Source organism: Cellulomonas sp. P5_C5 (assembly GCF_054049655.1).
Window position 1 is genome coordinate 1 of sequence record NZ_JBFULY010000014.1, and the last position, 57,671, is coordinate 57,671.

The window sequence follows — 57,671 nt, forward strand, 5'->3', positions numbered from 1 at the left end:
CCTGGAGGGGCTATGCACGTCACCGGCACCACGCCCTACCCGTGGCCGTACGACGGCGACCTGCGCGGGGCCGGCACCGCGCTGCTCGTCGTCCTGCCGATCGGCGTCGAGCCGCCCGAGGCCACCGGGCCGCTCGCCGCCGCGGTGCACGCCGCGGGCGGCACGGTCGTCGTCGTGCGCACCACGGCACCCGCACCCGGCGCCGTGCGTCCGCCCGGCATCCCGTCGGAGGCGGCGGCCGGCGTCGCGGACCTCGACCTGACCGCCGGCGGGGTCGACGGGTTCTACGCCAGCGACCTCGACCTCGTGCTCCGCACCGGCCGGGTCCGGCGCCTGCTGCTCACCGGCGTCGGGCTGGAGACCTGCGTGCACTCCACGATGCGCGACGCCAACGACCGCGGGTACGAGTGCCTGCTCGTGCTCGACGCGTGCGTGCCGATCGACCCCTCCCTGGTGGCGGCGTCGGTGTCGAGCATCGAGATGTCGGGCGGCATCTTCGGGGCCGTCGGCACCAGCGCCGACGTCGTCGCCGCCTTGTCCAGCCTTGCCGAGACCGTTGGAGCCCTCCCATGACCGAGCTGCTGACCTCGACCACCTTCGGCCCTGTCGAGGCGGACCCGTACGCGTGGCCGTACGACGGCACGTTCTCCGCCGCCACGACCGCCGTGCTCAACATCGACTGGCAGCAGGACTTCTGCGGTCCCGGCGGCTACGTCGACGCGATGGGCTACGACCTGGCGCTCACCCGCGCGGGCCTGGCGCCGACGGCGGCCATGCTTGAGGTGGCCCGTGGGCTCGGCTTCCACATCCTGCACACGCGCGAGGGGCACCGGCCCGACCTGTCGGACCTGCCCGCCAACAAGCTGTGGCGCTCGCGGCGGATCGACGCGGGCATCGGGGACCTCGGTCCGTGCGGTCGCATCCTCACGCGCGGCGAGCCCGGTTGGGAGATCGTCCCCGAGGTCGCGCCGCTGCCCGGGGAGCTCGTCATCGACAAGCCCGGCAAGGGCTCGTTCTACGCCACCGACCTGGACCTGATCCTGCGCAGCCGGGGGATCACGCACATCATCCTCACCGGCATCACGACCGACGTCTGCGTGCACACCACCATGCGCGACGCCAACGACCGCGGCTACGAGTGCCTGCTGCTGTCCGACTGCACCGGCGCCACGGACTACGGCAACTACCTGGCGGCGCTGAAGATGGTCACGATGCAGGGCGGCGTCTTCGGCGCGGTCGCGGACTCGGCGGCCCTGCTGGCGTCGCTGGCCGCCCCGCTGAGCGACTGACCAGAAGAGTTCGTCCTGCCCGGTAGGACGAACTCTTCAGGATGACGCCGGACGGCGTCCGGATGATCCTCGTTCGACGGAATCGCCCGTAATGGTTGCTGCAAGTTGCTGCAAGCGGATACGGTCGGCGACACCTGCCCCGCACATCGACGTGCGGGGAGACGAAGGAGTCGCCATGTCGCCCGCCGACGCCCCCGTCCGTCCCCTCTCCCGTGCGCTCGCCGCGCTGACCGCCGTCGCGGTCGCCGGCGTCGGTCTCCTCGCCGCCGTCGGCACCCCCGCTGCTGCCGCGGACCGCACGGTCGCGCTCGTCGGCTCGTTGCAGAGCGAGCTGGGCTGCCCCGACGACTGGCAGCCCGCGTGCGCCGAGACCGAGCTCGCCCCGACCGGCACGGCAGGCGTGTACGCCGCCGACTTCACGGTCCCGGCAGGCAGCTACGAGTACAAGGTCGCCATCGACGACAGCTGGGACGAGGCGTACGGCAAGGACGGCGGCGACGCGAACATCCCGCTCGTCGTCGCCGGCCCGTCGAGCCTGCGGTTCACCTACGACGACACCACGCACCGCATCGCGCTGACCCCGCTGGAGCTGGGCGGGGACTACACGCCGGCCGACGACGCCCTCGTCGCGGACCCGGTGCGGGACCCCGGCGCCGACCAGCAGTTCTACTTCGTCATGACCGACCGGTTCGCCGACGGCGACGACGCGAACGACACCGGTGGGCTCACGGGCGACCGCCTGGTCACGGGCTTCGACCCCACCGACAAGGGCTTCTACGAGGGCGGTGACCTGGCCGGCCTGCACGACAAGCTCGACTACATCGAGGGCCTGGGGACGACGGCGATCTGGCTGACGCCGTCGTTCAAGAACCGGCCGGTGCAGGGCTCGGGCGCCGACGTGTCGGCCGGGTACCACGGCTACTGGATCACGGACTTCACGCAGATCGACCCGCACCTGGGCACCAACGCGGAGCTGGAGGCGCTGATCGCCGACGCCCACGCGCGCGGGATCGACGTCTACTTCGACATCATCACCAACCACACGGCCGACGTCATCGACTACGCCGAGGGCCAGTACGACTACGTCGACAAGGCGACGTCGCCCTACACGGACGCCGCGGGCACGGTGTTCGACCCCGACACGTACGCCGGCACGGACACCTTCCCGGCGACGGACCCCGCGACGAGCTTCCCGTACACGCCGGTGATCGACCCCGAGGACGCCGACGTCAAGGTGCCGGGCTGGCTGAACGACCCGACGCTCTACCACAACCGCGGGAACTCGACCTACAGCGGGGAGTCGACGACGTACGGCGACTTCTCCGGCCTGGACGACCTCATGACCGAGAACCCGGCAGTGGTCGACGGCTTCGTGGACGTCTACAACCAGTGGGTCGACCTGGGCGTCGACGGCTTCCGCATCGACACCGCCAAGCACGTGAACTTCGAGTTCTGGCAGAAGTTCACCACCGACGTCCGTGACCACGCGGCCTCGATCGGCAACGACGACTTCTTCATGTTCGGCGAGGTCTACGACGCCGACCCGGTCAAGCTTGCGCCGTACCTGCGCGACAGCGACATGAACGCGGTCCTCGACTTCACGTTCCAGTCGGCGGCCAGCAACTACGCCAAGGGGTTCTCCTCGGGCGGTCTGGCGGCGCTGTACGCGGGCGACGACCGGTACACCACGCCGACGACGAACGCGCAGGCCCTGCCCACGTTCCTCGGCAACCACGACATGGGCCGCATCGGGTACTTCGTCAAGGACGCGGACAACCGGGAGCAGCGCTCCGAGCTGGCGCACTCGCTCATGTACCTCACGCGCGGACAGCCTGTCGTCTACTACGGCGACGAGCAGGGGTTCGTCGGCACCGGGGGCGACAAGGACGCCCGCCAGTCGCTGTTCGCGACGCAGGTGGACGAGTACGCGAACCAGAACCTGCTCGACGGCACGCTCGCGGGCTCCGTCGACCGGTACGACACCGACTCTGCGCTGTACGACCACATCGCCGAGCTGGCCGCCCTCCGCACCGCCCACCCGGCGCTGCGGACCGGCGCGCAGATCGAGCGGTTCGCCGACGGCGCGGTCTACGCCTTCAGCCGGGTCGACGCGCAGGAGAAGGTCGAGCACCTCGTCGCGACGAACAACGGCACCGCCGCAGCGACCGTCACGATCGACACCCTGACGCCGGGCGCGACGTTCGCGCCGCTGTACGGGACGTCGACGGGCGTGACGGCAGCCGCCGACGGGACCGTGTCGGTGACGATCCCCGCCCTGGGCGCGATCGTGCTCAAGGCCGGCACCACCGTCGGCGCACCGGCCACCGCCGGTGACCTCACCCTGACGGCCCCGACGCCCGGCGCCGGGCTGACCGGCGACGTGGCGGTCAGCGCCGACGTGGCCGACGACGTGTGGAGCCAGACGTCGTTCGCCTACCGCGTGCTCGGCGACGACGACTGGACCCCGCTGGGGACCGCGGAGACGACGTCGCCGCGCGTGTTCCACACGGTCACGGACCTGCCCGACGGCGCGGTGGTCGAGTACCGCGCGGTCACCGTCGACGCTGCCGGCCAGAAGTCGGCCGCCTCGACGTACGGCGGTGTCGGCGGCGCGATCGACGGGGTGGTCGACCCCGGCCCGGACCCGGGCGAGGACCTGTTCATCACCGTGCCCGGCAGCCACAACGCCGAGATGGGCTGCCCGGGCGACTGGCAGCCGGACTGCGCCGCGGCCCAGCTGACCAAGCGCGCCGACGGCATCTACGCCGGCACGTTCACGCTGCCCGTGGGCAGCTACGAGTACAAGGTCGCCGTCGGCGGCTCGTGGGACGAGAACTACGGTGCGGGCGGTGCGCCCGGTGGCGCGAACGTCGCGTACACCGTCGCGACGGCCGGTCCGGTGACGTTCTACTACGACGCGACGACGCACTACTTCACGTCGACGGCGCAGGGCCCGATCCTCACGGTCCCCGGCTCCGCCAACAGCGAGCTGGGCTGCTCCGGCGACTGGATGCCGGACTGCCTGAAGTCCTGGCTGCAGGACCTGGACGGCGACGGGACGTACACGTTCACCGCGCTCGACCTGCCCGAGGGAGCGTACGAGGCGAAGGTCGCGCACAACCTCGGCTGGGCCGAGAACTACGGCGCCGGCGGGGTGCGCGACGGGGCGAACATCCCGTTCTCCGCCCCGGGCGGCAAGCCCGTGACGTTCTCCTACGTGCTGGCCACGCACGTACTGACCATCGAGGTGACGGACCCGCCGCTGCCCGGTACCGGTGAGGAGAGCGCGCACTGGATCGACGCGCGCACGATCGCCTGGCCGGCAGCGTGGGCACCGACCCCGGCGACCAGCACCTTCGCGCTGCACGGCTCGCCGACCGGTGGGCTGTCCGTGGGCGATCTCGGTGACGGCGACCCCGTGGCGCTCACCTACGAGCCCGCCGGTCTGACCGAGGCACAGCTCGACCGGTTCCCGGCGCTCGCGGGGTACCTCGCCCTGCGTGTCCCGGACGGGACGCCGACCGGGGAGCTCCTGCGCGGTGCGCTCCTGGTCACCCAGGCCGCGGCCGACGGCACGTACCAGGCGGCGACCGGGGTGCAGATCCCGGGCGTCCTGGACGACCTGTACGCGGCCAAGGCCGCCAAGCGCACGCTCGGTGCGACGTGGAAGAAGGGCGTCCCGTCGCTCGCCCTCTGGGCGCCGACCGCGCAGAAGGTCGACCTGCTCGTCGGCACCGACCAGCGGGTGGCAGCGAAGCGGCAGCCCGACGGCTCCTGGACGGTGGACGGCAAGAAGTCCTGGGCCGGCGCACAGTACCTCTGGGAGGTCACGGTCTACGCGCCGACGACCGACCAGGTCGAGGTCAACCGGGTCACGGACCCGTACTCGGTGGCGCTCACCCTCAACTCGACGCACTCGGTGCTGGTGGACCTGGCCGACAAGGCCTTCCGCCCGCGTGAGTGGGAGAAGGCGAAGCAGCCGGTGGTGCGGCCCGTCGACCAGACGATCTACGAGCTGCACGTGCGGGACTTCTCGATCAACGACCTCAAGGTCCCTGCGGCGAAGCGCGGCACGTACCTGGCGTTCGCCAGCAACGGCAACGGCCGCGCGCACCTGCGCGACCTCGAGAAGGCGGGCCTGACCACGGTGCACCTGCTGCCGACGTTCGACATCGCCTCCATCCAGGAGGACAAGGCCCTGCAGGAGACGCCGGACTGCGACCTGGCGTCGTACGCGCCGGACTCCGACCAGCAGCAGGCCTGCGTCACGGCGGTCGCCGACGCGGACGGCTTCAACTGGGGCTACGACCCGCTGCACTGGACGACGCCCGAGGGCTCGTACGCGGTGGACGCGAACGGCGGCGCGCGGGTCGCCGAGTTCCGCACGATGGTCGGCGCGCTGCACGCGGACGGCCTGCAGGTGGTGCTCGACCAGGTGTTCAACCACACCACGGCCAGCGGGCAGTCGCCGCAGTCCGTGCTGGACCGCGTGGTGCCCGGCTACTACCAGCGGCTCAACGCGACCGGCAACGTCGAGACCTCGACGTGCTGCCAGAACATCGCCACCGAGCACACCATGGCGCAGAAGGCGATGGTCGACTCGGTGGTGACGTGGGCCCGCGACTACAAGGTCGACGGCTTCCGGTTCGACCTCATGGGCCACCACTCCGTGGAGAACATGGAGGCCATCCGGACCGCCCTCGACAGGCTCACGCCGAAGAAGGACGGCGTGGACGGCAGCAAGGTCTACCTGTACGGCGAGGGCTGGAACTTCGGCGAGGTGGCCGACAACCGGCTGTTCACGCAGGCCACGCAGGGCCAGCTGGGCGGGACGGGGATCGGCACGTTCTCCGACCGGCTGCGCGACTCGGTCCGCGGCGGCGGCCCGTTCGACGAGAACCCGCGCATCCAGGGCTTCGGCTCCGGCGGCGGCACCGACCCGAACGGTGACGCGATCAACGGCTCGGCGGCCGACCAGCTGGCCCGGGCGGCGCACGACGCCGACCTGGTCCGCCTCGGCATGGCGGGCAACCTGCGCGACTTCTCGTTCCTGACCAGCGCGGGCACCGTCCAGACGGGGGAGCAGCTCGACTACAACGGCCAGCCGGCCGGGTACGCCGACTCCCCGGAGGAGGTCATCACCTACGTCGACGCCCACGACAACGAGACGCTGTGGGACGCGCTCACGTACAAGCTGCCCACGGACACCCCGATGGCGGACCGCGTGCGCATGAACACCGTCTCGCTGGCCACGACGGCCCTCGCCCAGACGCCGTCGTTCTGGCACGCGGGCGCCGACCTGCTGCGCAGCAAGTCGCTCGACCGCAACAGCTACAACTCGGGCGACTGGTTCAACCTGCTCGACCTGTCCGGCCAGGACAACGGCTTCGGCCGCGGTCTGCCCCCGGCGGCCGACAACGAGGCCAAGTGGTCGTTCCAGCAGCCGCTGCTGGCCGACCCGGCGCTCAAGCCGACCCCGGCGGACATCGCCACGGCGTCGAAGGCTGCGGACGACCTGCTGCGGCTGCGGTTCTCGACGCCGCTGTTCCGGCTCGGCTCCGCCGACCTGATCGAGCAGAAGGTCGGCTTCCCGGGCTCCGGCCCCGACGCCGACCCCGGCGTGGTCGTCATGACGATCGACGACGAGCCCGGCTGGGACCGTTCGACGATGCGCTGGGCCAAGGACGTGGACAAGAAGCTGGACGGCGTCCTGGTCGTCCTCAACGCGTCCGACGAGGCGACCACGCAGACCGTGTCGGCTCTGGCGGGCCACCGGCTGTCCCTGTCGCCGGTGCAGGCGAAGGGCAGCGACCCCGTGGTCAAGGGCACCACCTGGGACAAGGCCACCGGCACGGTGACCGTCCCGCCGCGGACCGTCGCGGTGCTGGTGGAGCAGGCCGGCTGGGCCCACGGGAGCAGCCACGGCTGGTGGCACTGGTGGGGGAACGGTCGCAGCTGACGCAGGACCCGCAGGGCCCTGTCCCGCACGGGGCCCTGCGACGGACAGCCGAAGGGCCCGCGACCAGTGACTGTCGCGGGCCCTTCGGTGGGTGCCGGGTTGCGGAGACCGCGGCGGGTGGTCGTGCCAGGGGCGTCAGCCCTTGACCGACCCGGACATGAGGCCGCCGATGAAGTACTTCCCGAGCAGGATGTACACCAGCAGCGTGGGCAGCGACGCGAGCAGGGCGCCCGCCATCGAGATGCCGTAGTTGGTGAGCAGGGCACCGTTGGCCAGGTTGTTGAGCGCCAGGGTGACCGGGCCGTTCTGGCTGGAGGAGAAGAACACCGCGAAGAGGAAGTCGTTCCACGCCGAGGTGAACTGCCAGATGAGGACGACCACGAAGCTGGGGATCGAGATCGGCAGGACGACGGACCAGTAGGTCCGCAGCATCCCGGCGCCGTCGACGCGCGCCGCCTCGACCAGCTCGTCGGGGATCGACATGTAGTAGTTGCGGAAGATCAGCGTCGTGATCGGCAGGCCGTAGATGACGTGCAGGATGATCAGCGACGGGATGCCCGACGGGATGCCGGCGCCGAGCATGAGCTGCAGCAGCGGGATCATGACGGCCTGGTAGGGGATGAACATCCCGAACAGGATCAGCGTGAAGACGAGGTCGGCGCCCTTGAAGCGCCACCGCGCCAGCACGAAGCCGTTCATCGAGCCGAGGAACGACGAGATGATCGCGGCCGGGATGACCATCTGGAACGTGCGCCACAGAGACGGCGACAGCGCCTGCCACGCGCCGGTCCAGTTCTCCATGGTCCACACCTGCGGGAGGTTCCACGCACGTGCGGGGGAGGCGTCACCCTGACCCTTGAAGCTGGTCACGATGAGCACGTAGACCGGGATCAGGACGAGCAGCGTGAAGAAGATGAGCAGGGCGTACTTCGCGGTCCTGCCCTTCGAGAACCGGCTGGTCGTCTTGGGCGGCTCGATGGTGAGCGGCGCGCCGAGAGGAGCGGTGAACTCGGCAGGGGTCACGACGGTCATCAGTGCTTCTCCGTCCGGTTGAGGTGCACCAGGTACGGGATGATCAGCACCGCGACGATGACGAGCAGGATCGCGCCGACGGCCGCCGCGTTGGAGTAGTCGAAGCTCGACTTGAAGACGTACATGTCGATGGCAGGCACCTTGGTCTGGTAGTTCGCCGGCTTGGAGATCGACATGATCAGGTCGAACGCCTTGAGCGACATGTGCCCGACGATGATCACCGCGGACAGGGCGACGGGGCTCAGCTGCGGGAAGATCACGTGCCGGTACATCTGCCACGTGGAGGAGCCGTCCATGCGGGCGGCCTCACGCAGCTCCTCGGGGACGCCCCGGAAGCCGGCCAGGAACAGCGCCATGACGTAGCCCGAGAGCTGCCAGACCGCGGGGATCGCGATGGCGGCGATGCCGACGTCGACGTTGTTCCACCAGTTGTTCTGCAGGAACGGCAGGCCGATCATCTGGAACAGCCGGTTCAGGCCGGACGCGTTCTCGCCCTGGTTGGAGTTGAGCAGCCAGCGCCACACGACGCCCGACGCGACGAACGAGACCGCCATCGGGAACAGGTAGATGGAGCGGAAGACGCCCTCGAACCGCACCGGGCGGTCCAGCAGCCAGGCCCAGACGAAGCCGAAGAACATCGTCCCGGCCAGGAAGACGACCGTGTAGATGACGAGGTTCTTCAGTGAGTGCTGGAACTCCTCGGAGCCGAAGAGGTCGACGTAGTTCTGGAGCCACACGAAGCTGACGGGCTCGCGACCGTTCGCCTGTGCGGCGTTGTGGACGTCCTGCATCGAGGTCTTCGCGTTGATCGTGAGGAGTCCGTAGACGAAGACGCCGAGCAGGATCAAGGTCGGCGAGATGAGCAGGAGGGGTGGGCCCCACTTGCGGATCTGTCGGGGCACGAGTGCCTCCTGAGTCGTGACGAGCGAACGGACGGTGCTGCTGCTGTGCGGGTGCGGGACGCGGCCCGTCCCGGTCCTGGGATCACCAGGACCGGGACGGGACCGGTCACGCCGTGAGCCGGATCAGCTCGCGTTGGCCTCGGCGGCCGCGACGAGGTCGGCCTGGAAGCCGGCGAGGTCGCCGCCACCGGTGGTGAACTTGCTGGTGGCGTCCGAGATCGCGTTCGCCCAGGCGGTCGGCGCCGCTGCACCGTGCGCGAGCGAGGACACGATGGTGTCCTGGCCGAACGACGCCATGGCCGACTGCTGGTACTCCGAGAAGTCCTCGGGCTTGGCGTCGTTGCGGGCCGGGATGGAGCCCTTCGCCTTGTTGAACGCGACCTGACCGTCGAGCGACCCGATCGTCTTCAGCCACGCCTTGGCGCCGGCGGGGTGCGGGGCACCCACGGCGAGCGTGAACGAGTCGGCCAGGAAGTCGAAGACGCCGTCGGTGCCGGGGACCGGCATGTAGACGTAGTCGGCCGGAGACTTCTTCCCGGCCTCCTCGAACGCCGCGACGGCCCAGTCGCCCATGACGTTGAACGCGGCGTTGCCGTCGATGACCTGCTGGGTCGCGTCGGGCCAGTCGAGGCCGTCGCGGTCCTCGTTGGTGTAGCTGATGAGCTTCTCGAAGTCGGCGAGCGCGTCGGTGACCTCGGAGCTGGACCAGTCGGTCGACCCGTCCCAGAGTCCGTTGTAGCCGTCGGCGCCCAGGTCGGAGAGCAGGATGGTCTCGAGCAGGTTGACCTGGGTCCACGTGGTCGCCAGCGACAGCGGCGTCCGGCCCGTCTTCTCGCGGACGGTGTCGAGCGCGACGAACCAGTCGTCGAGCGTGTCGTACTTCGCGGCCGGGTCGAGACCCGAGTCCGTGAGGAGCTGGGTGTTGGCCCAGACGACGTTCGCGCGGTGGATGTTCGACGGGATCGAGTAGATCTTGCCGTCGACCGTGAGGCGCTCGACCAGGTCGGCCGGGAACGCGTCGCGCAGACCGAACTCGTCGTAGAGGGCCGAGACGTCCTCGACCTGGCCGGCGTTGATGTAGTCGGTCAGCTCCGCGCCCGCGTGGGCCTGGAACGTGTCCGGCGGGTCGTTGGCCTGCAGACGGGACTGCAGCAGGTCCTTGGCCGCCGAGCCGGCGCCACCGGCGACGGCGCCGTTGACGAACGTGACGTCCGGGTTCTGGACGTCGAAGACGCCCACGAGGGCGTCGAGACCGAGCTTCTCGGACCCGCTGGCCCACCAGGTGAAGACCTCGACCTCTTCGCCGGTGCCGCTCGTTGCGTTGTCGCCGGTGTCGCCGGAGCTGCACGCGGCCAGCGCGAGGCTGGCGACGGCGAGACCTGCGGCCATGGCGGTGAACTTGCGTGCGTTACGCATGTGACTCCTACGCCTTCGTTGCCGTGGATGTGGGTATGGCTGGCCGGGGTGGTTGCCCGCGGCCGGTCGTGCTCGCCCGGCGGTGCGGGAGCGCCTGCCGGACGATCGGTCGGAGGCTCAGCTGTGCGCCTCGGCCGATCCGGGTCACATCTCATAGGGCGAACCCCTTGAAGTCAAGAAATGAACGCAGGAGTAGCCGAATCGTGATCTGACGTTCACCCTTCGGAGACGAGGGCGCGGAACGGGTCCCCACAGAGGCCGCATCCGGGGCATTCCTGACGCATCACCGCAGGTCGCCGCGCTCCCGGGTTCCCGCGCCGAAGCGGCTCGCCGGTCGCGTGCGCGCACCCGGCGCATTCCGCACGGGGTGCGAACTGCGCGTGTGTATCCTTCGCGCGTGGGCAATGACCGGGTCACCCCGGGCTCTCAGACTTCACTGCGTGAAGCCAACCGAGCGCGGATCGTCAGTGCCGTCCAGCAGCGTGGGTCGCTCACGCAGGTCGAGCTGGCCGGCGTCACCGGCCTGTCCCCGGCCACCGTGTCCAACATCGTCAAGGAGCTGACGAGCGCCGGCGTCCTGCACACCGCTCCCACCTCGCGCAGCGGTCGTCGTGCGCAGCAGGTGACGCTCGCCCGCAACCTCGGTCTCGTCGCGGGCATGCACTTCGGCACCCGGTCGCTGCGGGTGGCACTGTCCGACGTGGCGCACCGGATCGTCGCGGAGCAGCGCATGCCCCTGCCGCCCGACCACCGCGCCGACCAGGGACTCGAGCGGGCCGCGCTGCTGCTCACCGAGATGGTCGACTCCGTCGACGCCGTGCTGTCCGAGGTGCTCGCCGTCGGGGTCGGCGTCCCGGCGCCCGTCGACGTCCGGACCGGCCGGCTCTCCTCCCTGGGGATGCTGCGCGGCTGGGACGGTGCTGCGGTCCCGCAGCTGCTCGGCGACCGGCTCGGTCTGCCCGTCTACGTCGACAACGACGCCAACCTCGGCGCGCTCGCCGAGGTCCGGCTCGGTGCGGCCCGCGGCAGGCAGCACGTCGTCTACGTACGCGCGTCGCACGGCGTCGGCGGTGGGCTCGTGCTCGGCGGCGAGGTGTTCCGCGGCCGCGTCGGCGCCGCGGGGGAGATCGGACACACGACGATCGACGACCAAGGCCCCATCTGCCGCTGCGGGAACCGCGGCTGCCTCGAGATGTACGTCGGGGCGCCCGTGCTGCTCGACATGCTGCGCCCGAGCCACGGGAACCTCACGCTCCGTGACGTCATCGCGCGCGCGGCCGCCGGGGACACGGGGTGCCGACGCGTCATCGCCGACGCCGGGCACCACCTCGGCGTGGCCGCGGCAGGCGTCTGCAACCTCTTCGACCCGGAGCTCCTCGTGGTCGGTGGCGAGCTCGCGGACGCGGGGGAGATGCTCCTCGAGCCCCTGCGCGCGGCGCTCACCCAGCGCACGATCCCCAGCACCGCCGGCCCCGTCCCCGTCGTCGGCGCCGAGCTCGGCGCCGCGGCCGAGGTGCGCGGCGCGCTCGCGGTCGCGCTCGACGCCGTGACGATCGCCGGCGCCGGGGCGGTGGTCGTGTGACCCGCGCGCTGCTGATCGTCCTCGCCGCCCTGCTCGCCCTCGGCGGCTGCGCCGAGGCGCCGACGACGGCGGCCCCGTCCGACCAGGTCATCGCGCTGCTCCTCCCGGAGTCGAAGACCGCGCGGTACGAGGCGGTCGACCGCCCCCAGTTCGAGAAGGTCGTGGCCGACCGCTGCCCCGACTGCCGGGTCATCTACGCCAACGCCAACCAGGACGCGGTCGCGCAGCAGCAGCAGGCCGAGTCCGCGCTCACGCAGGGTGCGGGCGTCCTCGTGCTCGACGCCGTCGACGCCGCGGCGGCCGTGAGCATCGTCGGGCAGGCGCACCGACGCGGCGTCCCCGTCATCGCCTACGACCGGTTCATCGAGGACGCCGAGCTCGACTACTACGTCTCGTTCGACAGCCGCCGCATCGGACGCCTGCAGGGCGACGCGCTGGTCCGGGAGCTGGCCGTCGCACGCTCCGGGCCCGACGACCCGCCGCAGGGTGTGCTCATGGTCAACGGGTCGGCCACCGACCCGAACTCCGCGGCGCTCGAGGCCGGGGTCGAGGAGGCGTTCGAGGGCGCCCGGATCGAGATCCTGGCCGCGTACGACACCCCCGACTGGAGCCCTGACAAGGCCCAGGAGTGGGTGACCGGCCAGCTCACGCAGTACTCCGGGCAGGTGGACGCCGTGTACGCCGCCAACGACGGCACCGCCGGCGGGGCGATCTCGGCGATGAAGGCCGCCGGGCTCGACCCGGTCCCCCCGGTCACCGGCCAGGACGCCGAGCTCGCGGCCATCCAGCGGATCGTCACCGGCGACCAGTCGATGACGGTCTACAAGGCGATCAGCGAGCAGGCGCGCACCGCCGCCGAGCTCGCGGTGCGCGTGCTGCGCGGCGAGGTGCCGGTCACCACCGCCCGGGTGCAGGGAGTGCCGTCGTTGCTGCTCAGCCCTGTGCCTGTGACCCTGGACAACGTGCGCCGCGTCATCGTCGACGGCGGCGTCTACACCACCGAGGAGATCTGCGTGGAGCCCTACACCGACGCCTGCGCCGACGCAGGCCTGCTCGACGGGGGGACGTCATGAACGGGCCTGTCCTCGCGCTGCGTGGGGTGTCCAAGAGCTACGGCGCCGCCCGTGCGCTGGTCGACGTGGACCTGCAGGTGAACGCCCACGAGGTGGTCGCGGTCATCGGTGACAACGGGGCCGGCAAGTCCACCCTCGTCGGTGCGCTGACCGGTGCGCTCCTGCCCGACGAGGGCGAGGTGCTCGTCGACGGCAGCCCGGTCACCCTGTCGGACCCGTCGGTCGCGCGCGGCCTCGGGATCGCGGCCGTGTTCCAGGACCTCGCCCTGTGCGCCAACCTCGACGTGGTCGAGAACCTCTACCTCGGGCACGAGGCCCAGCGCGGGCTGCTGCTCGACGAGGTCACCATGGAGAAGCACGCGTGGGAGCTGCTCAACCAGCTCGCCGCCCGGGTGCCCTCGGTCCGGGTGCCCGTCGCCGCACTGTCCGGCGGCCAGCGCCAGGCCGTCGCCATCGCGCGCTCCCTGCTGGGCGAGCCGCGCGTGATCGTCCTCGACGAGCCGACCGCGGCCCTCGGGCTGCGGCAGACGGCCGAGTTCCTCACGCTCGTCGAGCGGCTGCGCGAGCGTGGGCACGGCGTCCTGCTGACCAGCCACTCGCTGGCCGACGTGCAGGCCGTCGCGGACCGCATCGTCGTCCTGCGGCTAGGCCGCACCAACGGGGAGTTCGACGCCGCCAGGACGAGCTACGAAGAGCTGCTCGCCGCGGTGACGGGGATCCAGCGGTGACCGGCGTGGACGCTGCGTCCGGGTTCTCGGCTGCCACCTGGCAGCGGCTGCGCACGGGCGACCTCGGCGTCCTGCCCGTCGCCGTGGTGCTCGTGCTGATCGGGCTCGTGTTCCAGGTGCTGAACCCGCACTTCCTGTCCGCGGACAACCTGGTCAACCTCACCCAGCAGTCCGCCGCGACCGGGGTGATCGCGCTCGGCGTGGTGCTCACGCTGCACGTGGGGCAGATCGACCTGTCCGTCGGGGCCGTGTCCGGGCTGGCCGCCGCCGTCGTCGCTGTCGGCTCCGTCCAGCTGGGCTGGCCGCTGTGGCTCGCGGTCCTGGCCGCGCTCGCGGTCGGCGTGCTCGTCGGGTCGATCTACGCGGCCCTGCACACCCGGCTGGCGGTCCCCAGCTTCGTGTTCACCCTGGCCGGCCTGCTGGTGATCACCGGGCTGCAGATGCGCGTGCTCGGCCCCACCGGGTCCGTGAACCTGCCGTTCGAGTGGTGGCTGGTGCGGTTCTGCCAGACGGCCTTCCTGGCGCCCGCGACGTCCTGGGCGATCGTCGCGCTCGTCGTCGCCGGGTACGCCGCCGGACGGGCGACCGACCGGGTGCGCCGGATCCGGGCGGAGCTGCCGGTCGCGCCCCTGTGGCAGGTGGTCGCGCGGGTCGTCGCGCTCGCGGCCCTGCTCTCCGTGGTCGTCGCCTACCTCGGCACCAACCGGGGCGTCGGTGCGGTCTTCGCGCTGTTCGTCGGGCTCGTCGCGCTCACCGACCTCCTGCTGCGCCGGACGCGCTGGGGCCGGTCCGTCCGGGCCGTCGGCGGCGACGCGGAGGCCGCCCGCAAGGCCGGCGTCCCCGTGCGCCGGGTGTTCGTGTCCGCGTTCGTCGCGTGCTCGACGCTCGCCGCCCTCGGTGGCGTGCTCGCCGTGGGCCGGCTCGCGGCGGCCAACCAGGGCAGCGGCGCCGGGGACACCAACCTCACCGCGATCGCCGCGGCCGTGATCGGCGGGACCAGCCTGTTCGGCGGGCGCGGGTCGGCGTGGTCCGCGCTGGTGGGCATCCTCGTCGTGCAGTCCATCTCGACCGGCCTCACCCTGCTCAACCTCGACCAGTCCGCGCGCCTCGTCGTGACCGGCCTGGTCCTGGCGGTCGCCGTGACGATCGACGCCCTCCAGCGCCGGGCCCGCGAGGCCTGAGCGACGCACGGCCCGGTCGATCTCGACCGGGCCGTGCGTGCTTGTCAGCCGCGCGCGCAGGGGGCGCCGTTGAGCACGAAGCTCGTCGGTGCCGTGTTGGTGCCCGTGTGCGAGCCGTTCAGGCCGAACTGGAACGAGCCACCCGCCGGGATGGAGCTGTTCCACGCCGCGTTCTTCGCCGTGACGAACGACCCGGTCTGGGTGGTGACCGAGCTCCACGCCTGCGTCACGACCTGACCCGACGGCCACGTCCACGTCAGCGTCCACCCGTTGAGCGCCACGTTGGACTTCACGGTGATGTTCCCGGTGAAGCCGGTGTTCCACTGGTTCACGGTGTACGTGACGGTGCAGGCGATCGCGGGCGTCGGGCTGGGCGGCGGTGTGGTCGGCGCCGGCGTGGTGGGTGCCGGGGTCGTGGGAGCCGGGGTCGTGGGAGCCGGGGTGGTGGGAGCCGGGGTGGTCGGCGCGGGGGTGGTCGGTGCCGGGGTGGTCGGGGAGGGGGTCGACGTCGAGTCCAGCCCGAAGAAGTGGATCGCGGCGGCCGCGTCGACGGGCAGGTTGTGGCCGACGTTCTGCAGGGTGATCGCCTCGACGGGCGCCCGGTCGCCGGTGGCGCCGTAGCGCGTCCGGACCTGGCCGCTCGCCGGGGAGTCGGTGGACGCCGGGGTCTCGCTGACGCCCAGCACGTTGGTCCACTGCTTGATGGCCTCGCCGTGGTTCACGTAGCTGAGCGTGGTGTCCTGCGACCCGTGCCACAGCTGCACGCGCGGACGTGCGCCCGTGTAGCCGGGGTACGCGGCCCGCGCGAGGTCACCCCACTGCTGACCCGTCCGCACCAGGCGGCCGCCGGAGCAGTCGCTGTTCCACGGTGCCTGCGAGCCGGTGCCCGGCGGGGGAGAGCTCGTCGAGAAGCAGGTGGCCGGCACGCCCGCGAACGCGGAGCCGGCGGCGAACACGTCGGGGTACGTGGCCAGCAGGACCTGGGTCATCATCGCGCCCGAGGACACGCCCGTGACGAACACCCGGCTGGTGTCGGTCGTGTACCGCTGCTGCACGTACCGGACCATCGAGACGATGCTCGTCGGGTCGCTCGCGCCGCCGTGGAGCAGCGCCTCCGACGAGCTCACGTCGAAGCAGCTCCCGCTCCGGTTGGCCTGCGGGTAGATGACGATGTAGCCGTACCGGGTGGCCAGCTCGTCGAACTGCGCACCGTCGTACATCGCCTGCGCGGTGCCCGTGCAGTAGTGCACGGCGACCAGGACGGCCGGCTTGGCGGGCAGCGAGTCGGGCACGAACAGGCTCATCCCGAGCTGGCCGGGGTTGCTGCCGAAGCTGGAGACGTTGACCAGGGACGCGGCCTGGGCGGCAGGCGCGGTGGTCAGGGCCGCTGCCGCGAGACCGAGCACCCCCAGGGCGAGGGTCGTGGCGGCCGCGATCGTGCGGCGCAGGGACGGCTTCATCGGTGTCCTCCGGGAGGGTGCGTCCGATAGTTTCGAGACATCTATCGGAATCGTCCTTCGGAGCATGCCGAACTGTGTCCGCCCAGGTCAGGGCGCGAAGCGTTTCACCGGGGGCGGCTCAGCGGAACACGATCGTGCGGTGCCCGTCCAGCAGCACCCGGTGCTCCGCGTGCCAGCGCACGGCCCGGGCCAGCGCCCGACGCTCGACGTCCTGACCCAGGGCGACCAGGTCCTCGACGTGCCGGCTGTGGTCGACGCGCTCGACGTCCTGCTCGATGATCGGGCCCTCGTCCAGGTCGCCCGTCACGTAGTGCGCGGTGGCGCCGATGAGCTTGACGCCGCGGTCGTGGGCCTGCGCGTACGGGCGCGCACCCTTGAACGACGGCAGGAACGAGTGGTGGATGTTGATGACCCGGCCGGCGAGCGCGCGACACAGGTCGTCGGACAGGATCTGCATGTAGCGCGCCAGCACGACGAGCTCGACGTCGAGCTCCTCGACCAGCTCCAGCAGCCGCGCCTCGGCCTGCGCCTTGGTCGCCGACGTCACCGGGACGTGGTGGAACGGGATGCCGTAGAACTCCGCCAGCGGCGCCAGCGCGGTGTGGTTGGACACCACGGCGACCAGGTCGATCGGCAGGTTCTCGGACCGCTGCCGGAACGCGAGGTCGTTCAGGCAGTGCGCGGCGGTCGAGCCCATGACGAGCGTCCGGACCGGCCTGCCGGCCACGTCGAGCGACCAGTCCATCCCGAACTGCTGCGCCACCGGGCCGAACGCGGCCTCCAGCTCGGCGCGCGGGGTGGACGCCGTGACCTGCACCCGCATGAAGAACAGCCCCGACAGGGGGTCCCCGAACTGCTGCGACTCGGTGATGTTGCCCCCGTGCTCCGCCAGCAGCCCGGCGACCGCGTGCACGATCCCGGGGCGGTCGGGGCAGGAGAGAGTGAGGACCCAATGCGTGGCGGGTGATGAGTCGGAGGACACGAGGTCCGAGAGTAGTGGTCGCGCGGATCGGCTGACACGATGGGCCGCATGACGCAGCCCGACCTCGACATCCGTTCCGTGACGATCGACGACGCGGGTGAGCTGCTGACGCTGCGCCGAGCCGCGTTCGTCACCGAGGCCCAGCAGTACGGCGACCCGCACATCCCGCCCCTCACGCAGACGCTCGAGGAGCTCCAGGAGGACCTGCAGCGCGACGGCGTCATCACGCTCGGCGGCTGGTACGGGCACCGCCTCGTCGGCTCGATCCGGATGCTCATCGAGGGCCCGAAGGCGACGCTTGGCCGGTTCGCGGTGGCCCCCGACCTGCAGGGCCAGGGGTTCGGCACGCAGCTGCTCATGGCGATCCTGCCGCACCTGCCCGAGGGCATCGAGGAGGTCTGGGTCTTCACCGGCCGCGACTCGGTCCACAACCTGGCGCTCTACGCGAAGCACGGCTACGAGCACCAGCACGACCAGACCGCCGGCGACCTGACCTACGCGTACCTGCGCAAGATCCTGGGGGACACCGAGGGCTGAGCCCGCTCAGGGCCGCAGCTGCCCCCGGAGCACGCCGAGGAACCGGCGTTTCGCGTCGATCAGCCGACGCTCGTGGTCGGACAGGAGCGTCGGCGTGCCGACGGGCTCGTCGACGACGGGCGGCCGGGGCCTGGTCGGCGTGTGCTGCCGCTGCAGCTCGATCTCGTCGGGGTCTCCGCGGCGCGGGAGCCGCACGAGCCGGACGTAGAACTCCAGCTGGTCGGGCGCCGTGTCGATGATCTCGTCGACGTAGAAGTCGACCAGCTCGAGGCGCCCCAGCTCGGCGATCTGTGCCGCGAAGGTGTCGGGCTCGAACGTCCAGACGTGCGCGTCCACGTAGTCGCCGCGGCTGGCCTCGAGCGCCTTCTCGTAGGCCTCCTGCTGCGAGTGGTAGTACATCGCGTCGGACGTCGTGGGCAGCCACCCCGACCAGACCCGGTCGGCGGGTGCCAGGACGGCTCCGCTGAAGTGGTCGTAGACGGCGCGCACCGACGGGACCCGGTCCGCGGACAGGTGCGCCTGCAGGATCTGGCCGACCGTCGTGGGCGTGCGCAGCACGTCGAAGGAGTAGCGCTGGTCCGGCACGGCGAGGATCAGCGGGCTCCAGTCCTCGAGCACCGCCGCGATGTCCGCGAGCCAGCCGATGAGGTCAGGGACGTGCTCGACCACGTGCGACGCGATCACCCAGCGGTAGGGCGCGGCGCCGCGGACGGCGTCCTGCAGGCTCCGGAACGTGCCGTCCGGCGCCTGCAGCCAGAAGTCGAGCTCCGGGATGAGGTCGAGGTCCACCGAGGGGTCGTCCCGGTAGTGCTCCCTAAGCCTGTCGGTCTCCAGGACGTCGACGTACCGGACGTCGCAGAACGACTTGAGCGCGATCGGCGCCGCCAGCGGCCCGATCTCCAGGCCCGGGCCGTCGTGCATGCCTCCGAGCTCGGTGACGATGTGGCGTCGTGCAAGCTGGTCCGGCATGGAGAACCTCTCGCCTCGGACGGATGCGACCAGGTGCTGCTGTGCGGGGGACGTGCTCCGAAGCGGGTCACTGTAGCGACGTCATGTTTCCGGCGATCGACGGGCGGGCGCGCTCTCGTCCGGCCCGCGGGCTTGCTACTCTGGGGCCCGTCGCGACTGGCGCAGCAGGTGGGTCACCACCGGGGAGCGACGCAGCAGCAGACCAACGGGTCGGACGCCTGGGCCCCCGGTCACCACACACGAGTGTGCGGGTGCCGGACGCGCGCGTACACGCTGACTGCCGACAGGAGTGCTTCATGAGCGCCGACCAGATCCCTCTGATGGATCAGAACATCGCCCAGCTGGACCCGGAGATCGCCGCCGTCCTCGACGGTGAGCTCGCCCGCCAGCAGGGCACGCTCGAGATGATCGCGAGCGAGAACTTCGTGCCCCGCGCCGTCCTGCAGGCGCAGGGCTCCGTGCTCACCAACAAGTACGCCGAGGGCTACCCGGGCCGTCGCTACTACGGCGGCTGCGAGCAGGTGGACATCGCGGAGGCCATCGCGATCACCCGCGCCAAGGAGCTGTTCGGCGCCGAGCACGCCAACGTCCAGCCGCACTCGGGCGCCACGGCCAACGCCGCCGTCCTGCACGCCCTGATCAACGCGGGCGACAAGATCCTCGGCCTCGAGCTGGCCCACGGTGGACACCTCACGCACGGCATGAAGATCAACTTCTCGGGCAAGCTCTACCAGGTGGGCGCCTACGGCGTGGACCCGCAGACGTTCCTGGTGGACATGGACGTCGTCCGCGAGAAGGCGCTCGAGCAGCGTCCCGACGTCATCATCGGCGGCTGGTCCGCCTACCCGCGCCAGCTCGACTTCGCGGCCTTCCGGTCCATCGCCGACGAGGTCGGTGCCAAGCTCTGGGTCGACATGGCGCACTTCGCCGGCCTGGTGGCCGCGGACCTGCACCCGAGCCCCGTGCCGCACTCGGACGTCGTGTCCTCCACGGTGCACAAGACGATCGGCGGCCCGCGCTCGGGCTTCATCCTGAGCCGCGAGGAGTACGCCAAGAAGATCGACTCGGCCGTGTTCCCGGGCCAGCAGGGCGGACCGCTCATGCACGTGATCGCCGCCAAGGCCGTCGCGTTCAAGGTGGCCGCCAGCGAGGAGTTCAAGGACCGCCAGCAGCGCACGCTCGACGGCGCCCGTCTGATCGCCGAGCGGCTCTCCGCGCCGGACGTCGCCGCGGCCGGTGTCTCGGTCCTCACGGGCGGCACCGACGTGCACCTGGTCCTGGTGGACCTGCGGCACTCCGACCTGGACGGCCAGCAGGCCGAGGACCTCCTGCACTCGGCCGGCATCACCGTGAACCGCAACGCCGTGCCGTTCGACCCGCGCCCCCCGCGCGTCACGTCCGGCCTGCGCATCGGCACGCCGGCGCTGGCCACGCGTGGCTTCGGCGACGTCGAGTTCACCGAGGTCGCGGACATCATCGCGACGGCGCTGATCAACGGTGCCGCGACGGACGTCGCAGCGCTCAAGGCCCGGGTGCTCAAGCTCACCGACGGCTTCCCGCTGTACTCCGACCTCCAGCAGTACTGATGACGGCCCAGCTCCTCGACGGGACCGCCACCGCGGCCCGGATCAAGGCCGAGCTGACCGAACGGGTCGTGGCGCTCGCAGCCCGGGGCGTCCGCCCCGGGCTGGGCACCCTGCTCGTCGGCGACGACCCCGGTTCGCGCTGGTACGTCGCCGGCAAGCACAAGGACTGCGCCGAGGTGGGCATCGCCTCGATCCGTGAGGACCTGCCGGCCACGGCCACGCAGGACGAGATCGAGGCGGCCGTCCACCGGCTCAACGAGGACCCGGAGTGCACCGGGTTCATCGTGCAGCTGCCGCTGCCGAAGGGCATCGACGCCAACCGGGTGCTCGAGCTGGTCGACCCCGACAAGGACGCCGACGGGCTGCACCCGACCAACCTCGGGCGCCTGGTCCTGCGGGTCAACGAGCCGGTCACCTCGCCGCTGCCGTGCACGCCGCGGGGCATCATCGACCTGCTGCTCCGGCACGACATCGACCTGCGCGGTGCGGACGTCGTGATCGTCGGCCGTGGGGTGACGGTCGGTCGCTCGATCGGGCTGCTGCTCACCCGACGCGAGATCAACGCGACCGTGACGCTCACGCACACGGGCACCGAGGACCTCGCGGAGCACACCCGCAACGCCGACGTCGTGATCGCGGCCGCGGGCGTGCCCGGGATCATCACCGCGGACATCATCAAGCCGGGCGCCGTCGTCGTCGACGTGGGCGTGTCCCGGTCGACGGACCCGGAGACCGGCAAGAGCCGCGTCGTCGGTGACGTGGACCCCGGCGTGCGCGAGGTCGCCTCGTGGGTGTCGCCCAACCCGGGCGGCGTCGGGCCGATGACCCGCGCGATGCTGCTGAGCAACGTGGTGGACACCGCAGAACGTCTCCTGGGCTGAGAACCTCCCCGACCGGGGCCAGGCTGTCCTAGTGACGGCCGGCCCCGGTCGTCGGAGAGGAGCTCGTCATGGGCATCGTCCGCCCGCACCTGTGGTTCGACGACCAGGCCGCGTCGGCCGCGCATTTCTACGCCTCGGTGATCCCGAACACCGTCGTCCACTCGGTCGTGACGGCACCACCGGGCACGCCGGGAGTCGCCGAGGGGGCCGAGTTCATCGTCGAGCTCACGATCGACGGCATGCGCGCGACGTTTCTCAACGCCGGCCCCGTGTTCACGCTCGACGAGGCGTTCTCGTTCGTCCTGGACTGCGCCGACCAGGCGGAGGTCGACCACTACTGGGAGGTCCTGACCGCCGACGGCGGCCGCCCGAGCCAGTGCGGCTGGCTCGTCGACAGGTTCGGCGTCTCCTGGCAGGTGGTCCCGGTGCAGCTGGACGAGGTGATGTCGCGACCCGACGCCGACGGGGTCGCCCGTGCCATGGCCGCGATGCTGACGATGGGCAAGCTCGACATCGCCGCGCTCGAGGCGGCGTACGCGGGGGAGTGACCGACCTGTCGGCGGGATCGGGTTGGATGGTCCGGTGCTGACCATCGCGAGCGTGAACGTCAACGGGATCCGGGCCGCCTACAAGCGGGGGATGGGGACCTGGCTGGAGGCCCGGAAGCCGGACGTCATCCTGCTGCAGGAGGTCCGCGCGTCGGACGAGATCCTGGCGGACCACCTGCCGGCGGGGGAGTGGCACCTCGCGCACGAGGCGAGCGAGACCAAGGGGCGGGCGGGCGTCGCCATCGCTAGCAGGTTGCCGATGACCGCGGTGCGGATCGGTCTGAAGACCGGCGTGACGGGTGACTCCGGGCGCTGGGTCGAGGCGGATCTGGAGCTTCCCGCGCACGAGGGTGCGCCCGCGCGGAGCATCACCGCCGTGTCCACCTACCTGCACTCCGGCACCGTCGGGACGCCGTCGATGGACGAGAAGTACGCGTTCCTCGACCACGTGACGGGCCGGTTGGCGGACATCGCCGAGCAGGGCGGCTACGCGGTCGTCGCCGGGGACGTGAACATCGCCCACCGCGAGGCGGACATCCGGAACTGGAAGGGCAACCTCAAGTCCGCCGGGTTCCTCCCGCGCGAGCGGGCCTACCTGGACCGCTGGTTCGACGACCTGGGCTGGCACGACCTGGGCCGCGAGCTGGGCGGCGAGGGACCGGGGCCGTTCACGTGGTGGTCGTGGCGCGGGAAGGCGTTCGACAACGACGCCGGCTGGCGCATCGACTACCAGCTGGCCACGCCGGACCTCGCCGACGCTGCCGTGAGCGCGACCGTGGACCGGGCGGCCACGTACGCGGAGCGGTTCTCCGACCACGCCCCCGTGGTCGTCGAGTACGACCTCTGACCGGAGCGGTTGCCTCGCTCCACCCGGATGACGCGCGGTCACCACGCGCCTCGTTACGGTGGTCGGATGACTCCGGCCCACGCCCCGTGGAGCGGGCCGCCGTGGGGGCGCGGTCGGTGGGGCTGGGTGGCCGTGCCCGCCACGTTCCTCGCGCTCGTCACCGTCCTCGGAGCCGCCGGGGCGGGCTGGTGGCACCCGCAGGCACGCACGTTCGACGCGCTCGCGGTGCTCCTGCTGCTGCTCGCGCCCGCCGCGATCGTGCTGGCGGTGCGGGGCGGGCGCGCTGCCGTCGTGGGGACGGTGCTCGCAGTCGTCGGGCCCACCACGTTCGTCGCCCTCGGGTACGAGCCGGGGCCGGCGTTCGTGCCGCTCGGGTTCGTCGTCGTCGCGCTCGGCGTCACCCGGCAGCGCGTCCTCTCCCTGGCCGCGGGGACCGCAGGCGCGATCGCGGTGGCGCTCCTCTCGGTCGGTCCCGGCACCCCGACGCTCGTGTACGCGACGGTCACCGTCGCCGGCCTCGCCGTCGCGATGCTGCTGGGCGAGGGAGCGCGAGGGCGGGCGGAGCGCATGCAGGCGCTGCGGGCTGCGCGGGTGTCCCGCCAGGAGTCGGCGGTCGCCGCCGAGCGCCTGCGCATCGCGCGGGAGCTGCACGACGTGCTCGCGCACTCGCTGTCCGGCATCACGGTCCAGGCGGGCGTCGGGCTGCACCTCATGGACCGCGAGCCCGAGGCGGCCCGGCGCGCGCTGACGGAGATCCGGGAGGCGAGCCGCGACGCCCTCGACGAGGTCCGCGAGGTGCTCGGCGTGCTGCGGGCGGACGGCGAGGTGCCGCGGGAACCCGCCGGTGCGCCCGGTCCGCGCGGCGTGACCGAGCTCCTGGTCCGGGCCCGCGCCGACGGGCTCACCCTCGACGACGACGGGGTCGCCGAGGCGGCCGCACGTGTTCCCGAGCCGCTGACCGGCATCGTCCACCGCACGCTGCAGGAGGCGCTCACCAACGTGCGCCGGCACGCGCCGGGTGCATCGGTGCAGGTCAGGCTCGTGGTGGACGACGGGGTCGTGCTCGAGGTGGTCGACGACGGCCCGGGCGCCGACGACGTCGTGGACGGCTACGGCCTGCGCGGGATGCGCGAGCGCGCCCACGCCGCCGGCGGGACGCTCGTCGCCGGTCCCGGTCCGACGGGGTTCCGGGTCCGGCTCGAGCTCCCCGGAGGCGGCCGGTGATCCGCGTCCTGCTCGCCGACGACCAGGCGCTGGTGCGCGGCGGCTTCCGCGCGCTGCTGGACGCCGAGCCCGACCTGACCGTCGTCGGGGAGGCGTCGACGGGCGACGAGGCCGTACGGCTCGCCCTCGACCTGCTGCCCGACGTCGTGCTGATGGACATCCGGATGCCGGGGACCGACGGGCTGGCCGCGACCCGCCAGATCGTCGCCGAGCCGCGGGCCGCCGGCGTGCGCGTGGTGGTCGTGACCACGTTCGAGCTGGACGAGTACGTCACCGAGGCGATCCGCGGGGGAGCGTCCGGGTTCCTGGTCAAGGACACCGAGCCCGCGGACCTCCTGCGTGCCGTGCGCGTCGTCGCGGCCGGTGACGCGCTGCTCTCGCCGACCGTCACCCGGCGGCTGCTGGCCACCGTCGCCCGCGCGACGCGCGAGGTCGCCGAGGCACCGGCGCTCGCGGACCTCACGCCACGGGAGCGCGAGGTGCTGGTGCTCGTGGCGGAGGGCCTGTCGAACGACGAGATCGGCGAGCGCCTGTTCCTCAGCCCGCTGACCGTCAAGACCCACGTGCTGCGCGCGGCGACCAAGCTCGGTGCGCGCGACCGTGCGCAGATGGTGGTTGTCGCCTACGAGTCCGGCGTGGTGCGACCCGGCTGGGCCGGCTGACTCCCCACGGAGCACGTCGGACGCTCCCCACGGACGACGACGCGGGCGCCCGCTGCGGGCGACGGTGGTGGTCCGGTCGATCGCCGACCGGCTCGCGACCGAAGGACGACCATGCTCACCACCCTCGTGTCCCACCCCGTCGGCTACGGCTGGGGCTGGGGTCCCGGCCCCTGGTTCCTGCTCGTGCCGCTGTTCTGGTTCGGGCTCATCGCGCTGTTCTTCGCGATCGGGAGTCGCCGTCGGCGCCGCTCCTGGGGCGGCTGGGACGGCCCTCGCGACGGCGGCAGCGCGCGCACCGTGCTCGCGGAGCGCTACGCACGCGGCGAGATCGACGAGACCGAGTACCGGGCGCGACTCGAGGTGCTGCTCGCCTCCGACGCGCCGCGGGGCTGATCAACCGGCGGGTGCCGGCTCGTCGGCCACCGGGGCGCCCGGGAGGTCGCGCATCCCGATCAGGGGCGACAGGACCACGGGGAGCGCGGCGAGCGCCATGACGCCGACGGACACCCAGAGCGTGGGGAGGACGCCGAGGTGGGTGCCCAGCCAGCCGCCGAGCAGCCCGCCGATCGGCATCGAGCCCCACACGATGAACCGCACGGAGGCGTTCATGCGGCCGAGCAGCGGGGGAGGGCACACGCGCTGCCGGAAGCTCACCTGGGCGACGTTGTAGACGGTGACGCCGAAGCCGAACGTCGCACCTCCGACGATGAGCAGGGGCACCACCGGCATGACACCGGTCGACGCCAGCGGGGTCAGGGCAGCTGCCGGCGCCGACAGGAGGGCGGAGACGGGGATGATCCGGCCCTCGCCCACCCACCGGGCGAGCCGGCCCGCCACCACGGCGCCGAGCAGGCCGCCGATCGCCGACGCCGACAGGATCGCGCCGTACGCCGCCGTGCCCAGGTCGAGGGTCCGCAGCACGTAGATGACGAGCACGGCGGCGGCGATGGCGCTGGCGAAGTTGGCCAGCGACGTGCACGCGACGATCCGCCGGAGGTACGGCTCGTGGACGACGAACCGCAGGCCCTCGGCGATCTCCACCCGCAGCGGGCGTCGCGTGTCCGGGTGCGGCGGCGTCTCCTGCTGCCGGATCCGACCGACGGCGACGGCCGAGATCAGGTAGGTGACCACGGTGACCGCGATGAGGGCCGGCGCCGCGATGACCCGCAGCAGCAGACCACCGAGCGCGGGTCCGACGACCTGGGCGACGGATGCGGTCGCCTGCAGCTTGGAGTTGCCCTCGACCAGGTGGTCGAGTCCCACCAGGCCGGGGATGTAGCTCTGGTGCGACACGTCGAAGAACACGGTGGCGACGCTGATCACCAGCGCGGCGACGATCAGCAGCGGGACCGTGGCGTGGCCGGTCGCCGCGGTGACCACGACGGTGGCCAGCACGGCTGCGCGGACCAGGTCCGCGACGATCAGCACGCGACGCTTGCGCATGCGGTCCACCCAGGCGCCCGCGGGGAGGCCGATGAGCAGGAACGCGGCGTACTCGGCGGCGTTGAGGACGCCCATCTCCCACTCGGTCGCGGCGAGCTGCTGGACCGCGAAGATCGGCAGCACCAGGGCCGTCAGCTGAGCGCCCAGCTGGCCGAGGGCGTCGCCCGTCCAGAGCCGGCGGAAGTCCGGGTGGTGGATCAGCGACCGGCCGGTCGTCGTGGGGGTGCTCACGCGGCCCAGCATCGGCAACCGATTGGGAAATGTCAATCACTGTGCGAGGATCGACGCATGACCGCGCCTGCCCCCCGTGACACGGCCGACATCGACGCCGACGCGCGCGCCCTCGCGAGCACCGTCCGCATCCGCATCCTGCGGCTCTGCCTCGACGACGCGCTCACCAACCGCGAGATTGCCGAGCGCCTGGGCCGCAACCCGGCGACCGTCCTGCACCACGTCCGCACGCTCGTCGACCGCGGCTTCCTCGTCGCGCAGGCCGCCCGGCGGGGGACGCGCGGGTCACGCGAGGTGCCGTACCGCGCCACCGGCAAGTCGTGGCGCACCCCGGGCGGGCCCGGCATGAGCCGCATCCTCATCGACACGTTCCTCGAGGAGGTCGCCCTGGTCGACCCCCAGGACGTCGTGGCCACCCGGCTCGGGCTGCGCCTCGACGCGGCCGGGTTCGAGGAGCTCGCCACCCGCATCGGCGCGGTGCTCGCCGACTTCGCGGACCGGCCGTCGACGCCGGACGGCACGCCGTACTCCGTGTTCTGGGCCCTGCACGAGGACGTGACGCGTCAGACGCCGCCGCGCAGCGCCGCGATGGGCTCGATCGATGCCGCCTTGAGCGACGGGTAGAGCCCCGCGAGCAGACCGATCAGCCCGCCCGAGAGGGCTGCCACGCCGACCATCCGCAGGTCCAGGATGGGCGTCCACTCCTGCGCGGCGCTGACCCCGACGACCACGGCGACGCCCAGCGCGGCCCCGAGCATCCCGCCGAGCAGGCCGACCACGACGGACTCGACCATGAACTGCGCGCCGATGTCCCGCCGCGTCGCGCCGAGAGCCCGCCGCAGGCCGATCTCGCCGACGCGCTCCAGCACCGACAGCAGCGTCACGTTCGCGATCCCGACCCCGCCGATCAGCAGCGCCACCCCGCCGAGCGCCAGGAAGATCGTGTTCACGTCCGCCTGCACGCTCTGCCGGACGGTCGAGGTGGCCGGCGGGGTCTGCACGTCGATGGTCTCCGGGGCGTTGGGGGCCAGGGCCGTCGGCAGCTGGCTGCCCACCACCGGTCCGGCGCCGACCGCCAGGTGCAGGTGCAGCTCGTCCGGTGCCACCAGCCCGAAGTCCGCACGGGCGGTCCCCTCGGGCATGAGGACCGCGGACAGCACGTCCGACCGCCGCTTCACGTCGTCGACGATGCCGATGACCTGGTACGCGCGGTCGCCGATGAAGATCGACGGCTGCCGGTCGACGCGGACCACGCCGAGGCGCTCGGCGGCGTCGACCCCGAGCACCACGACCCGGTCGGCGCGGGCGTCGTGGCCCGCGTCGAAGTAGCGACCCTGCACGATGCGCCCGCCGACCGCGTCGAGCGCACCCGGCGAGGTCGCGACGACGTCCGGCGCGACCGTGCGGGCCGCCGACGGGTCGTGCACGGGGACGGCCGTGATCTCCGCGCCGTCGACCTCCACCGTCGAGAACGTGCCGGCGGCCTCGACGCCCGCGAGCCGCTCGGCGCGGGCGGACGCGTCCCACGGCAGCGACCCGAGCGCGCGCTGCGAGCCGTCCCAGCCGTTGCTGGTCTCCGGCTTGGCCACCGCCTGCGTGGCGGCAACCGCGTCGAACTGCTTGTTGATCTGCCCCGACGCGGTCTGTGCCAGCCCGACCGTCACCACCACCGAGGCGATGCCGAGCACGGTGCCCAGGATGGTGAGCAGGAGCCGCCCGGGGCGTGCACCGATCCCCGCGGCGGCCTCCGCGAGGAGGTCGCGCAGCCCGAACCGGTCGGAGCGCGCCACGCGCTCGGTCACCGCGGTCACGGGATCTCCCGCAGGTACCCGTCGGCGATCCGGACCCGGCGCTGGGCGCGCGCCGACACCTCGTCGTCGTGCGTGATGACCAGCAGCGTCAGCCCGCCCGCGTGCAGCTCGTCGAACAGGTTCAGCACGCTCTCCGAGCTCTCGGAGTCGAGGTTGCCCGTGGGCTCGTCGGCCAGCAGCACACGGGGCTGCGCGACGACCGCGCGCGCGACGGCCGTCCGCTGGCGCTCGCCGCCCGAGAGCACCGTCGGGACGAAGTCGATGCGGTGGCTCAGGCCGACGCGGTCCAGCGCGGCCAGCGCGCGCTCGCGCCGCTCCGCCCGAGGGACGCCGCTGTAGAGCGTGGCGAGCAGGACGTTCTCCAGCACGGTCCGGTGCGGCATCAGGTGGAACGCCTGGAAGACGAAGCCGATGTGGCCCGCACGCAGGGCGGCCCGCTCCCGCTCCCCGGCGTTGGCCGTCGGGATGCCGTCGAGCAGATACTCGCCCTCCGTGGGCTTGTCCAGGAGCCCGAGCAGGTTCAGCAGCGTGGACTTCCCCGAGCCGGAGGGTCCGACGACGGACAGGTAGTCGCCGGACCCCACCGCCAGGTCGGCCGGGTGCAGCGCGTGCACCGGCGGGTCGCCCGGGAACTGCCGGCCGGCCCCCCGCAGCTCGAGCACGGGCGGGACGGGCTCGATGCTCTCGGTGGCGTCGAGCAGGTCGAGGACGGTCACTCGTCCGCCTCGGGGTCGGCCGTCTCTTTGTCCTTCTTCTCTGCCACACCGACGACCACCAGGTCGCCCGCGACGAGCGGCGACTCGGAACCTGCGATCTCGACGTACCCGTCGGCGGCGAGGCCCGTGGTGACCGTCACCAGCGAGCTGGACTCCCCACCGCTGCCGGCCAGCTCGACCCGCGACTCGCCACCCGGGCCGGCGGTCAGCGCGGCGAGCGGCACGGCGAGCACCTCACCCTCGGTGGAGCTGACCGGCACCCGCACGCGGACGTTGGTGTTCTGCAGCGCGAGGACCTGCTCCGGCGTCAGGGCGCCCAGCGTGAAGATGACGGTCCGGCGGTCACCCTTCGGCTCCTTCGGCTCCGTCGGTTCCTTGGGCTCCTCGCCCTCGGTCTGCCCGTCGGGCGTCTCGGGCGTCGCGGCCGGGTCCTTGACCTCGGCGACGGTGACGGCCAGCTCCTGGTCGTCGAGCGTGATCGACCCGACCGTGCCGACGGTGAGCAGCTCGCTGTCCGCGCGGGTCGCGCTCCCGGTGATCTGGATGGTGGCCCCGGACACGCTCATGAACTCGCCGGTGATGGTCCCGCCGCGGGTCGCCTTGACGACGTCGACGCGACGGGGGAGCGACGGGACGAACACGATCTCGCTGGCCGGGAGCGGGGTCAGCGTCGCTGCCTGCGCCTCGGTCTGGTCCTCCCGGGCCGCGGCCAGCTGCGACTGCGCCGACGCGACGGCGGCGCGCTGGGCGCCCGTGTCCGCCGGGTTGCCCGCCTCGGCCCGGGCCGCCTGCGCCTGGGCGAGGGCGCCCTGCGCCTCGACCACGGCGATCGGGTTGCACGGAGCCTCCTCGGTGGGCGCCGCGCACTGCGCCTGCTCCTGGGCGAGCGTCGCCTCGGCGACCGAGACCGCCGTGTCCAGGCCGATGATGACCGACTGCAACGGGCCGACCGCCGCGCTCGCCAGCTCCTGCTGGGCGGCGCTGAGGGCGTCCTGCGCAGCCCGGACGCCGTCGCGTGCTGCGGTGGCGGCGTCCTGGAGCTCCTCGCCGGCCGACGGCGGCTCGTACCCGACCCTCTGGTACAGCGTCCGCACGCCCGCGGCGGTGGCCGCGTCGTACGCGTCGCTCTCCGCGTTGCCCGCGTCGATGCCGAGGGCGACGAGCGCGGCCTTGAGCTGCCGCACGTCCGGCCCGGAGACCCCCGCCCGCAGCGACCGGTAGGTCGGCAGGTCGCCCGGCAGCACGATGACCGGGCGGCCCACGATCTCCAGCGCCACCGACGCCGCACCGATCTCGGCACCGACCGCGGGCACCTGGCCCGTGACGACGGCCGGGCCGCCCAGGTCGCCGGTCTCGACCCGCAGGGCGACCGGGTCGTCGTACCCGATGTCGCCCCGGATGACGAGCTCGTTCGCGATGACCCGGCTCTCCACCGGGACCGTGATCGGCCCGGCCGTCGGGGGTGCGGCATCGGCGGCCGCCTTGCCCGGCGACACGATCAGCCGGCTCAGGAGGACGCCTGCGGCGAGGCAGACGACGGCGACGACCGCCATCACGACGATCGTTCGCCGCCCTCCGGTGACCTGCGTGCTCATTGCTCTCCTCGTGGGACCTCGGACGGACCGGCGGGCGCGGGCGTCACTCGGACGCCTGTGCCGCCTTCTCGACCATCGCGTCGAGCTCGTCCTTGTGTGCGTCGATGAACTCCTGCTCGATGGCGAACTGCGCCTCGAGCGCTGCGCGCCCGGCCCCGGTGCTGTCCTGGCAGGTGCGGTCGGCGACGGCCGTGGCGATCTCCTGCTCACGGATCTCCGCGAGGGCGGCCGCGTCCTGGGTGCCGGTCTCCTCGTCGTAGGGGATCTCGTTGGTCAGCTCGTAGATGCTGTCCTGCGCCTCCTGCGGGTTGGCGAAGTCGTAGCCCTCGTCCGCCATGCAGTCGGCCCACTTCGCGTACGCCTGCGTCGTGCGCTCGTCCGTCTGCGTGTCCTGCCAGAGCTCGTTCATCGCCTCGGTCAGGTCCTTGAACTCCGGGTCGTCCCAGACCTGGCCGGCCTCGTAGACCTCGTGCTGGGCCTTGCCCTGGCAGCCGGCGGTGGTCCAGTCGTACTCCTCGGCCTCGGCCTCGGCGATCTCCTCGTCGGTCGGCTCGTCCGACATCGTCGGCGCACCGTAGAGGGCCTCGTAGAACGCCTGCTGCTCGGTCTCGCTCATGGTGGCGACGTAGTCGGCGTTCGGGTCCACCCACTCCTCGTCGGCGCCCTGGTTCATCGGCATGTCCTCCGACGTCGTCGCGCCGTACCCGTACTGCTCGGCGAACTCGAGCGAGTCCCACGCGGGCATGCCGTCGTCGGCGGACTCGTCGAAGCTCCTGCTCATGCCCGACGTGTCCTGCGGCGTGTACTCGAAGCCCTCGTCCTGCATGCAGGCGGCCACGATCTCCTCGGAGCGGGCCATCTGCTCGTCCATCTCCGCCTGGTCCTGGGACCCGCCCAGCTTCTCCCAGTACGCCGACAGCGGGCTGTCCTCGTAGGTCAGCGTCGCGTCGTCCGACGGGCCGCCGCCGGAGGAGCAGCCGGTGAGCAGTGCCAGGGCGACCGCTCCCATGGTGATCGCGGTGGTGGTCGTGGTTCTCATCGTGGCGGGCCCTTTCGGCGCGGGGGAGTCACAGTCGCTCTCACTGGTGTCGCCCAGGACGATATCGGCCGAGATCGGGACAAAGATCCTCCCGCAGGGTGATCTCTGGCCTCCGCCGGGGTGACGCCGGACGCCCGCCCTCCGCGGGCGCCCGGCGACGTCGTCACGAGCTCGTCGTGCAGGTCTCGAGGCTAGGCACTCGGTTCCCGCGGAACATCCACCGCAGGGTGCACAACCTTTTCGCGGTGTCATACGTCAGTACCTGATGGCATCGATGACCTTGACCCGGACGGCGAACGTGGCGGGGATCAGCCCGGCCAGGGCACCGACCGCCACCGCGGCCGTCATCCCCACGAGCGCGGCGCTGAACGGGAACGGGGGCATGTCCTGGATCCCGCCGCCGAACACGCGCTCGACGGGGATGTTCTTGATGATCGCGACGGCCAGCACGACCCCGACGAGGCCGGCCACCACGGTCGCGACCACCGACTCGAGCAGCACCCCGAAGAACACCCGGCCGGAGGTCGCGCCGAACGACCGCCGGATGCCGATCTCCCGGATCCGGTAGCGCACGGTCACCAGGGCGATGTTGACCAGGCCGAGCCCGCCGAGCAGGAGCGCGAAGCCGCCGACGCCGATGCCGACCCACTTGGTGGCGCGGTCGAGCCCGCCGCTGTCGTACTGGTTGTCCATCACGTCCACCTGCCAGCCGGGGGCCGTCGCCTGGAGGTCGCGCGCGATGGTGTCGCCGATCGCCTCCGACCGGTCGGGCGGGACCCAGAGCAGGATCGCGGGCATCTGCGCCTGCATCGGGCTCGCGACGCCCGGCCCCGAGCCGCCCGACTGCACCCCGGAGCCGTCCGCGCCGATCCAGCGGTGCAGCTGCTCGTACAGGACGTACGCCATCGGCTCGGCGCCGGGCCAGTCGTCGTGCAGGACGCCCACGACGGTCGCGGTGACAGGCGCCCGGTCGCCCAGCTCGACGGTCGGGTGCGACGACAGGTCCGCGAGGCCGTAGGCCTGCAGGAAGGCCTCGTTGACGACGAGCGTCGGCGCCAGCGCCTGCTCGTCGGTCTCGGTGAACCAGCGACCCTGCTCGGGCACGACGCGGTTGATGACGCCCAGGTCCGCGTCGACCGCCCGCACCTGGGTGAGGCGGGTCCCGTCGGGGAACCGCATCCTGGCCTGGGTCCACTCGTCGCGGCTGGCGTAGGTGATGTCGTAGCGCTCGAGCACCTGCTCGAACGCGTCGTCCCACCCGGCGGGCGTCACCGCGTCCGCGTCCCGTGGCCACGCGTTGACGGTGAGCGTGACGCTGCGGCCGGACTGGCGCTCGCTCTGCTCCTTGAACGACTGGTTGAGCATGGACACGAGGGCGGTCACCCCGGTGATCGCCGTGACGGCGCAGGCCACCCCGATGAGTGCGAGCAGGACGCGGAGCTTGTGGATCCGCAGCTCGCCCCAGGCCTCGACGATCGCGCCGACGACGCCGGTCATGCGTTGACCTCCGCGTCGGGCAGGCGGCGCTCGGTGTGCGACGACCGGTCGGCGACGAGCGGTACGTCGCCCACCCACTCGGACGTCGTGTCGAGGCTGATCGGCAGGAGGATCCCGTCGGCGAGCCGGTACTGGCGCTCGGCGCGGGCGGCGACCGCGAGGTCGTGGGTGATCGTCACCAGGGCCGCGCCCGTCTGCGACGCGATCTCGTCGAGCAGGTCCATGACCTCCCGGCCGGTCTCGACGTCGAGGGCGCCGGTGGGCTCGTCGGCCAGGATCACACGGGGGCCGCGCACGAGCGCACGGGCGATCGCGACGCGCTGCTGCTCACCGCCCGACAGCTTGTCGGGCATGGTGTCCACCCGGTCGCCGAGGCCGACGCGCTCGAGCATCTCGGCGGCCAGGCGCGTGCGGGACCAGAACTGCCGGCCCCGGGCGTAGAGCAGGGGCGCGGACACGTTCTCCAGGGCCGTGCGGCCGGGCAGCAGGTTGAACTGCTGGAACACGAACCCGAAGTCGCGTCCCCGGCGCCGGGTCCGCGTGCCGTTCGAGAGCTTCCCGATGGGCACGCCCTCCAGCAGGTACTGGCCGGACGTCGGTGCGTCGAGCAGGCCGAGGATGTTGAGCAGCGTCGACTTGCCGGTCCCGGACCGGCCGACGACCGCGACGTGCTCGCCGGCGTCGACCGCGACGGTCACGCCCCGCAGGATGTGCAGCAGCCGGTCGTCGGGCAGCCGGACCGACCGGGTGACGTCGGTGAGCTCGAGGAGGCTCATCCGCCGCAGACCATCGGGTCGTAGTCGACGCTGCAGTCGACCTCCTTGCCCGAGCCGCCCGGCACCGGGATGAACTCGAGGATGGTGTCGCCGGCCGCCAGGCCCTCGGTGACCTGCACGTTCTTCCCGTCGGTCAGCCCCAGGACCACGGCGCGCTTCTCGTTCGTGCCGTCGGCGGCGACCACCCAGACGTTCCCCGCCTGGACCGTGCCCTGCACCGCGGTGATCGGCACGACCACGGCGTCCGCCGCGGTGCCGTTGGTGACCTCGATCGTCGCGCCCAGGCCCGGGAACGCCGTGACGCCCGCGGGGATCGCGCAGGTGACGGTGCCCGACGAGCTCGGGGTGCCGTCGGCGACCTGCTGGGTCCCGGTCGTCGGTGCCGCGCCCACCCGCAGGCCGGTGCACTCGAACGGCGCCGGCCCGCCCGTGAGCGTCACGGCGGCCTGCGTGGGTGCGCCCACCAGGCGGTACTGCTGGTCGGGGGTGAGGGTGCCGGTGACCGACAGCGTGCCGGGGGCGACCTTGCCGACCTCGTCGCCGACGGAGACCACCTGGTCCTTGAGCGTGGGCAGCGTCAGCGTGCCGGCGACGGGCGCGGTGACCGTCTCGATCGCGACCTTGGGTCGGCGCTCGGTGGTGGTCTGCTCACCGGTCTCCGGGTCCGTCCTCACGATCGGGTCCTGCGGGGTCTCCTGCCGGATCTCCAGGATCGGGGTCCCCGCGTCGACCGCGGCACCGTCGACGGCCAGCAGCTTGGACACCGTGCCGGCCAGCGTGGCGCGGACGACGACGGCGGCGTCCGCGGTCACCGACGCCTGGACCGTGACCGCGTTGGTCACGGTCGCCGTGGACACCTCGACCGTGGGCTCGACGACGGCGCCGGTGGGCTGCAGCGAGGTGCCGACGGTGCTGACGTCGGCTCCAGCGAACGCGATCTTGACCAGGGCGGCGGCGATGACCGCCCACAGGATCAGGCGGATGGTCGGGAAGATGATCCTGCGGGTGACCCCCACGGTCGGGCTCCTCGGTGTCGTTGGGACGTGCGACGGGAACGTACCGACCCGGCGGCGCCCGGAGGACCCGTCGTGGGGATGATGCGTCCCTGATACCGCGGGGCAGACACTACTGCGCCATACGTACTAGAGGTCAACGATCCTGCGGCGTGTCACGACGACGGCGACGGCGCCGGCCAGCTCAGCTCCCAGTCCGCGAGCTCGCCGCGGTGCTCCTCGACGAACGCCTCCTGCGCGGCACTGATCAACTCGTCCCGGGTGCGGGTCAGCCCGACCTCGTCGTCGCACTCCGCCTCGGTGGTCGCCAGCTCGATCTCCAGAGCCAGGAGCCGCGTCTTCTGCCCGGCGGGGATGTGCCCCGGGCCGCCGGTCTGGAACGGGGCGATCTCCTCGTCCATCAGCAGCATCCCGTCGCCCGGCTCCTCGAGCTCGGGGTGGCCGCGCTCGGCGACGCAGTCGCGCCAGGCGGTGGTGGCGGCCGTCACGCGCGCGTGGTCCCTGACGGACTCCTCGATCCGCAGCGCCTCGTCCAGGAAGTGCTCGTAGGTCGGGTCCTGCAAGGCGCCCGTCATGGCCGCTTCCGCCGGTGCGGCGCACCCGTCGACCGGCGCGAGCGGATCGTCGGCCGCCGCGCCGACCAGGGCCTCGTCGTAGGCATCACGCTCACTCGCGGACATCGCCGCGAGGAGGTCGGCGTTCGGGTCGGGCGGTGCGAGCTGCACCGACGTCGCGCTCGCGTCGACCATGCCGTAGCCGTGCTCCTTCGCCCACGCCAGGGGGTTCTGCTGGCGCGGGACCACGGAGAGCTCGGACTGCCAGGCGCCGTCCGGGCGGGGTTCGTAGTCGAAACCCTGCGCGTGCATGCAGGACGCGATCTCCTCCTCGACGGCGACCGCTCGCGCCGCATCCCCTGCGTGCATCCGCGCCGCGTACTCCCCGAGATACGCGGAGAGCGCGCCCTCGTCCGACGGGCTCGGGCCGCTCGAGCAGCCCGCAAGGACGAGGAGGCCCACCGCGGTCACCGCTCGACGTCCACGCATGGTTCTGCACCCTAGGCGCTGCTGACCGCTCCCCGCACGGACCGACGGGTGGACAACGAGACGCCGCCGTCGGTGTCGCCTCAGGCGGCCGGGTCCGACGCCGTCGCCACGAGGAAGCCCGGCGCCCGCAGCCCGGCGTCGGCGAACGCGTCCGCCACGGCCTGCGCCACGCGGTCCACCTCGTCCGCCGCGACGAGCGCGATCGCGGACCCGCCGAACCCACCCCCGGTCATCCGTGCCCCGACGGCCCCGGCCGCCCGGGCTGTGTCGACCACCAGGTCCAGCTCGCGGCAGGACACCTCGTAGTCGTCGCGCAGCGACGCGTGCGACGAGTTCATCAGCGTCCCGACCAGGCCGACCTCCCCGGCGTCGAGCAGCGCGACGAACCAGGTCACGCGGTCGATCTCGTTCACGACGTGCCGGACGCGCCGGACCTGGACCTCGTCGTCGAGCTTGTCGAGGGCCCACTCCAGCCCGCGGGGGTCGTCGGACACCTCGCGCAGCGTCGCGACACCGAGCCGTGCGGCGGCCGCCTCGCAGGAGGCCCGGCGGGCGGCGTACTGCCCGTCCACGAGCGCGTGCTCGGCGCGGGTGTCGACCACCAGCAGTGCGAGGTCGTGCGTCGCGAGGTCGAACGGGACGTGCCGGACCGAACCGTCGAGGCAGTCGAGCAGGAGCGCGTGACCGTCCTGCGACCGCAGCGACGCCGCCTGGTCCATGCCACCCGTCGGCGCCCCGGCGATCTCGTTCTCCGCGCGCACGCACAGCGCCGCCAGTGTGGCGCGGCCCTCGTCCGACGCCGCCAGCCCGAGCCCGAAGACCGCGTCGAGCGCGACCGCGGTGGACGCCTCGAGCGCCGCGGACGACGACAGCCCGGCCCCGTACGGCACGCAGGAGTCAATCGCCACGTCGAACCCGGAGACGGCGTGGCCCGCCTGTCGCAGCGCCCACGCGACGCCGACGACGTACCCCGCCCAGCCGTCCACCGTGCCCGGCGCCACGTCGGCGAGGTCGACGGTCCGCAGCCCCGCCCGCTCCTGCGCGCTCACGAGCCGCACGACGTCGTCGTCGCGCCGCCGCAGGGCCGCGTAGGTGCGGTGGGGGAGCGCGATCGGCAGGCACAGGCCGCCGTTGTAGTCGGTGTGCTCACCGATGAGGTTCACGCGCCCGGGTGCCGACCACGTGCCCGCCGGCTCGGCGTCGAACCGGTCCGCGAACAGGGCGCGGACCCGGTCGGCACCCTCCTGCGGGCTCCAGTGGTCCAGCCAGGTCACGTCGGCGGTCATGCCAGCTCCTGCAGTCGGGTCGCGATGCGCTCGGGGGTGGTGTCGCTGATCCAGGCGGCCATGCCGGACTCGACGCCGGCGAGGTACTTGAGCTTGCCCGGTGCGCGCAGCACCGAGAACAGCTGCAGGTGCAGCCGGGACACGTCCCGGCCCTCGCGGGTGGGTGCCTGGTGCCAGCCGGAGATGTACGGCAGGGGGATCGCCTCGCCGTCGGGGCCGACGAAGAACCGGTCCAGCCGCTGCAGCAGTGCCAGGTAGACGGTCGACAGGTCGTCGCGCTCGGCGTCGGTGAGTGCCGGCAGGTCGGGCACGTCGCGCCGCGGCACGAGGTGCACCTCGACGGGCCAGCGCGCGGCGAACGGCACGTAGGCGACCCAGTGCTCCGACTCGACGACGACCCGCTCGCCGTGCGCCAGCTCGGCGTCCAGCACGTCCCGGCCCAGCAGCCGCCCCGTCCGCTCCCGGTACGCGCGGGCCTCCGCGAGCATCGTGGTCGTCCGCGGGGTGACGTACGGGAACGCGTAGATCTGCCCGTGCGGGTGGTGCAGCGTGACGCCGATCTCCTTGCCGCGGTTCTCGAACACGAACACCTGCTCGATGCCGGGCAGCGCGCTGAGGGCCGCCGTCCGCTGCGTCCAGGCCTCGACGATCGTGCGCATCCGGCGGGGGGTCACCGTGCTGAGCGACGCCGTCGAGTCCGAGGAGAAGCAGATGACCTCGCAGCGCCCGGCGGCGGGCCGGACGGTCCAGAGCGGTTCGCCGTCGCGCTGCACCGGCGCGTCCGGAACCCCCGGGACCGCGAGCAGCGAGGGGAACCGGTTCTCGAACACGACGACGTCGTAGTCCTCGGCGGGGATCTCGCCGTCCTGGTAGACCGCGCCCGGCTTGGCGGGGGCCAGCGGGTTGGCGTCGGCGGGCGGGAGGAACGTGCGGTTCATCCGGTGCGCGGCCATCGGGATCCACTCACCCGTGAGCGGGTCGCGCCGCAGCTCCGGGCCGGTCACGGGCTGCGGCACGCCGGCCGCGTCGGGAACGGGGGCGAACCGGTCCGGCAGGGGGCGCGCGTCGGTCAGGGTGCGGGTCGCGCCGCCCGAGACGTACGGCTCCGAGTCGTCGAAGTAGATCAGCTCGCGGCCGTCGGCGAGGGTGGTCGGCGTGATCCGGACAGCTGGGGTCACTGGGTGGCTCCTGAGGTGGTGACCAGGCGCAGGGTCGCGCCGGTCAGGTGTCGTCGAGCGTCGGCGGGCAGGGCGTCGTCGGTGAGCAGGGTGTCGATGTCGTCGAGGGGAGCGATCCGGGCCAGGCCCACCACCCCCCACTTCGTGTGGTCGGCCAGCACGGTGGTCGCGGCGGCGCACGCCATCAGCGCGCGGTCGGTGGCGGCCTCGGCGAGGTTGGGGGTGGTCAGGCCGCTGGCGTCGAGGCCGTGCACGCCGAGGTAGGCCCGGTCGACGCGCAGGCTCGCGAGCGTGGCGTCCGCGACGGGGCCGACGAGCGCGTCCGACGGGGTGCGGACCCCGCCCGTGAGGATGACCTCGACCCCGGGCGCGCCGTGCAGGGCGTCCGCGATGCGCAGCCCGTTGGTCACGACCGTGAGGTCCGGGATGCCCGCGCCCGCGAGCAGCTCGGCCAGGAGGTACGTGGTCGACCCCGCGGACAACGCGACGGCCTGACCCGGTTCGACCGTGGCGAGCGCCGCGCGGGCGATCGCCGCCTTCTCGGGGCCGGCCCAGGAGCGCTTCGCGTCGAAGCCGGGCTCGTCGGTGGGCCTGCCCAGGGCGTCCGGGGCCACCGCGCCGCCGTGCACGCGACGCACCAGTCCGGCGCGGGCGAGCTCGGCGATGTCCCGCCGGACGGTCATGTCCGAGACGTCGAGGCTCTCCACCAGGTCCGCGACGCGCGCGGCCCCGTCGGCACGCACGGCGGCCAGGATCCGGTCCTGACGCTGGGAGGCGAGCACCCGAACACTCTCGCACGCAATCAAACAAACTTCAACACTCGAGGGGGGCGGTACGTCCGCACTCCGGCGGGTTCGAGCACGACGGAGTGCGGACGTTGCCGACGGCGACGAGGCACGTCCGCGCTCGTGCGGGTTCCAGCGCGACGGAGTGCGGACGTTGCCGACGGCGACGAGGGGCGTCCGCGCTCGTGCGGGTTCCAGCACGACGGAGTGCGGACGCTGCGGAAGCCGGCGCTGCGTCCGCAGGGCTGGTCGCGGAGCGCTCGATCGGGCGGACGTCGTGAGAGGGCGGCGGAGGCCGCGTCAGCGGCCCGCGGGGGTCAGGCCCAGGGAGCGGCCCGCGAGGCCACGGCGGCGGGACGTCAGCGAGCGGGCGACAGCCTGGAGGGCCTGGGCCGCGGGGGAGTCCGGGGCGCTCAGCACGACGGGCGTGCCCGCGTCGCCGGCCTCGCGCAGCCGCACGTCGATCGGCACCTGCCCGAGCAGCGGCACGTCGCCGCCGGTGATGCGCGAGAGGTTGTCCGCGACGGTCTGCCCGCCCCCGGAGCCGAACAGGTCGAGCCGCGAGCCGTCGGGCTGCTCGAGCCAGGCCATGTTCTCCACGACGCCGACCACGTGCTGCCGCGTCTGCACGGCGACGGACCCGGCGCGCTCGGCGACCTCCGCGGCGGCGAGCTGCGGGGTGGTGACGACCACGATCTCGGAGCTCGGGAGCAGCTGCGCCACGGAGATGGCGATGTCGCCGGTGCCGGGCGGCAGGTCGAGCAGCAGCACGTCCAGGTCGCCCCAGAACACGTCCGCGAGGAACTGCTGCAGCGCGCGGTGCAGCATCGGGCCACGCCAGACCACCGGCTGACCGGGCGGGACGAACATGCCGATCGAGACGACGAGGACGCCGAACGCCTCCGGCGGCAGCAGCATGTCGTCGACCCGGGTCGGCTGCCGCGTGACCCCGAGCATGCGCGGGATCGAGAAGCCGTAGATGTCCGCGTCGACGATGCCGACCTTCAGCCCGTCGGCAGCCATCGCGACCGCCAGGTTCGCCGTGACGGACGACTTGCCGACGCCACCCTTGCCCGACGCGATCGCGAACACCTTGGTCAGCGACCCGGGCTGCGCGAACGGGATGACGGGCTCGGAGTCGGTGCCCCGCAGGAGCGTCCGCAGGGCCGCCCGCTGCTCCGCCGACATGACGCCGAACACGACCGAGACGTCGTCGATGCCGGCCACGGTGGCCGCCGCCGCGCTGACGTCGCGGGTCAGCGTGTCCTTCAACGGGCAGCCGGGGGTGGTCAGGTCGATGCCGACCGTCGCCCGGGAGCCGGCGACCTCGATGGAGCGGACCATGCCGAGATCGGTGATCGGCCGCTTGATCTCCGGGTCGAGGACGTGGGTCAGCGCCTCGCGGATGGCGTCGAGCAGGGGGTCGGTGGGGTCCGGCATGGGGCCCATCGTAGGTCGGTCGGACGTGGACCCGGCGTTCAGCCCCGTGCCTGGCGGTCCGCGCTGCCGCGGGAGCGGTCGGCCTTCTTCTCGGAACGATCGCCCTTCTTGTCCGGACGGTCGCCGTCGTGCTCCTTGTCCCCGTCGCGCTGCTCGGCGGCGAGGTCCTCGAGCAGGTTGCGCAGCTCGGAGCGGACGAAGTCGCGGGTGGCCACCTCGGACAGCGCGATGCGCAGCGCCGCCATCTCGCGCGCCAGGAACTCCGTGTCCGCGAGGTTGCGCTCGGAGCGCTGACGGTCCTGCTCGGCCTGCACGCGGTCGCGGTCGGTCTGCCGGTTCTGCGCGAGCAGGATCAGCGGGGCCGCGTACGACGCCTGCAGCGAGAGCATCAGCGTCAGGGCCGTGAACCCCTGCGCGGGGTCGTCGAACCGCGGCCGGTCCGGGCCCCAGTTCGCGTTCCAGGCGATCCAGACCAGGCAGAACACGCTCAGGTAGATGATGAAGCGCGGCGTGCCCAGGAAGCGCGCGATGCTCTCCGAGATCTTGCCGGAGGCGTCCTCGTCCAGCTGCGGCCGGCGGATGAACCGGCGGCGCGTCTCCAGCGGGGTGTCCAGGCGGTCAGCCACGGCTCACCCCCGGGCGCGTGATGCCGAGGACGCTGGTGTCCGGGAAGTTGCCCTCGTCGTCGGTCTCCCGCCAGTCCTCGGGCAGCAGGTGGTCCAGGACGTCGTCGACGGAGACCACACCGAGCAGGCGCTTCTCCGCGTCGACGACCGGCAGGGCCAGCAGGTTGTAGGTGGCCAGGTTGCGCGTCACCGAGAGCAGCGGCGCGTCCACGGTGATGGACTCGATGTCGGTGTCGACGATCGAGCCGATCGCCTCGTGCGGCGGCTCGCGCAGCAGGCGCTGCAGGTGCACGACGCCGATGAAGCGGCCGGTCGGCGTCTCCAGCGGCGGGCGTGCCACGAACACCATCGACGCCAGCGCGGGCGTCAGGTCCTGGCGGCGCACGTGCGCCAGCGCGGCGGCGATCGGCGTCTCCGGGCCGAGGATCACGGGCTCGGTGGTCATCAGGCCACCCGCGGTGTTGTCCTCGTACGCGAGCAGGCGCCGCACGTCCTTGGCCTCGTCGGGCTCCATGAGCTCGAGCAGCTCGGCGGCCTGCTCGTCGGGCAGCTCGCCCAGCAGGTCGGCGGCGTCGTCCGGCTGCATGGCCTCGAGCACGTCGGCGGCGCGCGTCAGGGCGAGGCCCTGCAGGATGCCGACCTGGTCGTCCTCGGGCAGCTCCTCCAGCACGTCGGCCAGCCGCTCGTTGTCCAGCGCGCTGGCGACCTCCAGCCGCCGGGTCAGGCCGAGGTCGTGCAGGACGTCGGCGAGGTCGGCCGGCTTGAGGTCCTCGTACTGCGCGAGCAGCAGCTCCGCGCCCTGGGCGGCGCTCGCCTGGCCGAGCCCGGTGACCTCGTCGACGGACACCAGCAGCGTCTCGCCGCGCCGGCGCAGGATGCCCGAGCGGCCCGCGGGGTTGCGGCGGACGAACACCTTGGAGATGACCCAGTCGCCGTTGCGCTGCAGCTCGATGGCGACGTCCTCGATGGTCGCCGGCCCGGAGCCGTCGACGAACTCGACCGTGCGGTCCAGCAGCTCGCCCACCGCGAGGGTCTCGAAGGCTCGCTGCTCGAACCGGCGCATGTTCACCAGGCCGGTCGAGATGACCTGCCCGGAGTCGATCGCGGTGACACGCGTGAGCGGGAGGAAGACGCGGCGGCGCGCTGCCACCTCGACCACGAGCCCGACGGCGCGGGGCAGCCCTTTGGGGCGCACCAGCACGACGACGTCACGCACCCGTCCCACCTGGTCACCGAGGGGGTCGAATACGTTGGTCCCGGCAAGGCGCGCGACGAACACCCTGGTCCCGACGCTGCTCACGTCGGTCAGCCTAGACCGGGCACCGGACGTCGGATGCCGCAGCGCCAGTTGTTCGGGCGCGCGTCGGCCGCGCGTCGACCGGGCCTGGCGATCTCTGCGGCCCTGGGAGAGGATCGCGACATGTCGTTCTCCGGTAACGCCCGCCCCCCGCGCACCCCCACGCCGCCGCAGGGTGAGACGGTCGCCGCCTACGCCACCTACCTCGAGGCGCAGAAGGCCGTCGACCACCTCGCCGACAGTGCGTTCCCGGTGCAGCTGGTCACGATCGTCGGAGCCGACCTGAAGATGGTCGAGCGGGTCACCGGTCGCCTCTCCTACCCGCGCGTGGCGCTCGGCGGGTTCCTGTCCGGTGCCTGGTTCGGCCTCTTCGTCGGGCTCCTGCTCAGCCTGTTCACCACGCCGGGCGCGCAGAGCCCGCTGGTGCCCGCCATCTTCATCGGCGGTGCGTTCGGCCTGCTGTTCGCGATCCTCACGTACTCGTTCTCCCGGGGGAAGCGCGACTTCACGTCGACCAGCCAGATCGTCGCGTCGTCCTACGCGGTGCTCTGCCGGCAGGAGCAGGCGCACAAGGCGCGTGAGCTCCTGCGGGAGATCGGGGGCGTCCAGTCCGGCTGGCCGGCGCGTCCGCCGGCGCCGTTCACCACCACCAGCCCGTCGGATCCGTCGGGTGCGTACCCACCGGCTGCGGACTCGCAGCCGTGGGGCTCGCCGACCGTGCCGCCGGTCGCGCCGCCCGGACCACCCGCTCCGCCGCCCGGACAGCCTTCCGATCAACCCGGGCAGCCCGGGCCGACGATCGCGCCACCGAGCGGGCCGCCGACCGCGCCCTGAGGCGCTCGCGGAAGGTCGGTTCCGGATCGACCTGCGGGGCGTCCGGCTCTGCGCTGTGCACCTCTCGCAGGGTGAAGCCCTTCGAGAACAGCAGTGCGAGGTTCGGGTCCATGTCTACCTCCTGTGTCGGGGTGTCCCTTCACAGGTGGTGACGCGGACCCGCCGGCCCGATCGACACTCAGCGGCCGAGCAGACCCGCCATCCACGCCTCGACGGCGTCGGGGTCGCGGGGGAGCGCGGCCGACAGGTTCTCGTTGCCGTCCGCGGTGACCAGCACGTCGTCCTCGATCCGCACGCCGATCCCGCGGTACTCCTGCGGCACCAGCAGGTCGTCGGACTTGAAGTACAGGCCGGGCTCGATGGTGAACACCATGCCGGGCTCGAGGATCCCGTCGAGGTAGAGCTCCGCGCGGGCCTGCGCGCAGTCGTGCACGTCAAGGCCGAGGTGGTGGCTGGTGCCGTGCACCATCCACCGGCGGTGGTGCTGGTTCTCCGGCAGCAGCGCCTCCTGCGCGGTGACGGGCAGCAGCCCCCACTCCTCGAGCCGCTCGGCGATGACCTGCATCGCGGCGGCGTGCACGTCCCGGAACTTGGCACCCGGCACGGCGGCGGCGAACGCGGCGTCGGCCGCGTCGAGGACCGCCTGGTAGATGCGACGCTGGACGTCGGTGAACGTGCCGTCGACAGGCAGCGTGCGCGTCACGTCGGCGGTGTAGAGGGAGTCGATCTCGACGCCGGCATCGACCAGCACCAGCTCGCCCGCGCGGACCTGGCCGTCGTTGTCCGTCCAGTGCAGCGTCGTGGCGTGCTCGCCGGACGCGGCGATCGTCTCGTAGCCGACCGCGTTGCCCTCCACCCGGGCGTGGCCGATGAACGTGCCCTCGATGACCCGCTCACCGCGGCGGTGCGCGATCGCGTCGGGGAGGGCGCGGACGATCTTCTCGAAGCCGTCGATCGTGGTGTCCACCGCGAGGCGCATCTGCTCGATCTCGTGCGCGTCCTTGACCAGGCGCAGCTCGGAGAGCGCCTCGGCCAGCTTCTCGTCCCGCTGCCCGGCGGCCTCCGTCGCGCGGATCTCCTCGACCAGCTCCTCGATTGCCTCGTCGACGTCGGGGACCACGCGCACCTGCACACCGTCCGGGCCGACGTCCTTGGCCAGGCCGTCGCGCAGGTCGTCGACGTGCGCGGTGCGGACCCCGGTCAGGGTCTCGAGGTCCTCCAGCGTCGGACGGGCGCCCACCCAGAACTCGCCGTAGCGGGCGTCGGAGAAGAACTCCTCGGAGTCCCGGCCCGCCAGCGGGCGGATGTACAGGACCGCGCGGTGGCCGCTGCCGTCGTCGCCCGTGCCGTCCTCGACCGGGTGCAGCACGAGCACCGCGTCGGGCTCCTGCTCGGACCCCAGCCCGGTGAGGTGCGCGAAGGCGGAGTGCGGGCGGAAGCGGTAGTCGGTGTCGTTGGACCGCGGCTTGAACGTGCCGGCGGGGATCACGAGCCGCTCGCCGGGGAACTGCGCCGAGAGCGCGGAACGCCGCGCGGAGGTGTGGTCGGCGGCCGGGCTGCGCTGGAGGCTCGACGACGGGCGTTCGCCCCAGCCGGACGTGATGAACCGCACGAACTCGGCCGAGCTGGGGCGCTGGGAGCGGTTGCTGCCCCGGTCCTCCAACGGCTGCTCGGCAGTGGTCTCGGGCGTCAGGTCCTCACTCATGGCGCCATCCTCCCACTGACGCCGACTACCGTGAGGCCGTGCGCATCGACCTCCACACCCACTCGACGGCGTCGGACGGGACCGGTGCACCCACGCAGGTAGTGGCGGAAGCGGCGGCCGCCGGGCTCGACGTGGTGGCCCTCACCGACCACGACACGACGGCCGGCTGGGCGGAGGCGGAAGCGGCGGCCCGTGCGCACGGGATCGCGCTGGTGCGGGGGACCGAGGTGTCGGCCCGCGCCCACGGGATCAGCATCCACCTGCTGTCCTACCTGCAGGACCCGACGCACCCCGCGCTCACGGTCGAGCTGGACAAGACGCGGGACGCGCGGCTCAACCGTGCGCGAGCGATCGTCGAGCTGCTCGCCGTCGACGTCCCCATCACCTGGGACGACGTGCTGGAGCACTCCCGCGACGCGGTCGTCGTGGGCCGTCCCCACATCGCCGACGCCCTGGTGGCCCTGGGCATCGTGCCCGACCGGGACGCCGCGTTCGCGCACCTGCTCTCCGCCGCCGGGCCGTACCACGTGCCCCACTACGCCCCCGACGGGCCCGACGCCGTGCGGGCGATCCGGGCGGCCGGCGGCGTCCCCGTCTTCGCCCACCCCGGTGCCGATGCCCGCGGCCGGATCGTGCCGGACCGCGTGTTCGACCGCCTCGCCGCGGCCGGCCTGGGCGGGATCGAGGTGGACCACCGCGACCACTCGCCCGCGCAGCGCGAGCGCCTGACCGCGATCGCCGACCGGCTCGGGCTGCTGGTGACCGGGTCGAGCGACTACCACGGGACCGGGAAGGCCAACCGGCTGGGGGAGAACCTGACCGCGCCCGAGGCGCTCGCAGCGATCGAGGAGCAGGGGACGACGGACGTGGTGCGGCCATGAGCAACGTGTTCGACGCCTACCTCTTCGCGTCCGTCTTCATCACGCTGTTCGTGATCATGGACCCGCCCGGGGTCGTCCCGATCTTCCTCGGCCTGACGGGGGCCATGACCCGCCAGCAGCGCAACCGGGCCGCGCGGCAGGCCGTGCTCGTCGCGCTCGGCGTCATCGTCGCGTTCGCGCTGTTCGGGCAGTCGCTGCTGAACTACATGCACATCACGCTGCCCGCGCTGCAGGCGTCCGGCGGGCTGCTCCTGCTGCTCATCGCCATGGAGCTGCTGACCGGCAAGATGGAGGAGCCGCAGCCGTCGGGGAACGGGAAGGTCAACGTCGCCCTGGTGCCCCTGGGCACGCCGTTGCTGGCCGGCCCCGGTGCCATCGTCGCGACCATGGTCTTCGTCCAGCAGTCCGACAAGACCGTCGCCGACTGGGTGGCCATCGCGCTCGGCGTCGTCGCCGTGCACGTGACCCTCTATCTGGCGATGCGGTTCGCCAACGTCATCCACCGCGTCCTGGGCGACTCGGGCACCATCCTGGTGACCCGGATCGCGGGCCTGCTGCTGGCCGCCATCGCGGTGCAGCTCGTGGCCGACGCGGTCGAGGCCTTCATCAAGGCGGCCTAGACGCCGGACGGGGTGCGGCTCTGCTGAGCCGCACCCCGTCCGTCTGTCTGTCGTCAGCCCTCGGTGGCCGACGCCTGCGCGGCGCCGCCGCCCTCGGCGGGCTGGCCGCTGCGGGTGCGCCGGCGGTTGCGGCTGCGGCGGCTGGTGCCGCCACCCTCGGCACCCTGCTCCGCGGTGGCGCCGTTGGACGCCGACTCCGGGGCCGGGTTGCTGTTCTCGGTGCCGCCCTCACCGCGACCGCGACCGCGGCCGCCGCGGCGACGACGGGTGCCGCCCTCGCGGGGCTCGCCGGACTCGTCGGCAGGACGCTCGGCCTGCGGGCCCGAGCTGTGCGGCGCCGAGGCGGGACGCGAGTCGCTGGAGCGCGAGTCGCTGCCACGACGAGAGTCGCCACCGCGGTTGCCCCGGATCTGGTCGGAGTGCGAGCCGCCGGGACGGCCTCCGCCACGCTTGCCCGTCTCGCCCAGGTCCTCGAGCTTCTCCGCGCCCAGGCCCTCACGGGTCTGCTGCGACTTCGGCAGGCGACCCTTGGTGCCCGCGGGGATGTCGAGGTCCTCGTACACGTGCGGCGACGAGGAGTACGACTCGATCGGCGCCGGGATGCCCAGGCCGAGCGCCTTGTCGATCAGGCCCCAGCGGGGGATGTCGTCCCAGTCGACGAACGTGACGGCGGTGCCCTTGGCGCCCGCGCGGCCGGTGCGGCCCGTGCGGTGCAGGTAGGTCTTCTCGTCCTCGGGGCACTGGTAGTTGATGACGTGCGTGACGGCCTCGACGTCGATGCCGCGGGCGGCCACGTCGGTGGCGACGAGGACGTCGACCTTGCCGTGCCGGAACGCGCGCAGCGCCTGCTCGCGGGCGCCCTGACCCAGGTCGCCGTGCAGCGCGCCGGCCGCGAAGCCGCGCTCGACCAGGTCGTCGGCCACCTTCGCGGCGGTGCGCTTGGTCCGCGCGAACACGATGGTCAGGCCGCGGCCACGGGCCTGCAGGATGCGGGCCAGCATCTCGACCTTGTCGAGGGCGTGCGCGCGGTAGACGACCTGCTTGATGTTCTTGACGGTCTGGCCGTCGTCGTCCGGGTCCGCGGCGCGGATGTGCGTCGGCTGCGTCATGTAGCGGCGGGCCATCGCGACGACGGCGCCCGGCATCGTGGCCGAGAACAGCATCGTGTGGCGGCTCGCGGGGGTCGCGGCCAGCAGCGTCTCGACGTCGGGCAGGAAGCCGAGGTCGAGCATCTCGTCGGCCTCGTCGAGGACGACCGCCTTGACGTGCGAGAGGTCGAGGTGACGCTGCTTGAGCAGGTCGATCATGCGGCCCGGGGTGCCGACGACCACGTCGACACCGGCGTTCAGCGCGGCGATCTGCGGCTCGTACGCGCGGCCGCCGTAGACCTGCAGCACGCGGACCGAGCGGCGCGCGCTGGCGGTCGCCAGGTCGCCGGCCACCTGCACGGCGAGCTCACGCGTCGGGACGACGACGAGCGCCTGCGGCTTGCCCGGGTGGGGGAGCTGCTCGTAGCCCTCCTCGCCGGGGGCGACCACGCGGTGCAGCAGCGGGACGCCGAAGCCGAGGGTCTTGCCGGTGCCGGTCTTGGCCTGGCCGATGATGTCGTGGCCGGACAGCGCGACCGGCAGGGTCATCGCCTGGATCGGGAACGGGTGCGTGATGCCGGCGTCGGCCAGCGCCTGGACGATCTCCGGGCGGACGTCGAAGTCCGCGAACGAGGCCTCGACGGCCTGCACGGAGGACCAGGTGTTCTTCAGGGGGCGGGTCATGGGCTCGGCCAGAGCAGAGACCTGCTCCGGCGTCTCGTCGGTGGTGGTCACGAGGACTCTTCACTGCGAAGGGTGGTGTGCCGCGCGCTGCCGGGGCCGACGGGTGTCGGAGCGTCCCGGGCGACAGCGGAGTTCACCACGCGGGTTGGCCGGCAGCCGATCGTGCAAGTCGACTCGCGCGCGTCGTCCGGACGGATCCGGGGCTGCGCGAGAATGGGTCTGATCGTCGAAAAGCGGGGATTCCTAGACGACCGGGCAACCGAATTACCTGCACAGTCTATCCGACGCCCCCGGTCGGTCGGTCGCCGCCCCGCCGGGGCTACGATCCTCGGATGACGACGACGCGTGCTGAGGCCGTTCCCGAGGCCGGCTCCCTCGAGCACTCCGACGCCATCGAGCTCCTCGGCCTGGTCGCGCAGCTCGAGCACGTCGCCTTCGCGCGCCTCGCCGCCGACTCCGCGCTGGCGCCCACGATCGAGCAGCGGCTCGAGCTCAGCCGCTTCGCGTCGGCGGCCGTCGAGCGTCGTGACCGGGTCCTGGCCCGCATCACCGAGATCGGCGGCGACCCGGTCGAGGCCGTGCGCCAGTACGACGACGTCCTGGACGACTTCGACGCCCGCACGCAGCCCGGCTCGTGGTGGGAGCGGCTGCTCAAGTCCTACGTCGGGTACGGCGTGGCCGACGACTTCTGCCGCCTCGCCGCGGAGGGCCTCGACGCGGGCTCGCGCGCGGTCGTGCTCGAGGTGCTCGACGACGCGTCCCACGCGGAGCTCGCCGTCGCGGAGCTGGACGCCGCAGGGTCGGCTGACGGCGTGCTCACCGCCCGGCTCGCGCTGTGGGGCCGGCGGCTGGTCGGCGAGGCGCTCGGCGTCGTGCAGCGGCTCCTGGTCCAGCGGCCCGCGCTGGTGCGGCTCGTCGCCGTGGGGTCGGCGAGCTCGGATGCCGCACCGCCGAACGCACCGACCAAGCTCTTCGGAGAGCTCACCGCCCAGCACACGCGTCGGATGAGCCGCCTGGGCCTGACCGCCTGAGCGCCTGACGGCCTGACCGCACGACGAAGCCCCGCACGGATCCGTGCGGGGCTTCGTCGTGCGCGCTGTCAGATGTTGCCGAAGCCGACGCGACCCTTGGACTCGGAACCGATCTCGACGTAGCCGAGGCTCGCGGTCGGCACGATGACCCGACGGCCACGCACGTCCACCAGCTCGAGAGCCGGGCGACCGCTCAGGGCGGCGGCCACGGCGGCAGCGACCTCGTCCGGCGTCTGGTCGGACTCGAGGCTGATCTCCCGGGGCAGGTTCTGCACGCCGATGGTGATCTCCACCGTCATCTCCTTCACGTCCTTACTCCACGCTGTGGTTCTCGGGCGCCCGCGTCCGGTGGGCCGGGGCACGTCGTCCGATCCTAGGCGTCCTCGTACTCGAAGTCGGGCCGGATCAGCGCGGACACCCCGCCCCAGGCCAGCTGGGTGACCAGCTCCACGGTGCGCTCGGGCCCGGAGTCGGACGGCTGGCGCAATCGGTACGTCGCAGCGCCCTGCGCCATCGAGATCAACGAGACGGCGAGCATGCTCGCGTCATCCAGCGGCAGGGCTGTGACCTGCGACAGGACCACCGAGATGCGACGGGCGGCCTCGGAGGAGGCGTGCTCGACCCGGGCACGCACGTCGGCGTCGTGCGTGACGTCGGACTCGAAGAGCAGCGCGGACGACTCTCCTGCGCCCTCGACGAACATGATGTACGCCTCGACGATCGCGGCGATGACGTCGCGCCCGTCGCCCCGGCGCACCGGACCCTGCTCGATCCCGGACACGGCGGCGTCCACCGCGACCAGCAGGTCGGCGCCGTTCTGGTCCACGACGGCGAGGTAGAGGTCGAGCTTCGAGGGGAAGTGGCGGTAGAGGACCGGCTTGCTGACCTCGGCCCGCTCGGCGATGTCGTCCATGGAGACGTGGTGGAAGCCCTCGGAGGAGAAGAGCTCCTGGGCGATGCGCAGCACCTGGGCGCGGCGTTCGTCGCGAGCCATCCGCGGGCTGCGTGCCCGCGGGGTCGAGTCGTCTGTCCCGTCCGTCATCCCGCGATGGTAGCCACGGCACGTGTCAGGGATGCGACGATGACCGGGTGACGACCCCGGAACCGCTACGGACCGACCAGGGGCCGACGCGCGCTTCCCTGCGGCCGTCGGCCTCCCGTCGTCGACACCGCGCGGTCTCCCGGACGGGCCGGCGTCGGTCCGCCGGGCGTGTTCTCCCGGCCGTCGTCGCGGTCGTCGGGCTCGGCCTCGGCGCCGGCAGCGCGTTCTGGGCCGCAGGCGCCCCGCAGACCGCGGCCCTGGTGAGCACCGCGCTCGGCACCTCGTCGCCGGCCCCCGTCGAGACCGTCGACCGGACCGGTCTGCAGAGCCGGGGGTCCAGCGGGCGCGACCTCCTGGTGCCCGAGCCGGTGGACGTCCCGGTCGGGATGCTGCCGTCGGACCCGCCCCCCGGCATCGTCGCCCTGCCTCCCGGTCTGACGGCCCAGGACGTCGACGCGGGGCTGCTCACGCCCGACGTCGTCGAGTCCGGCGCGGGCACGTTCACCGTGGTCCCCGGTGCGGACCCGGGTCCGGGCACGGGTGCGGTCCGCACCGTGCGGGTCGAGGTGGAGGACGGCCTCCTGGTCGACGGGACCGCGTTCGCCGCGACCGTCATGGCGACCCTGAACGACCCTCGCGGGTGGGGCGCCGACGGGTCGCTGTCGTTCGCGCGGACCGACGGCGACGCGGAGCTGCGCGTGATCCTGGCCTCGCCGACGGCCGTCGACGACCTGTGCGCGCCCCTCGACACCGGGGGCCAGGTGTCGTGCGGCACGAACGGTCGGGCGGTGCTGAACCTGCGTCGGTGGACCCTGGCGACGCAGGAGTACGGCGCCGACAAGTCGGGCTACCGGCAGTACCTGGTCAACCACGAGGTCGGTCACCTGCTCGGGCACCGGCACGAGCGGTGCCCCGGCGCCGGGCAGCCGGCTCCGCTGATGCAGCAGCAGAGCTACAAGGCGGCACCCTGCATCCCGAGCTCCTGGCCGTTCCCGTAGCACGTCGGTCGTGCGCGCGGGTCGTGCACCCGGGTGTCGGTGGCTCGTGATGGGATCGGCGCGTGACCGGCTCCCCGCACGCCCTGCGCCTCGTGCGCCCGGCGTTCGCGGACGTCCCGGGGCAGGGCGCGGGTGCCCTCGTGGAGCTGGACCCGGAGCAGGCTGCGGCGGTCGCCGCGACGGATCCCGCCGTGCTCGTCCTCGGCGCCCCGGGCACCGGCAAGACGACGGTCGCGCTCGAGGCGGTCGTCGCCGCGGTCGAGGGGGGACTGTCCCCGGAGGACGTGCTGGTCCTCTCGTCCGGCCGGCGGTCCGCGGCGGACCTGCGGGACCGCGTATCGGCGCGGCTGCGACGGACGTCGGGCCGCCCGCTCGTGCAGACCGCTGCGGCGGCGGCGTTCTCGGTGCTCCGGGCGCGCGCGTCCCTCCTGGGTGACCCGGTCCCGACGCTGGTCTCGGGCGCCGAGCAGGACCTGCTCCTGGGGGACCTCCTGGCGGGCCACGCCGCCGGCGACGGGGTGCCGCTCGCGTGGCCGGCCGAGGTCCGGCCGGACGTGCTCGGTCTGCGACCCTTCCGCGACGAGCTGCGCGACCTGCTGATGCGCGCGGCCGAGCGCGGACTGACCCCGGTGGACCTGGCCGCCCTCGCCGACGCGCACCGCCGGCCCGTCTGGGCGAGCGCCGCGCGGCTGTACGAGGAGTACCTCGACGTCGTGCAGCTGCGCGCCGGCACCCCGGACCTGGGCGCCCGGCTGGACCCGGCGGTCGTCGTCGACGAGGCGGCCCAGGCGCTGCTGACCTGGGAGGACGAGGTCCCCGGTGCGGTGCGTCCGCGCTGGCGGCTCGTCGTCGTCGACGACCACCAGGAGAGCACCTCGGCCACCGCCCGGCTGCTGCGGGTGCTCGCCGACGACGGTGCCCGGCTGCTGCTGCTCGCCGACCCGGACGCGGCCGTGCAGACGTTCCGCGGCGCGACGCCGTCGCTGGTCGGACGCGCGGGCGTGCGCGGGCCGGGACCCGGTGAGCTCGGTGCGCGCACGATCGTGCTGCGGACGGCGTGGCGGCACGACGCCGGGCTGCGGGCGGTCGTCGGGCGGGTCGCGGAGCGCGTCGGCGCGGTCGGCGGGGTGCAGCACCGACGGGCGGTCGCGGCCAGGCCGGGCGACGGGGACGTGCGGGTCGCGGTGCTGCCCAGCACCGCGCAGGAGGCGGCGTTCGTGGCCCACGCGCTGCGCAGCGCGCACGTCGAGCGCGGCGTGGCGTGGTCGCAAATGGCCGTCGTCGCGCGGTCCGGCGCCCAGGTGACCGCGCTGCGGCGGGCACTGACGGGGGCCTCGGTCCCGGTGAGCGTGCTGGGCAGCGACGTGCCGCTGCGCGAGGAGCCGGCGGCGCGGCCGCTGCTGGACGCGATGCGCGTGTGCGTCGGTGCCGCGGACCTCGACGCCACCACCGCGGCCCGGCTGGCGTGCTCGCCCCTCGGCGGCCTCGACACCGTGGGCCTGCGGCGGGTGCGGCGGGCGCTGCGCACGCACGAGCTGGCGCAGGGCGGTGGCCGGACCAGCGACACGCTGCTCGTCGAGGCGCTCGGCTCGGACGGCGCGCTGGATGTGCCGGGCGCGCGCCCGGTCGCGCGGCTCGCGCGCGTCCTGGCGGCCGGTCGGCAGGCTGCGGCGGTGACCGGTGCCGACGCCCAGACGGTGCTGTGGGCGCTCTGGAGCGCGGCCGACCAGGCCGAGCCGTGGCGCAGGTCTGCGCTCGCCGGGGGTGCGGCGGGAGAGCGCGCGGACCGCGATCTCGACGCGGTGCTGGCGCTGTTCCGCGCCGCCGAGACGTTCGTCGACCGCATGCCGCGCTCGACGCCGGGCGCGTTCGTCGACTGGCTCCAGGCGCAGGACCTCCCGTCGGACTCGCTGGCGGCGCGCGCCCGACGTGCCTCGGTGCAGGTGCTGACGCCGGCGGGAGCCGCCGGCCGGGAGTGGGACCTCGTCGTCGTCGCCGGGGTGCAGGAGGGCGCATGGCCCGACCTGCGGCTGCGCGACTCGCTGCTGGGCGCGCAGGCCCTGGTGGACCTCGTCGCGGGCCGCGCGCTGCCCAGCGGCGCGGACGACACCGAGACGGCGGCCGCCGCGCGGGACGCCGTGCTGGCCGACGAGCTCCGGTCGTTCGTCGTCGCCTGCTCCCGCGCCCGTCGGTCGCTGCTGGTCACGGCGGTGGACGACGCCGACCAGCAGCCGTCCCCGTTCCTCGAGCTGGTGGACCCCTCCGACGACGAGGGCGAGACCCGGCGCACGAGCGTGCCCTCCCCGCTGGACCTGCGCGGCCTCGTCGCGCAGCTGCGGGCGCACCTCGAGCAGGCGGCGGTCGACGGAGCGGAACCCGACCCCGCGGCGGCGCGCACGCTCGCACGGCTGGCGGCGGCCGACGTGCCCGGTGCGGACCCGGCGCAGTGGTACGGCCTCGCGGAGCCGTCCAGCCGGGCACCCCTGTGGGACGCGGACACGCGCGTGCCGGTCTCCCCGTCCAAGGTCGAGACCGCCCAGCGCTGCGCGTTGCGGTGGGCGCTCGAGGCGGCAGGCGGGACGTCCTCGGCGAGCGGGGGGCAGAACCTCGGCACGCTGCTGCACGCGATCGCGCAGGAGCACCCGCGGGGCACCGAGGCCGAGCTGTCCGCGGCGCTCGACCGGCGGTGGGCGGAGCTGGGGCTCGGCGCCGGGTGGCCCGCACTGGCCACCCGTCGCAAGGCGGACGCGATGGTGCACCGGCTCGCTGTCTACCTGCGCAGCGCGGGGGAGCCGCTCCTGGTCGAGGGGGCGTTCGCCGTGGACACCGACAGGGCGTCGCTGCGCGGGTCCGTCGACCGTATCGAGCTCGTCGACGACGGCGCCGCAGGGCCGGTCGTGCGCGTGGTCGACCTCAAGACCGGCGCCAGCCCGCCCAGCGTGACCAAGGCCGCCGAGAACCCCCAGCTCGGGGCCTACCAGCTCGCCGTCGACTCCGGCGCGTTCGACGGGCTGCCCGACGGGACGACGAGCGGCGGCGCGCAGCTCGTCTTCCTCGGCACGGGCGCGGCGGCCGTGACGCGGTCCCAGGAGCCCCTCGGGCCCGAGGTCGACGGACCCAGCTGGGCGCGGACCATGGTCGACCAGGTGGCGGACAAGATGGCCGCGTCCACGTTCGAGGCGACCGCGAACGACCTGTGCGACCGGTGCCCCGTCCGGCGTTCGTGCCCGGTCCGGGGCGAGGGCGGGCAGGTGGTCGCATGACGATCTCCGCCGCGCAGATCGCTGCCCTGGTGGGTCAGCCACCCCCGACCCCGGAGCAGCGCGTCGTGATCGAGGCGCCGCTCGGCCCGTCGCTCGTCGTGGCCGGCGCCGGCTCGGGCAAGACGGAGACGATGGCCGCCCGCGTGGTCTGGCTGCTGGCGAACGGCATCGTCGAGCCGGAGCAGGTGCTCGGCCTGACGTTCACGCGCAAGGCGGCCGGGGAGCTCGCCGAGCGTGTGCGCAAGCGGCTGCGCACACTCGCCCGGGCGGCCGCGGCCGACGGGCTGGTCCTCGGCGGGACGGTCGACACCGCACGGACCGACGGGCTGGCGGGTCTCGCGCGGCCGACGATCTCCACCTACAACTCCTACGCGGCCTCCCTGGTGGCCGACCACGCGCTGCGGCTCGGCCTCGACCCGTCGGCGCGGCTGCTCGGCGAGGCCGCGCAGTGGCAGCTCGCGTCCGAGGTGGTCGAGGCGTGGAGCGACGACCTCGACACCGACGCCGCGACCTCCACGGTGATCGAGGCGGTGCTCGCGCTGTCGGGTGCGCTGGACGAGCACCTGCTCGACGCGGCCCAGGCCCGGTCCGGGATCGAGGAGATCCTCGACGGGCTCGCCGCGACGCCGCCGGGCACCCCGCCGCGCGAGCCGTACGCCGAGGTCAGGAAGCTGATGCGCTCGCTGGGGGAGCGCGTGCGTGTCCTCGAGCTCGTCGCCGAGTACCGCAACCGCAAGCGCGCCGCCGACGCGATCGACTTCGGTGACCAGGTCGCGCTCGCGGCCCGGCTGGCGCTCGACGTGCCCGAGGTCGGCACCGGGGAGCGCCGCCGGTTCCGGGTGGTGCTGCTCGACGAGTACCAGGACACCTCCTACGCGCAGCTCACGCTGCTCGGCGCGCTGTTCGGCGGCGGGCACCCGGTGACCGCCGTCGGTGACCCGAACCAGTCGATCTACGGGTGGCGCGGAGCGAGCGCCGGCGGCCTGGAGGGGTTCCCCACGTCCTTCCCGCAGGTCCACGCGGACGGCGACCGCTCGCCGGCCGACGTGCACCAGCTGTCCACGTCGTGGCGCAACGACCGCCTGATCCTCGCGGCGGCCAACCACGTCGCCGCGCCGCTGCGGGCGTCCGCCACCCGCGTGCCCGTGCCGGTGCTCGCCGCCCGGCCCGGCGCCGGCGACGGACACGTGCATGCCCACGTCGCCGAGACCGTCGAGGACGAGGCACGTGCCGTCGCGCAGTTCGTCCGCGACCGCTGGCGGCCCGCCGGCCAGGGGCACGACCGGGTCACGGCGGCCGTGCTCTGCCGCAAGCGGTCCCAGTTCGAGACGCTGCGCCGCGCTCTGCGTGACGCAGGGCTGCCGGTCGAGGTCGTCGGGCTCGGGGGCCTCCTGTCCGCGCCCGAGGTGGTCGACCTGGTGGCCCTCCTGCAGACCGCCCACGACCCCGCCCGCGGCGACGCCCTGATGCGTCTGCTCACCGGTGCCCGCACCCGTCTCGGGGCGTCGGACCTGCATGCGCTCGCGGCGTGGTCCGGTGAGCTGGCGGCGCGGCACGGTGGCGGCCCGCGGTCCCGGAGCCGCGGACCGGTGCTCGACGAGCCTGCCGGCGCGACCGCCGGGGCGGCCGTCGGTGCCGATGCGTCGGTCGACGTGGTCGTCGAGGCCGACGCGGTGGACGAACGCAGCATCGTGGACGCGCTCGACGCGATCACCGAGCTTCCTGCCGAGGGCTGGACCAGCCGTGGCGGGCGGACGCTCAGCGCGGTCGGCCGCGCGCGGCTGGCGGACCTCGCGATGACGCTGCGGGCACTGCGTGCACACAGCTACCTGTCCGTGCCGGAGCTCGTCGGCGAGGCGGAGCGGCTGCTCGGGCTCGACATCGAGGTCGCGGCGCGCGCGCGGACCTCGCCCGGCCGGGCACGTGCGCAGCTGGACGCGTTCCGGGACGTGGCCGTCGAGTTCGCCCGCTCCGCCGACCACCCGAACCTCGGCGGCTTCCTCGCCTGGCTCGAGGCGGCCGACACCCGGGAGAACGGTCTGGACATGCCGGTCTCCGAGCCCGATCCGGACGCCGTGCAGCTCATCACGGTGCACGCGGCCAAGGGGCTCGAGTGGGACGTCGTCGCAGTCGCCGGCCTGGTCGACGGGAGCCTGCCGGCCACTGCCACCCAGGGCAAGGACGGACCGAAGGACTCGGCGTGGCTCACCGGTCTCGGATCGCTGCCGTACCCGCTGCGCGGCGACCGCCACGACCTGCCCGTGTTCCCGTACGCGGGTGCGGACGACCCCAAGGAGCTGGAGGAGCGGCGCAAGCAGTTCGTGCTCGACGCGGGCGACCACCAGGTCGCCGAGGAACGCCGGCTCGCCTACGTCGCGCTGACCCGGGCCCGCTCCGACCTGCTGCTCACCGCGGCGTGGTGGGGTGACGGCACCCGCGTGCGCAAGGTCTCCGTGTTCCTCACGGAGCTCGCCGAGGCCGGCCTCGTCCAGACCGGCGGCTGGGAGGGCGTGCCCGACGACGGCAGTACCAACCCGCGCGCCTCGCTCGTGCTCACGGCGTCCTGGCCCGCGGACCCCTTCGGTACCGAGGCCGGGTCGACGCGGCGCACGTACGTGGAGGACGCGGCCGCGCGGGTGCGTGAGGCGATGGCGGCGCGCGGCGCGCGGCAGTCCGAGGCCTCCGTCGACGCGACCCACCTTCCGCCCGCTGTCGCGATCGTCCCCGTCGACGTCGTCGAAGGCTCGGGGGCCACGCCGGCGGCGACGTCGGCTCCGGACGTGACGCCGGCCCAGGAGACGGCTCCGGTGCCGGTGGCGCACCCGTGGGACGTGCTCTCCGACCGCCTGCTGGCCGAGCGTGAGCGGGTGCGGACACCGTCGGGCGAGGTG

Annotated in this window: 48 protein-coding genes and 1 riboswitch (1 of these 49 running past the window's edge); of the genes, 23 read left to right on the top strand and 25 right to left on the bottom strand. The window is 73.1% G+C overall.

The window, feature by feature from the left end:
• Window positions 1-12 precede the first annotated feature (12 nt).
• From ACXJKF_RS12985 to pulA, 3 genes are all read left to right on the top strand, one after another.
• On the top strand, window positions 13-573 hold the full coding sequence (locus ACXJKF_RS12985) for a cysteine hydrolase family protein (protein ID WP_456788128.1): 561 nt from the start codon (window positions 13-15) through the stop codon (window positions 571-573).
• Window positions 570-1,289, top strand: coding sequence for a biuret amidohydrolase (biuH, locus tag ACXJKF_RS12990; protein ID WP_456788129.1), 720 nt, complete (start codon window positions 570-572; stop codon window positions 1,287-1,289). Before ACXJKF_RS12985 ends, biuH begins: the two co-directional genes overlap by 4 nt.
• Before the next feature lie 175 nt (window positions 1,290-1,464).
• On the top strand, window positions 1,465-7,248 hold the full coding sequence (gene pulA, locus ACXJKF_RS12995; RefSeq protein WP_456788130.1) for a pullulanase-type alpha-1,6-glucosidase: 5,784 nt from the start codon (window positions 1,465-1,467) through the stop codon (window positions 7,246-7,248).
• A gap of 135 nt (window positions 7,249-7,383) precedes the next feature.
• Here pulA and ACXJKF_RS13000 read toward each other — a convergent pair whose 3' ends face one another.
• The 3 genes from ACXJKF_RS13000 to ACXJKF_RS13010 all read right to left on the bottom strand — a co-directional run bounded on the left by ACXJKF_RS13000 (window position 7,384) and on the right by ACXJKF_RS13010 (window position 10,598).
• Window positions 7,384-8,280: a carbohydrate ABC transporter permease gene (locus ACXJKF_RS13000; RefSeq protein ID WP_456788131.1), complete on the bottom strand. Its 897-nt coding sequence runs from the start codon at window positions 8,278-8,280 to the stop codon at window positions 7,384-7,386.
• On the bottom strand, window positions 8,280-9,182 hold the full coding sequence (locus ACXJKF_RS13005; protein ID WP_456788132.1) for a carbohydrate ABC transporter permease: 903 nt from the start codon (window positions 9,180-9,182) through the stop codon (window positions 8,280-8,282). Before ACXJKF_RS13005 ends, ACXJKF_RS13000 begins: the two co-directional genes overlap by 1 nt.
• Window positions 9,183-9,305: 123 nt before the next feature.
• Complete coding sequence (locus tag ACXJKF_RS13010) at window positions 9,306-10,598, bottom strand: ABC transporter substrate-binding protein (protein WP_456788133.1); 1,293 nt, start codon at window positions 10,596-10,598, stop codon at window positions 9,306-9,308.
• 397 nt (window positions 10,599-10,995) lie between these two features.
• Here ACXJKF_RS13010 and ACXJKF_RS13015 point away from each other — a divergent pair, with 397 nt between their 5' ends.
• The 4 genes from ACXJKF_RS13015 to ACXJKF_RS13030 are packed head-to-tail and all read left to right on the top strand — an operon-like array spanning window position 10,996 to window position 15,162.
• Window positions 10,996-12,180 (top strand): ROK family transcriptional regulator, encoded by a 1,185-nt coding sequence (locus tag ACXJKF_RS13015; protein WP_456788134.1) that lies wholly within the window; start codon window positions 10,996-10,998, stop codon window positions 12,178-12,180.
• The gene (locus ACXJKF_RS13020) at window positions 12,177-13,253 is read left to right on the top strand and encodes a substrate-binding domain-containing protein (protein ID WP_456788135.1); all 1,077 of its coding nucleotides are present in this window, start codon (window positions 12,177-12,179) and stop codon (window positions 13,251-13,253) included. The genes ACXJKF_RS13015 and ACXJKF_RS13020 overlap by 4 nt, the downstream gene beginning before the upstream one ends.
• Window positions 13,250-13,981: an ATP-binding cassette domain-containing protein gene (locus ACXJKF_RS13025; RefSeq protein ID WP_456788136.1), complete on the top strand. Its 732-nt coding sequence runs from the start codon at window positions 13,250-13,252 to the stop codon at window positions 13,979-13,981. The genes ACXJKF_RS13020 and ACXJKF_RS13025 overlap by 4 nt, the downstream gene beginning before the upstream one ends.
• A 5-nt stretch (window positions 13,982-13,986) precedes the next feature.
• Window positions 13,987-15,162: a sugar ABC transporter permease gene (locus ACXJKF_RS13030; RefSeq protein ID WP_456788137.1), complete on the top strand. Its 1,176-nt coding sequence runs from the start codon at window positions 13,987-13,989 to the stop codon at window positions 15,160-15,162.
• Between the two features lie 44 nt (window positions 15,163-15,206).
• Here the strand turns inward: ACXJKF_RS13030 and ACXJKF_RS13035 are convergent, their stop codons facing one another.
• A complete protein-coding gene (locus ACXJKF_RS13035; RefSeq protein ID WP_456788138.1) occupies window positions 15,207-16,622 on the bottom strand; it encodes an extracellular catalytic domain type 1 short-chain-length polyhydroxyalkanoate depolymerase in 1,416 nt (471 codons plus the stop codon).
• 118 nt (window positions 16,623-16,740) lie between these two features.
• Entirely contained in the window at window positions 16,741-17,604 is an 864-nt protein-coding gene (gene purU, locus ACXJKF_RS13040; RefSeq protein ID WP_456788139.1) for a formyltetrahydrofolate deformylase, read from the bottom strand.
• Between the two features lie 48 nt (window positions 17,605-17,652).
• On the opposite strand from purU, the gene ACXJKF_RS13045 reads away from it, so the two are divergent.
• Window positions 17,653-18,141 (top strand): GNAT family N-acetyltransferase, encoded by a 489-nt coding sequence (locus ACXJKF_RS13045; RefSeq protein WP_456788140.1) that lies wholly within the window; start codon window positions 17,653-17,655, stop codon window positions 18,139-18,141.
• Between the two features lie 6 nt (window positions 18,142-18,147).
• Here ACXJKF_RS13045 and ACXJKF_RS13050 read toward each other — a convergent pair whose 3' ends face one another.
• Window positions 18,148-19,110 (bottom strand): hypothetical protein, encoded by a 963-nt coding sequence (locus ACXJKF_RS13050; protein WP_456788141.1) that lies wholly within the window; start codon window positions 19,108-19,110, stop codon window positions 18,148-18,150.
• A gap of 142 nt (window positions 19,111-19,252) precedes the next feature.
• Window positions 19,253-19,341, top strand: a riboswitch (ZMP/ZTP riboswitch).
• Between the two features lie 65 nt (window positions 19,342-19,406).
• Between ACXJKF_RS13050 and glyA the strand changes: the two genes are divergently transcribed.
• The 7 genes from glyA (at window position 19,407) to ACXJKF_RS13085 (ending at window position 25,251) form a co-directional block, all read left to right on the top strand.
• The gene (gene glyA, locus ACXJKF_RS13055; protein ID WP_456788142.1) at window positions 19,407-20,696 is read left to right on the top strand and encodes a serine hydroxymethyltransferase; all 1,290 of its coding nucleotides are present in this window, start codon (window positions 19,407-19,409) and stop codon (window positions 20,694-20,696) included.
• Window positions 20,696-21,577, top strand: coding sequence for a bifunctional methylenetetrahydrofolate dehydrogenase/methenyltetrahydrofolate cyclohydrolase (locus ACXJKF_RS13060; protein WP_456788143.1), 882 nt, complete (start codon window positions 20,696-20,698; stop codon window positions 21,575-21,577). Before glyA ends, ACXJKF_RS13060 begins: the two co-directional genes overlap by 1 nt.
• Before the next feature lie 68 nt (window positions 21,578-21,645).
• The gene (locus tag ACXJKF_RS13065) at window positions 21,646-22,125 is read left to right on the top strand and encodes a VOC family protein (protein ID WP_456788144.1); all 480 of its coding nucleotides are present in this window, start codon (window positions 21,646-21,648) and stop codon (window positions 22,123-22,125) included.
• Window positions 22,126-22,159: 34 nt separating this feature from the next.
• Window positions 22,160-22,972, top strand: coding sequence for an exodeoxyribonuclease III (locus tag ACXJKF_RS13070; RefSeq protein WP_456788145.1), 813 nt, complete (start codon window positions 22,160-22,162; stop codon window positions 22,970-22,972).
• A gap of 66 nt (window positions 22,973-23,038) precedes the next feature.
• A complete protein-coding gene (locus ACXJKF_RS13075) occupies window positions 23,039-24,196 on the top strand; it encodes a sensor histidine kinase (protein WP_456788146.1) in 1,158 nt (385 codons plus the stop codon).
• Window positions 24,193-24,858, top strand: coding sequence for a response regulator (locus tag ACXJKF_RS13080; protein WP_456788147.1), 666 nt, complete (start codon window positions 24,193-24,195; stop codon window positions 24,856-24,858). Before ACXJKF_RS13075 ends, ACXJKF_RS13080 begins: the two co-directional genes overlap by 4 nt.
• Window positions 24,859-24,969: 111 nt before the next feature.
• Window positions 24,970-25,251 carry an SHOCT domain-containing protein gene (locus ACXJKF_RS13085; protein WP_456788148.1) on the top strand — a complete coding sequence of 94 codons (282 nt, stop codon included), beginning with the start codon at window positions 24,970-24,972 and terminating at the stop codon, window positions 25,249-25,251.
• On the opposite strand, the gene ACXJKF_RS13090 is transcribed toward ACXJKF_RS13085, so the two are convergent.
• Window positions 25,252-26,532: an MFS transporter gene (locus tag ACXJKF_RS13090; protein ID WP_456788149.1), complete on the bottom strand. Its 1,281-nt coding sequence runs from the start codon at window positions 26,530-26,532 to the stop codon at window positions 25,252-25,254.
• A gap of 57 nt (window positions 26,533-26,589) precedes the next feature.
• Between ACXJKF_RS13090 and ACXJKF_RS13095 the strand changes: the two genes are divergently transcribed.
• A complete protein-coding gene (locus tag ACXJKF_RS13095) occupies window positions 26,590-27,156 on the top strand; it encodes an ArsR/SmtB family transcription factor (protein WP_456788150.1) in 567 nt (188 codons plus the stop codon).
• Here the strand turns inward: ACXJKF_RS13095 and ACXJKF_RS13100 are convergent.
• The 14 genes from ACXJKF_RS13100 to ACXJKF_RS13165 form a co-directional block, all read right to left on the bottom strand.
• Complete coding sequence (locus tag ACXJKF_RS13100) at window positions 27,096-28,343, bottom strand: ABC transporter permease (RefSeq protein ID WP_456788151.1); 1,248 nt, start codon at window positions 28,341-28,343, stop codon at window positions 27,096-27,098. The genes ACXJKF_RS13095 and ACXJKF_RS13100 overlap by 61 nt on opposite strands.
• Window positions 28,340-29,059, bottom strand: a complete 720-nt coding sequence (locus ACXJKF_RS13105; RefSeq protein WP_456788152.1) for an ABC transporter ATP-binding protein — start codon at window positions 29,057-29,059, stop codon at window positions 28,340-28,342. The genes ACXJKF_RS13100 and ACXJKF_RS13105 overlap by 4 nt, the downstream gene beginning before the upstream one ends.
• Window positions 29,056-30,654 (bottom strand): peptidoglycan-binding domain-containing protein, encoded by a 1,599-nt coding sequence (locus ACXJKF_RS13110; protein WP_456788153.1) that lies wholly within the window; start codon window positions 30,652-30,654, stop codon window positions 29,056-29,058. The genes ACXJKF_RS13105 and ACXJKF_RS13110 overlap by 4 nt, the downstream gene beginning before the upstream one ends.
• Before the next feature lie 43 nt (window positions 30,655-30,697).
• Complete coding sequence (locus ACXJKF_RS13115) at window positions 30,698-31,693, bottom strand: hypothetical protein (RefSeq protein ID WP_456788154.1); 996 nt, start codon at window positions 31,691-31,693, stop codon at window positions 30,698-30,700.
• A gap of 255 nt (window positions 31,694-31,948) precedes the next feature.
• A complete protein-coding gene (locus ACXJKF_RS13120; RefSeq protein ID WP_456788155.1) occupies window positions 31,949-33,190 on the bottom strand; it encodes an ABC transporter permease in 1,242 nt (413 codons plus the stop codon).
• On the bottom strand, window positions 33,187-33,966 hold the full coding sequence (locus ACXJKF_RS13125) for an ABC transporter ATP-binding protein (RefSeq protein WP_456788156.1): 780 nt from the start codon (window positions 33,964-33,966) through the stop codon (window positions 33,187-33,189). The genes ACXJKF_RS13120 and ACXJKF_RS13125 overlap by 4 nt, the downstream gene beginning before the upstream one ends.
• Window positions 33,963-34,982: an efflux RND transporter periplasmic adaptor subunit gene (locus ACXJKF_RS13130; RefSeq protein ID WP_456788157.1), complete on the bottom strand. Its 1,020-nt coding sequence runs from the start codon at window positions 34,980-34,982 to the stop codon at window positions 33,963-33,965. The genes ACXJKF_RS13125 and ACXJKF_RS13130 overlap by 4 nt, the downstream gene beginning before the upstream one ends.
• Window positions 34,983-35,134: 152 nt before the next feature.
• Complete coding sequence (locus tag ACXJKF_RS13135; RefSeq protein WP_456788158.1) at window positions 35,135-36,022, bottom strand: hypothetical protein; 888 nt, start codon at window positions 36,020-36,022, stop codon at window positions 35,135-35,137.
• Window positions 36,023-36,102: 80 nt separating this feature from the next.
• The gene (gene galK, locus ACXJKF_RS13140) at window positions 36,103-37,308 is read right to left on the bottom strand and encodes a galactokinase (RefSeq protein WP_456788159.1); all 1,206 of its coding nucleotides are present in this window, start codon (window positions 37,306-37,308) and stop codon (window positions 36,103-36,105) included.
• Window positions 37,305-38,486 carry a galactose-1-phosphate uridylyltransferase gene (gene galT / locus ACXJKF_RS13145; protein ID WP_456788160.1) on the bottom strand — a complete coding sequence of 394 codons (1,182 nt, stop codon included), beginning with the start codon at window positions 38,484-38,486 and terminating at the stop codon, window positions 37,305-37,307. Before galT ends, galK begins: the two co-directional genes overlap by 4 nt.
• On the bottom strand, window positions 38,483-39,268 hold the full coding sequence (locus ACXJKF_RS13150) for a DeoR/GlpR family DNA-binding transcription regulator (protein WP_456788161.1): 786 nt from the start codon (window positions 39,266-39,268) through the stop codon (window positions 38,483-38,485). The genes galT and ACXJKF_RS13150 overlap by 4 nt, the downstream gene beginning before the upstream one ends.
• A 303-nt stretch (window positions 39,269-39,571) precedes the next feature.
• Window positions 39,572-40,711, bottom strand: coding sequence for an Mrp/NBP35 family ATP-binding protein (locus ACXJKF_RS13155; protein ID WP_456788162.1), 1,140 nt, complete (start codon window positions 40,709-40,711; stop codon window positions 39,572-39,574).
• A gap of 38 nt (window positions 40,712-40,749) precedes the next feature.
• A complete protein-coding gene (locus ACXJKF_RS13160) occupies window positions 40,750-41,337 on the bottom strand; it encodes a DUF1003 domain-containing protein (protein ID WP_456788163.1) in 588 nt (195 codons plus the stop codon).
• Window positions 41,330-42,637, bottom strand: a complete 1,308-nt coding sequence (locus tag ACXJKF_RS13165) for a magnesium transporter MgtE N-terminal domain-containing protein (RefSeq protein WP_456788164.1) — start codon at window positions 42,635-42,637, stop codon at window positions 41,330-41,332. The genes ACXJKF_RS13160 and ACXJKF_RS13165 overlap by 8 nt, the downstream gene beginning before the upstream one ends.
• 120 nt (window positions 42,638-42,757) lie before the next feature.
• On the opposite strand from ACXJKF_RS13165, the gene ACXJKF_RS13170 reads away from it, so the two are divergent.
• A complete protein-coding gene (locus tag ACXJKF_RS13170; protein WP_456788165.1) occupies window positions 42,758-43,468 on the top strand; it encodes a general stress protein in 711 nt (236 codons plus the stop codon).
• 178 nt (window positions 43,469-43,646) lie between these two features.
• Here ACXJKF_RS13170 and ACXJKF_RS13175 read toward each other — a convergent pair whose 3' ends face one another.
• A complete protein-coding gene (locus ACXJKF_RS13175) occupies window positions 43,647-45,173 on the bottom strand; it encodes an aminopeptidase P family protein (protein ID WP_456788166.1) in 1,527 nt (508 codons plus the stop codon).
• A 38-nt stretch (window positions 45,174-45,211) separates the two neighbouring features.
• Here ACXJKF_RS13175 and ACXJKF_RS13180 point away from each other — a divergent pair, with 38 nt between their 5' ends.
• On the top strand, window positions 45,212-46,054 hold the full coding sequence (locus ACXJKF_RS13180; protein ID WP_456788167.1) for a PHP domain-containing protein: 843 nt from the start codon (window positions 45,212-45,214) through the stop codon (window positions 46,052-46,054).
• On the top strand, window positions 46,051-46,674 hold the full coding sequence (locus tag ACXJKF_RS13185) for a MarC family protein (RefSeq protein ID WP_456788168.1): 624 nt from the start codon (window positions 46,051-46,053) through the stop codon (window positions 46,672-46,674). The genes ACXJKF_RS13180 and ACXJKF_RS13185 overlap by 4 nt, the downstream gene beginning before the upstream one ends.
• Window positions 46,675-46,727: 53 nt before the next feature.
• Here the strand turns inward: ACXJKF_RS13185 and ACXJKF_RS13190 are convergent, their stop codons facing one another.
• The gene (locus ACXJKF_RS13190) at window positions 46,728-48,446 is read right to left on the bottom strand and encodes a DEAD/DEAH box helicase (RefSeq protein WP_456788207.1); all 1,719 of its coding nucleotides are present in this window, start codon (window positions 48,444-48,446) and stop codon (window positions 46,728-46,730) included.
• A gap of 332 nt (window positions 48,447-48,778) precedes the next feature.
• On the opposite strand from ACXJKF_RS13190, the gene ACXJKF_RS13195 reads away from it, so the two are divergent.
• The gene (locus ACXJKF_RS13195; protein WP_456788169.1) at window positions 48,779-49,477 is read left to right on the top strand and encodes a ferritin-like fold-containing protein; all 699 of its coding nucleotides are present in this window, start codon (window positions 48,779-48,781) and stop codon (window positions 49,475-49,477) included.
• Window positions 49,478-49,545: 68 nt separating this feature from the next.
• Here the strand turns inward: ACXJKF_RS13195 and ACXJKF_RS13200 are convergent, their stop codons facing one another.
• Together ACXJKF_RS13200 and ACXJKF_RS13205 are read right to left on the bottom strand one after the other, a co-directional pair.
• Entirely contained in the window at window positions 49,546-49,770 is a 225-nt protein-coding gene (locus tag ACXJKF_RS13200; RefSeq protein WP_055915598.1) for a DUF3107 domain-containing protein, read from the bottom strand.
• Between the two features lie 80 nt (window positions 49,771-49,850).
• Entirely contained in the window at window positions 49,851-50,519 is a 669-nt protein-coding gene (locus tag ACXJKF_RS13205) for a TetR/AcrR family transcriptional regulator (protein ID WP_456788170.1), read from the bottom strand.
• A 47-nt stretch (window positions 50,520-50,566) separates the two neighbouring features.
• Here ACXJKF_RS13205 and ACXJKF_RS13210 point away from each other — a divergent pair, with 47 nt between their 5' ends.
• The 3 genes from ACXJKF_RS13210 to ACXJKF_RS13220 all read left to right on the top strand — a co-directional run.
• Entirely contained in the window at window positions 50,567-51,517 is a 951-nt protein-coding gene (locus ACXJKF_RS13210) for a DUF3152 domain-containing protein (protein WP_456788171.1), read from the top strand.
• A 62-nt stretch (window positions 51,518-51,579) separates the two neighbouring features.
• Window positions 51,580-54,780 carry an ATP-dependent helicase gene (locus tag ACXJKF_RS13215; RefSeq protein WP_456788172.1) on the top strand — a complete coding sequence of 1,067 codons (3,201 nt, stop codon included), beginning with the start codon at window positions 51,580-51,582 and terminating at the stop codon, window positions 54,778-54,780.
• On the top strand, window positions 54,777-57,671 hold the 5' portion of the coding sequence (locus ACXJKF_RS13220; RefSeq protein WP_456788173.1) for a UvrD-helicase domain-containing protein. Its footprint extends 837 nt past the window's final position; 2,895 of the gene's 3,732 nt are visible here — the first part of the coding sequence; it begins with the start codon at window positions 54,777-54,779; its stop codon lies off the right edge, out of view. The genes ACXJKF_RS13215 and ACXJKF_RS13220 overlap by 4 nt, the downstream gene beginning before the upstream one ends.

Bases quoted from the DNA above. Each gene is read 5' to 3' on its own strand.
- biuH (WP_456788129.1), top strand. From the start codon at position 570: ATGACCGAGCTGCTGACCTCGACCACCTTCGGCCCTGTCGAGGCGGAC.
- ACXJKF_RS13025 (WP_456788136.1), top strand. From the start codon at position 13,250: ATGAACGGGCCTGTCCTCGCGCTGCGTGGGGTGTCCAAGAGCTACGGC.
- ACXJKF_RS13135 (WP_456788158.1), bottom strand. From the start codon at position 36,022: ATGCGTGGACGTCGAGCGGTGACCGCGGTGGGCCTCCTCGTCCTTGCG.
- ACXJKF_RS13170 (WP_456788165.1), top strand. From the start codon at position 42,758: ATGTCGTTCTCCGGTAACGCCCGCCCCCCGCGCACCCCCACGCCGCCG.
- glyA (WP_456788142.1), top strand. From the start codon at position 19,407: ATGAGCGCCGACCAGATCCCTCTGATGGATCAGAACATCGCCCAGCTG.
- ACXJKF_RS13000 (WP_456788131.1), bottom strand. From the start codon at position 8,280: ATGACCGTCGTGACCCCTGCCGAGTTCACCGCTCCTCTCGGCGCGCCG.
- galK (WP_456788159.1), bottom strand. From the start codon at position 37,308: ATGACCGCCGACGTGACCTGGCTGGACCACTGGAGCCCGCAGGAGGGT.
- ACXJKF_RS13120 (WP_456788155.1), bottom strand. From the start codon at position 33,190: ATGACCGGCGTCGTCGGCGCGATCGTCGAGGCCTGGGGCGAGCTGCGG.
- ACXJKF_RS13115 (WP_456788154.1), bottom strand. From the start codon at position 31,693: ATGAGAACCACGACCACCACCGCGATCACCATGGGAGCGGTCGCCCTG.
- ACXJKF_RS13095 (WP_456788150.1), top strand. From the start codon at position 26,590: ATGACCGCGCCTGCCCCCCGTGACACGGCCGACATCGACGCCGACGCG.
- ACXJKF_RS13045 (WP_456788140.1), top strand. From the start codon at position 17,653: ATGACGCAGCCCGACCTCGACATCCGTTCCGTGACGATCGACGACGCG.
- ACXJKF_RS13125 (WP_456788156.1), bottom strand. From the start codon at position 33,966: ATGAGCCTCCTCGAGCTCACCGACGTCACCCGGTCGGTCCGGCTGCCC.
- ACXJKF_RS13185 (WP_456788168.1), top strand. From the start codon at position 46,051: ATGAGCAACGTGTTCGACGCCTACCTCTTCGCGTCCGTCTTCATCACG.
- ACXJKF_RS13075 (WP_456788146.1), top strand. From the start codon at position 23,039: ATGACTCCGGCCCACGCCCCGTGGAGCGGGCCGCCGTGGGGGCGCGGT.
- ACXJKF_RS13050 (WP_456788141.1), bottom strand. From the start codon at position 19,110: ATGCCGGACCAGCTTGCACGACGCCACATCGTCACCGAGCTCGGAGGC.
- ACXJKF_RS13065 (WP_456788144.1), top strand. From the start codon at position 21,646: ATGGGCATCGTCCGCCCGCACCTGTGGTTCGACGACCAGGCCGCGTCG.
- ACXJKF_RS13195 (WP_456788169.1), top strand. From the start codon at position 48,779: ATGACGACGACGCGTGCTGAGGCCGTTCCCGAGGCCGGCTCCCTCGAG.
- ACXJKF_RS13175 (WP_456788166.1), bottom strand. From the start codon at position 45,173: ATGAGTGAGGACCTGACGCCCGAGACCACTGCCGAGCAGCCGTTGGAG.
- ACXJKF_RS13085 (WP_456788148.1), top strand. From the start codon at position 24,970: ATGCTCACCACCCTCGTGTCCCACCCCGTCGGCTACGGCTGGGGCTGG.
- ACXJKF_RS13035 (WP_456788138.1), bottom strand. From the start codon at position 16,622: ATGAAGCCGTCCCTGCGCCGCACGATCGCGGCCGCCACGACCCTCGCC.
- ACXJKF_RS13190 (WP_456788207.1), bottom strand. From the start codon at position 48,446: ATGACCCGCCCCCTGAAGAACACCTGGTCCTCCGTGCAGGCCGTCGAG.
- ACXJKF_RS13060 (WP_456788143.1), top strand. From the start codon at position 20,696: ATGACGGCCCAGCTCCTCGACGGGACCGCCACCGCGGCCCGGATCAAG.
- ACXJKF_RS12985 (WP_456788128.1), top strand. From the start codon at position 13: ATGCACGTCACCGGCACCACGCCCTACCCGTGGCCGTACGACGGCGAC.
- ACXJKF_RS13110 (WP_456788153.1), bottom strand. From the start codon at position 30,654: ATGAGCACGCAGGTCACCGGAGGGCGGCGAACGATCGTCGTGATGGCG.
- ACXJKF_RS13155 (WP_456788162.1), bottom strand. From the start codon at position 40,711: ATGCCGGACCCCACCGACCCCCTGCTCGACGCCATCCGCGAGGCGCTG.
- ACXJKF_RS13010 (WP_456788133.1), bottom strand. From the start codon at position 10,598: ATGCGTAACGCACGCAAGTTCACCGCCATGGCCGCAGGTCTCGCCGTC.
- pulA (WP_456788130.1), top strand. From the start codon at position 1,465: ATGTCGCCCGCCGACGCCCCCGTCCGTCCCCTCTCCCGTGCGCTCGCC.
- ACXJKF_RS13205 (WP_456788170.1), bottom strand. From the start codon at position 50,519: ATGACGGACGGGACAGACGACTCGACCCCGCGGGCACGCAGCCCGCGG.